This window comes from Salipiger pentaromativorans, from assembly GCF_024721115.1.
Taxonomy (GTDB): Bacteria; Pseudomonadota; Alphaproteobacteria; order Rhodobacterales; family Rhodobacteraceae; genus Salipiger; species Salipiger pentaromativorans.
Genome location: NZ_JAMDHK010000024.1, coordinates 1 through 54134, shown reverse-complemented (window position 1 = coordinate 54134; position 54134 = coordinate 1). Strand labels below are relative to the sequence as shown.

Annotated in this window: 41 protein-coding genes; 27 read left to right on the top strand and 14 right to left on the bottom strand. The window is 65.9% G+C overall.

All coding sequences use genetic code 11. The annotated features are described in order from the left end of the window. The 4 genes from M4578_RS24055 to M4578_RS24040 form a co-directional block, all read right to left on the bottom strand. On the bottom strand, positions 1-1308 hold a 1308-nt coding region (locus tag M4578_RS24055; protein WP_258095691.1), incomplete at its 3' end, for a DUF4214 domain-containing protein. A 55-nt stretch (positions 1309-1363) separates the two neighbouring features. Continuing rightward, a complete protein-coding gene (locus tag M4578_RS24050) occupies positions 1364-4075 on the bottom strand; it encodes a DUF4214 domain-containing protein (protein ID WP_258095690.1) in 2712 nt (903 codons plus the stop codon). 143 nt (positions 4076-4218) lie between these two features. Continuing rightward, positions 4219-4881, bottom strand: a complete 663-nt coding sequence (locus tag M4578_RS24045; protein ID WP_258095689.1) for an ABC transporter ATP-binding protein — start codon at positions 4879-4881, stop codon at positions 4219-4221. Between the two features lie 17 nt (positions 4882-4898). Beyond that, a complete protein-coding gene (locus tag M4578_RS24040) occupies positions 4899-5981 on the bottom strand; it encodes a KpsE/RkpR family capsule polysaccharide export protein (RefSeq protein WP_258095688.1) in 1083 nt (360 codons plus the stop codon). Positions 5982-6372: 391 nt separating this feature from the next. Here M4578_RS24040 and M4578_RS24035 point away from each other — a divergent pair, with 391 nt between their 5' ends. Both M4578_RS24035 and M4578_RS24030 read left to right on the top strand, forming a co-directional pair. Beyond that, complete coding sequence (locus M4578_RS24035; protein ID WP_258095687.1) at positions 6373-7188, top strand: ABC transporter permease; 816 nt, start codon at positions 6373-6375, stop codon at positions 7186-7188. 4 nt (positions 7189-7192) lie between these two features. Further along, positions 7193-8116, top strand: coding sequence for a hypothetical protein (locus tag M4578_RS24030; protein ID WP_258095686.1), 924 nt, complete (start codon positions 7193-7195; stop codon positions 8114-8116). On the opposite strand, the gene M4578_RS24025 is transcribed toward M4578_RS24030, so the two are convergent. The 4 genes from M4578_RS24025 to M4578_RS24010 all read right to left on the bottom strand — a co-directional run bounded on the left by M4578_RS24025 (position 8113) and on the right by M4578_RS24010 (position 14675). Further along, entirely contained in the window at positions 8113-9327 is a 1215-nt protein-coding gene (locus M4578_RS24025; protein ID WP_258095685.1) for a hypothetical protein, read from the bottom strand. The genes M4578_RS24030 and M4578_RS24025 overlap by 4 nt on opposite strands. A 27-nt stretch (positions 9328-9354) precedes the next feature. Then, positions 9355-11859: a glycosyltransferase gene (locus tag M4578_RS24020; RefSeq protein ID WP_258095684.1), complete on the bottom strand. Its 2505-nt coding sequence runs from the start codon at positions 11857-11859 to the stop codon at positions 9355-9357. A 255-nt stretch (positions 11860-12114) separates the two neighbouring features. Further along, positions 12115-13158 carry a ParB/RepB/Spo0J family partition protein gene (locus M4578_RS24015; RefSeq protein ID WP_258095683.1) on the bottom strand — a complete coding sequence of 348 codons (1044 nt, stop codon included), beginning with the start codon at positions 13156-13158 and terminating at the stop codon, positions 12115-12117. Positions 13159-13271: 113 nt separating this feature from the next. Continuing rightward, the gene (locus tag M4578_RS24010; RefSeq protein WP_258095682.1) at positions 13272-14675 is read right to left on the bottom strand and encodes an AAA family ATPase; all 1404 of its coding nucleotides are present in this window, start codon (positions 14673-14675) and stop codon (positions 13272-13274) included. 414 nt (positions 14676-15089) lie between these two features. Here M4578_RS24010 and M4578_RS24005 point away from each other — a divergent pair, with 414 nt between their 5' ends. From M4578_RS24005 to M4578_RS23970, 8 genes are all read left to right on the top strand, one after another. Next, positions 15090-16115, top strand: a complete 1026-nt coding sequence (locus tag M4578_RS24005) for a replication initiator protein A (protein ID WP_258095681.1) — start codon at positions 15090-15092, stop codon at positions 16113-16115. Next, on the top strand, positions 16112-16990 hold the full coding sequence (locus M4578_RS24000) for a sulfotransferase family 2 domain-containing protein (protein WP_258095680.1): 879 nt from the start codon (positions 16112-16114) through the stop codon (positions 16988-16990). Before M4578_RS24005 ends, M4578_RS24000 begins: the two co-directional genes overlap by 4 nt. 31 nt (positions 16991-17021) lie before the next feature. Further along, positions 17022-17585: a dTDP-4-dehydrorhamnose 3,5-epimerase gene (gene rfbC / locus M4578_RS23995; protein ID WP_258095679.1), complete on the top strand. Its 564-nt coding sequence runs from the start codon at positions 17022-17024 to the stop codon at positions 17583-17585. Beyond that, on the top strand, positions 17582-18637 hold the full coding sequence (rfbB, locus tag M4578_RS23990; protein WP_258095678.1) for a dTDP-glucose 4,6-dehydratase: 1056 nt from the start codon (positions 17582-17584) through the stop codon (positions 18635-18637). Before rfbC ends, rfbB begins: the two co-directional genes overlap by 4 nt. Further along, the gene (gene rfbD / locus M4578_RS23985; protein WP_258095677.1) at positions 18547-19509 is read left to right on the top strand and encodes a dTDP-4-dehydrorhamnose reductase; all 963 of its coding nucleotides are present in this window, start codon (positions 18547-18549) and stop codon (positions 19507-19509) included. The genes rfbB and rfbD overlap by 91 nt, the downstream gene beginning before the upstream one ends. A 13-nt stretch (positions 19510-19522) precedes the next feature. Further along, positions 19523-20401, top strand: coding sequence for a glucose-1-phosphate thymidylyltransferase RfbA (gene rfbA / locus M4578_RS23980; protein ID WP_258095676.1), 879 nt, complete (start codon positions 19523-19525; stop codon positions 20399-20401). A 214-nt stretch (positions 20402-20615) separates the two neighbouring features. Beyond that, entirely contained in the window at positions 20616-25382 is a 4767-nt protein-coding gene (locus M4578_RS23975; RefSeq protein ID WP_258095675.1) for a DUF4214 domain-containing protein, read from the top strand. Positions 25383-25469: 87 nt separating this feature from the next. Beyond that, the gene (locus M4578_RS23970) at positions 25470-26201 is read left to right on the top strand and encodes a sulfotransferase family 2 domain-containing protein (RefSeq protein WP_258095674.1); all 732 of its coding nucleotides are present in this window, start codon (positions 25470-25472) and stop codon (positions 26199-26201) included. A gap of 84 nt (positions 26202-26285) precedes the next feature. Here M4578_RS23970 and M4578_RS23965 read toward each other — a convergent pair whose 3' ends face one another. Then, positions 26286-28781, bottom strand: coding sequence for a DUF4214 domain-containing protein (locus M4578_RS23965; protein WP_258095673.1), 2496 nt, complete (start codon positions 28779-28781; stop codon positions 26286-26288). Between the two features lie 59 nt (positions 28782-28840). Between M4578_RS23965 and M4578_RS23960 the strand changes: the two genes are divergently transcribed. After that, complete coding sequence (locus tag M4578_RS23960) at positions 28841-30004, top strand: alpha/beta hydrolase (RefSeq protein ID WP_258095672.1); 1164 nt, start codon at positions 28841-28843, stop codon at positions 30002-30004. Positions 30005-30027: 23 nt separating this feature from the next. Here M4578_RS23960 and M4578_RS23955 read toward each other — a convergent pair whose 3' ends face one another. After that, a complete protein-coding gene (locus M4578_RS23955) occupies positions 30028-30798 on the bottom strand; it encodes a hypothetical protein (RefSeq protein ID WP_258095671.1) in 771 nt (256 codons plus the stop codon). 680 nt (positions 30799-31478) lie between these two features. On the opposite strand from M4578_RS23955, the gene M4578_RS23950 reads away from it, so the two are divergent. The 16 genes from M4578_RS23950 (at position 31479) to M4578_RS23875 (ending at position 50956) form a co-directional block, all read left to right on the top strand. After that, on the top strand, positions 31479-32144 hold the full coding sequence (locus M4578_RS23950) for a hypothetical protein (protein ID WP_258095670.1): 666 nt from the start codon (positions 31479-31481) through the stop codon (positions 32142-32144). Positions 32145-32376: 232 nt separating this feature from the next. Next, a complete protein-coding gene (locus M4578_RS23945; protein WP_258095669.1) occupies positions 32377-32928 on the top strand; it encodes a hypothetical protein in 552 nt (183 codons plus the stop codon). Between the two features lie 8 nt (positions 32929-32936). Then, positions 32937-34052, top strand: a complete 1116-nt coding sequence (locus M4578_RS23940; RefSeq protein WP_258095668.1) for a glycosyltransferase family 61 protein — start codon at positions 32937-32939, stop codon at positions 34050-34052. A 287-nt stretch (positions 34053-34339) separates the two neighbouring features. Then, the gene (locus M4578_RS23935) at positions 34340-35245 is read left to right on the top strand and encodes a DUF6473 family protein (protein WP_258095667.1); all 906 of its coding nucleotides are present in this window, start codon (positions 34340-34342) and stop codon (positions 35243-35245) included. 28 nt (positions 35246-35273) lie between these two features. Then, positions 35274-36464 (top strand): Stf0 family sulfotransferase, encoded by a 1191-nt coding sequence (locus M4578_RS23930; RefSeq protein WP_258095666.1) that lies wholly within the window; start codon positions 35274-35276, stop codon positions 36462-36464. Positions 36465-36686: 222 nt separating this feature from the next. Beyond that, on the top strand, positions 36687-37676 hold the full coding sequence (locus M4578_RS23925) for a KpsF/GutQ family sugar-phosphate isomerase (protein WP_258095665.1): 990 nt from the start codon (positions 36687-36689) through the stop codon (positions 37674-37676). A 4-nt stretch (positions 37677-37680) separates the two neighbouring features. Continuing rightward, positions 37681-38469 (top strand): 3-deoxy-manno-octulosonate cytidylyltransferase, encoded by a 789-nt coding sequence (locus tag M4578_RS23920; protein ID WP_258095664.1) that lies wholly within the window; start codon positions 37681-37683, stop codon positions 38467-38469. Between the two features lie 107 nt (positions 38470-38576). Further along, a complete protein-coding gene (gene kdsA / locus M4578_RS23915) occupies positions 38577-39425 on the top strand; it encodes a 3-deoxy-8-phosphooctulonate synthase (protein ID WP_258095663.1) in 849 nt (282 codons plus the stop codon). 40 nt (positions 39426-39465) lie between these two features. Further along, entirely contained in the window at positions 39466-40335 is an 870-nt protein-coding gene (locus M4578_RS23910) for a hypothetical protein (RefSeq protein WP_258095662.1), read from the top strand. Then, the gene (locus M4578_RS23905) at positions 40332-41459 is read left to right on the top strand and encodes a glycosyltransferase family 4 protein (protein WP_258095661.1); all 1128 of its coding nucleotides are present in this window, start codon (positions 40332-40334) and stop codon (positions 41457-41459) included. Before M4578_RS23910 ends, M4578_RS23905 begins: the two co-directional genes overlap by 4 nt. Continuing rightward, complete coding sequence (locus tag M4578_RS23900) at positions 41456-42577, top strand: hypothetical protein (protein WP_258095660.1); 1122 nt, start codon at positions 41456-41458, stop codon at positions 42575-42577. Before M4578_RS23905 ends, M4578_RS23900 begins: the two co-directional genes overlap by 4 nt. A gap of 403 nt (positions 42578-42980) precedes the next feature. Continuing rightward, a complete protein-coding gene (gene gmd / locus M4578_RS23895; protein ID WP_258095659.1) occupies positions 42981-43994 on the top strand; it encodes a GDP-mannose 4,6-dehydratase in 1014 nt (337 codons plus the stop codon). A gap of 33 nt (positions 43995-44027) precedes the next feature. Beyond that, positions 44028-46664, top strand: coding sequence for a glycosyltransferase (locus M4578_RS23890; protein ID WP_258095658.1), 2637 nt, complete (start codon positions 44028-44030; stop codon positions 46662-46664). Positions 46665-46682: 18 nt separating this feature from the next. Then, entirely contained in the window at positions 46683-48440 is a 1758-nt protein-coding gene (locus M4578_RS23885) for an SGNH/GDSL hydrolase family protein (RefSeq protein ID WP_258095657.1), read from the top strand. Between the two features lie 150 nt (positions 48441-48590). Continuing rightward, a complete protein-coding gene (locus M4578_RS23880; protein ID WP_258095656.1) occupies positions 48591-49532 on the top strand; it encodes a sulfotransferase family protein in 942 nt (313 codons plus the stop codon). After that, positions 49529-50956 (top strand): mannose-1-phosphate guanylyltransferase/mannose-6-phosphate isomerase, encoded by a 1428-nt coding sequence (locus tag M4578_RS23875; protein ID WP_258095655.1) that lies wholly within the window; start codon positions 49529-49531, stop codon positions 50954-50956. Before M4578_RS23880 ends, M4578_RS23875 begins: the two co-directional genes overlap by 4 nt. Before the next feature lie 236 nt (positions 50957-51192). Here the strand turns inward: M4578_RS23875 and M4578_RS23870 are convergent, their stop codons facing one another. The 4 genes from M4578_RS23870 to M4578_RS23855 all read right to left on the bottom strand — a co-directional run. Next, on the bottom strand, positions 51193-51525 hold the full coding sequence (locus M4578_RS23870) for a hypothetical protein (protein ID WP_258095654.1): 333 nt from the start codon (positions 51523-51525) through the stop codon (positions 51193-51195). Then, positions 51525-51842, bottom strand: a complete 318-nt coding sequence (locus tag M4578_RS23865) for a hypothetical protein (RefSeq protein ID WP_258095653.1) — start codon at positions 51840-51842, stop codon at positions 51525-51527. Before M4578_RS23865 ends, M4578_RS23870 begins: the two co-directional genes overlap by 1 nt. Before the next feature lie 15 nt (positions 51843-51857). Further along, the gene (locus tag M4578_RS23860) at positions 51858-53213 is read right to left on the bottom strand and encodes a DUF2793 domain-containing protein (RefSeq protein ID WP_258095652.1); all 1356 of its coding nucleotides are present in this window, start codon (positions 53211-53213) and stop codon (positions 51858-51860) included. A 93-nt stretch (positions 53214-53306) separates the two neighbouring features. Continuing rightward, the coding region (locus M4578_RS23855) for a DUF4214 domain-containing protein (RefSeq protein ID WP_258095651.1) at positions 53307-54134 on the bottom strand (828 nt) is incomplete at its 5' end.

Sequence of the window (54134 nt, the reverse complement as noted above, 5' to 3'; positions counted from 1 at the left end):
CCGGCTCATGCCATCCTCGAGCCGCGCCACCCAATTGGCGAGCCCGGTGGCATCCGGGTCGCGGTCGAGCACGTTCTGATACAGCAGCGTGACGAACGCCTCGTTGTCGAGGCTGCCATAGGTGTTCTGGAACTCGGTGCTGTTGACGAAGCCGCCCGCCGCCTGCAGCAGCGTCTTCTCTCCGGTCAGCAGCCGTTCGGTCCAGCTGTCGTGGCCGGTCGGGTCGGGCACGCGGTCGAGCGTGGCGAGATAGAGCCGGTAGACCTGCGCGCCCAGCTCGGGCAGCCCCGCCGCATCGACCGCGTCGCCGATCAGGGTGTTGTCATCCGCCGCACCGACCAGCACATCCGCGCCGCCATTGCCGATCAGGATCTGCCCATAGCCGTCGAGCGCGGTCAGGATCTCGCTGTCCGGGGTGCCCAGAACCACGCCCGGCACCGATGAGCCGTCCTGCGCGACCCCGTCGAGCTTGGCGTTCTCTCCGCCCATCTCGAGCTGGTAGGACAGCACCCCGCTGAGCGCCCCGCCCGAAAAGCGCACCGTATAGCTGCCCTCGGGCAGCACCATCTGATAGCCGCCCGAGTCCCAGCTCGTGGTGGTATAGACCTGGCCCGAGCTGCTGGTGGCGGTCACGGTGACGCCGCCCATCCCCTCGCCCATGTCATAGAACCGGTCGCCATCGGCATCGTCGATGACCACGCCCACAAGCTGCGCCTGATACCCCCAGGTCGAGCCGAAATCCTGCGTCACCACCCAGGGCCCGACGCTCGGCCCGTCCGGCGCGGCCATCACCGAGATCCCGACCTCGGTCAGATAGGAGGCCATGATCGTGTCGCGGTGCCCCGGCGGATCCTGCATCCCGTCGGGCCCATAGCCCCAGTCGATGAAGAAGGCCGCATGCCCGTGCAGCGGATCCTGCATGTAGGAATAGACGTTCTCGTTCAGATAGGACCAGTTCACATAGCCCTCGGCCTCGATCCGCTCGTCAAGCGGCAGCTCGCCCGGAAGCTGGTGCGACTGGGCGTCGGCGTCGATCAGCGCCTGGGTATGGCCGTCGGCCGCCAGCGCCAGCGCGCTGTTCCAGGCCAGCGGCGCCACCGAGGGCAGCACCGAGATCTGCGCCAGGAAGACATCCAGATCGACCCCGAAGAAATCCAGCGCGCTGGTGATGTTCTCCTGCACGCCGGTGCCGGTCGCCGCATCGGCGATGAAGACGTCGAACTCGCCCTCCGGATCGGCCCGCGCGCGGTTGATATATTCCAGCATGAGCTGTTCGAAATCGCTGGGCGCGCGGGTGACGATGGGCATGGCGGTGTTTCTGCCTCCAGTGGATCGCGATGGATGACCTGGGGGCCCGATACCATCACAAGATGAACATATCGTCAGCAATATCAGACAGATTCATCCCGACAAACACCACCGTCACCCCCTGATCGGAAAACACCACACCCGTGTCTTCCTCGACCATATGGTCGCGCAGATCGTCGGGGCTGTCATAGCCGAACCCGTCGAAACGCAGATAATCCCAGCGCTCCAGATCGGCGATTTCGTGATGCCCGCCATCGCCGACATCGAACACGAAGCAATCCGAGAACAGCCCCCCCGACAGCACATTCGACCCCGCGCCGCCCTCGAGCGCGTCGTCGATGCCAAGCGCCCGCGTCCAGCGCAGCAGCTCGGGCTCGGACGAGGCCTGGAACTCGGCGCTCTGCGCCAGACCGCGCACCACCTGCGCCCGGCTCATGCCATCCTCGAGCCGCGCCACCCAATTGGCCAGCCCCCCCGCATCCGGATTGCGGTCGAGCACATTGTTGTAAAGCCGGGTGACAAAACCCTCGTCGTCGAGGCTGCCATAGGTGTTCTGGAACTCGGCGCTGTTCTCGAACCCCTCGATCACCTGGAGAAAGGTCTTTTCCCCCATCGCCAGCCGCGCGCTCCAGTTGCGCAGCCCGCCCTCGTCCGGCGCCCGGTCGAGCATCGCCTGATACAGCCGGAACACATCGTCGGCATAGTCGGTCTGCAAGCCCGAGGCGCTGAAGCGCAGCGCCCCGGCGGCGCTGTCGCGGACAAACTCGGCGCTTTCCGAGAACCCCGCCACCACCTGCGCCCGGCTCATGCCGCCGTCGAGCCGCGCCACCCAGTTGGCCAGCCCCCCCGCATCGGGCTCGCGCTCCAGCACATTGCGGTAAAGCTGGGTGACGAAACCGGCATTGTCGAGCGCCCCGTAGGTGTTGCGGAACTCCGCCGAATTGGTGAATCCCGCCGCCACCGAGACCAGGCTGCGGCCGCCCTCGGTCAGCGCCGCGCTCCAGTTCAGCAGCCCGCCCTGATCCGGCGCCCGGTCCAGCGTCGCCTGATAGAGCCGAAAGACCCGCGCCGCCGCCGCGTCGAAGACCGGATCATAGGCCTCGCCCAGAAGCATGTCGTCGCCGCCCATGCCGCGCAGGATGTCGCCCCCGGCCCCGCCGCTCAGCGTATCGGCGCCGCCGCGCCCCTCCAGCAGATCGGCGCCGGTGCCGCCGGCCATCGACAGCGCCGCCACCGGCAGCGCGGCGCTGTCGATGTGCCACAGGTCGCGCAGGTCCTCGATGCTGAAATCCGCCGCCGTCAGCGCGCGCCCGTCGGCGCTGTCGACGCGCAGCACCTCGCCGCCGAAAAGGATCCGCGCGCCATGGGCGGTGCTCTGGATGGTCACGTCGCCGACGCTGTAGAACCGCCCCATGGCCGAAAGCTCCAGCCGGTCGACCCCCGGTTCGAAATCGGTGATCCGGTCGGTCTCCCCGTCCGGCGTGAAGACGAAGACATCCGCCCCCGCCCCGCCGGTCAGCGTGTCGGCGCCGGCACCGTCGATCAGCACATCCGCCCCGGCGCCGGCGCGCAGCGTGTCGTTGCCGCCGCCGCCATGGATCTGGTCGTTGCCGCCGGTGCCGTTATACAGATCCGCCGCGTTCCCAAGCTGCACGGTCTCGCCCACCAGCCCGAGATCGGCGCGCAGCTGGGTCAGCCCGCCGCCGGCACCATCGGGCCCCTCGGGCCATTCCCCGGCGGCGAAGATGTCGATTCCGCCGGCATCGGCGGCCAGGGTCAGCGCGGTGACATCGGTCAGCGCCATGGCGAGATCGTCGGGAATCGTGTCGAGATGCAGCAGCCGGCCGCCCGGCAGCAGCGTCATCAGCGTCAGCCCGTCATCGCCGCCGCCGGCCACCACATAGACCTGCCCCGCCACCTCGATCGTCTCGAGCACGGTCATGCCGGCAAAGCGCGTGGCCAGATCGTCGCCCACCAGATCGGTGGGCCGCATGCCGCCCTCGGCGGTCAGCGCCACCACCGCCAGCGAGCCGCTGCCCGCCGCGCCGATCAGCGCATAGCTCCGCCCCGCCACCGTCACCACCTCGATATGGGTGGGCGTGTCGAGATAGAGCCCGTCGCGCAGATCGAGCCGCTGCACATCCTCCAGCGCGCCGCCGGCGCCGAGCCGGTAATTATAGACCGCATCCTGCTCGGCCGAGACCGCCAGCACCCGGGTCTGCCCGCCCAGCGTGACAATCTCGAGATCGTTGACCGCGTTGCCCCCCGGCGCCGCCGCGCCCGGGTCCTGCGCCAGCTTGACCAGCGTGCTGCCCTGCAGCCGCCAGACCGACAGCCCCTCGCTCAGCCGCCCGGCGCTGACGAAATAGCGCGTGCCGCCCAGCGTCACCTCGTCGAGCGCCAGCAGCGCGTCGGGCGTGCCGCCCTCGAAGCGCAGCGCGCCGCGGCCCGCCGCCATGCCCGAGGAGCTGAGCTGCCAGGTCTCCAGCTCGACGCCGTAGCGCCCGAAGGCCACCGCCGTCTGCTGGCCGCCGATCTCGGTGATCAGCAGACCGCGCGGCGCGTCGAGCCCGGCGGAGGCGGCATATTGCCCGGTATCGAGCCGCGACAGCGTGTCCGCGTCGGACACCATCAGCCCGCCGCCCCGTCCACTGAGGCTGTACAGTTTCAGCGACCCGCCGGATCCGGCCGTCTGCAGCCCGCTGACCGAGGTCATGAACGCCGCCAGATCGGAAAACTGCGTGGTCACGTGGCGCAGGGCAACCATCCTGAACACTCCGCTGCCTGTGTCGATGCCGCACAGGCTGGCAGCGCGGCATGGTGCGCGCGGGGGCGTTTTCGGGCCAAATTACGGAAAGCCACGCGGATTTTCGTCAAAGCCGCGGCACGGGCGGGCGGCGGGCGGGCGGCTCAGGCCCGGCGGCGCATATTGCTCTCGTGCCAGGCGATGCCCTCGTCGACATCGTCGAAAAAGGTCAGATCGCCGTTTTCCAGCACCACCGCCGCGTCGCAGAGCTGGCGGATCTGCCCCATGGAGTGGCTCACCACCACCGATCCCGCATTGCGCATCCGCGCCTTGAACAGCGTGTCGCTGCGCGACCGGAACGAGGCGTCGCCCACCGCGGTGACCTCATCGACCAGATAGGTGTCGAAGGCGATCCCCATGGAGGTGCCGAAGGCCAGGCGCGATTTCATCCCCGAGGAATACGTCCGGAGCGGCAGGTGGAAATGCACGCCGAGCCCGGCGAAATCCTCGACGAAATCGATCAGCTCGTCGGTGTCCACGCCATAGACCCGTCCGATGAAGCGGCAGTTCTGCGCGCCGCTCAGCTCGTTGTGAAACGAGCCGGCAAAGCCCACCGGCCAGGAGATCGTGCCGGTCGAACTGATACGCCCCGAGGTCACCGGCACGGTCCCCGCGATCATTCTGAGCAGGGTCGATTTGCCGGCCCCGTTGCGCCCCAGAAGCCCCACCGAGCGGCCGGTGGGAAAGGTCATGGTCACATCTTTCATGACGGTCTTGTGCTTACCGTCCATCGCAAAGATCTTGGTGACGTTCTCGAAATGGATCATCCCCGCGCTCCGCCGTCCTAGCGCCGGTCCTTGATCGAATAGGCCACCATCACCACGACCGACCAGAGCAGGAACAGGAACAGCGCCACCATCCCCAGCAACATCGCGCGGCGGGGATATTCCGGCGTTTCCGCCTCCGTGGGCTGCATATAGGCGGCCAGATAGCGGCTCTTGCGCCGCGCCTCGGCCAGCGACCCGTCATAGGCGGCCAGCGCCGAGACATAGGCCTGTTCGGCGAATTCCCGGTCGACCACCAGACGTTCGTATTCCCCCACCAGATCGGCGAAGACCTGCCCGCGCCCGTGCTGGCCGTCGAAGCCCAGCTTCTGGCGCTCGGCGGCGATGCGGGTGCGGATCACCTCCAGCCGGCGCTCGGCCTGCGCCACCCGCGGGTCGCTGCCCTGCGCGGTCTCGCGCAGCAGATCCAGCTCGATGATCGCCTCCGCCTCCTGCGCCTGCAGCGTGCCCAGCAGCCCCGCCTGGCTCTGCAGGTCGAGCTCGGGGTTGACGATCTGGTTCGCGTTGCGGAAGCGGGTCACCGTCTCGCGCGCGGTCTTGAGCCGCTCCACCGCCTCGTCGAGCTCGTCGCGGGCATAGCCGATCGCATCGGCCCGGGCCACGGCGCTCAGCTCGTTGATCATCTCGGAACTCTTGTCGAGCAGCACCTGGGCGATCCGCGTGGCATCCTCGGCGGTAAAGGCGCGCACCTCCACCTCGATCAGCCCGCTGCCCTGGCCGTAGGAGATCCGCACCATGTTCTCCCAGTAATCGACCAGCTGCTCGATCGGGGCATCGGGGGTCAATGCGAAGACCGGGTCGTTCTCGGGTTTCGACCAGATCGCGTGCAGGTCGATGTCCCGGTCGATCTCGGCCACCAGCTTCTGGCTCTGGATGAACTCGTAGAGAATATCGGTGTCCGACGAGCTCGAGGTCGACAGGTTCGACAGCCCGCCCAGCAGCTCGACCGCCGAAGTGGCATCCTCCTGGCGCACGGTAAAGCCGACCTTGGAGGCGTATTGGTCCACCGCCACCGCCCAGAGATAATAGCCCGCCCCGGCGCTCGGCAGCAGCACTCCCAGAACGAAGCTGATCATCATCATCCAGTGCCGGCGCTGCCATCGGGCGCGGCCCACCGGCGGGCGCGGCTGGCCCGGTGCCCGGGCTGCGGCGGAGCCTGGCTGCGGCTGGGGTTTCTGGGCAGGTTTCTGCGGCTGGGCGGATTTCTGCCCAGGCCGCTGTCCGGGGGCCGCCTGGCCGGGTCCCGGCTTCGGGGCCGGTTTTTGGGCGGCCGGGGCCTGTTCCGGCACGGCGGCGACAGGGGTCGGGCGGGAATGGCCGGGCGCAGCCGCCTTGTTTTGCGGGCCCTGAGCCCCAGCGGCGGCTTTGTCCTTGGCGGGTTGTGTCAAACTGACCCCATAGCAATATCAATTGTCAGAACGCGGTGATAGTACACTTACCAATAACAAGATACCAGCTTCCCGGGCTCCAGACATGACCGTTAAGAACTTTGCCCCCCCAATCAAGCCGGATCTGCCCACCAACCGCAGATTCGCCAGCTTCCGGGCCATCGGCGCGCTTATGCTGCGCGAAATGGCCACCAGCTACGGTCGCTCGCCGGGGGGCTATATCTGGGCCATCCTGGAACCGGTCGCCGGGGTCATGGTCCTGACAGTGGTTTTCTCGGCCTTCATGCGCGCGCCCAGCCTCGGGATCAGCTTTCCGATGTTCTACTCCACCGGGATGATGCCCTTCATCATGTTCAGCAGCCTCCAGGGCAAGGTGGCCGGGGCATTGAACTACTCGAGACCGCTGCTCGCCTATCCCACGGTGACCTTCGTCGATGCGATCCTGGCCCGGCTCATCCTGGATGTGATCACAAAACTTCTGGTCGGATACATCGTTCTCGGCGGCATCATGATCGTGCTCGAAACCCGGACAACGCCGGACCTGCCGATCATCCTGCAATCCTATGCGCTGATGATCATGCTCGGGCTCGGCATCGGGACGCTGAACTGCTATCTGTTCTCGCGCTTCCCGCTCTATCACAAGGGCTGGAGCATCGTCACACGCCCGCTGTTCATCATTTCCGGGGTTATATTCCTCTTCGACGACGTGCCGCTGCCGTTTCGGGACTATCTCTGGTACAATCCGCTCGTCCATCCGATCGGGCTGATGCGGCGGGGGTTCTACCCCACCTATGACGCCCCCTATGTCAGCCTGCTTTACCCCTCTCTCGTCGCGATCATATCCCTGACGCTGGGTCTCATGCTGCTCCGCCGCTATCACCGCGACCTCCTGAGCCGCTGACACCATGCCCACGCTGTTCATCCACACGGGTCTGCACAAGACCGGCACGACGAGTCTGCAGAAGGCTTTCTTCGACAACCGCCGCGTGCTCGCGCGGCAGGGGCTGCTCTATCCCGATACCGGCCTCTCGCCCAACCCCGGCAACTGGGGCCATCACGAGCTGGCGCTGGCGCTGCGCCAGCAGGAAAGCGGAGAGGCGCTCTGGCAGGCGCTGCGCGCCGAGGCCGACGCCTCGGGGCTGGACCGGGTGCTGGTCTCTTCCGAGACGCTGTCGCACCTGCCCTACCCGCGCCTGCCCAATGCCGCGCCCTATCGGCTCATCGCCCGGATCTTCGCCGGCTACGAGATCCGGGTCGTCACCTATCTGCGGCCGCAGGCGGACATGATCGCCGCGCTCTACCGGCACAATGTCAAGGCAACGGGCGAACGGCGCGATCTCTTCGACTGCATGGCGCAGATGGCCCCCCGGCTGGAATATCAGCACTATCTCAACACCATCGCGCTGGGGCTCGGAGATGCGGCGATCACCCTGCGCCGCTACCTGCCCGACCAGCTCGTCGCCGGGGATGTGATCGCCGATATGGCGGCGCTCACCGGCATCGACCTAGGCGACGGGTTCCGCCCACTCGAGGCGCCGCGCAATCCCGGCCTCTCGGCCGAAGGGCTGGCGGCGATGCTCGCGGCGAACCGCCGCCTCGCCGATGCCCCCGAGGCGCTGCGCCGCGAACGCCTGCGGATCGTCAAGGCCCACCCCGCCCGGGCCTTCGAAAGACACGACTTGCTCTCCGACGAGACCCGGCACGCGATCTGGGCGCTTTACCGCCGGAAGAACGCCCAGATCGCGCAGCGCTTTCTCGGCATCGCGGGGGATCTCTTTCCGCCCGAACCGGCCTGGACCGCCGAAGGCGCGGTCTCGGGCGCGGCCTAGCGCCCGCCCCGGCGCCAGGGCAAGAGCCCGCGCCCCCGGTTGCGGATCAGCGTGCCCGCCTCGCGTGTCCAGAGCCTGCGCCGGGCCGAGGCATCCGCCTGCTGCAACCGCTCCATCAGCGCCGCCAGAACCGCGTCCCAGCGCTCCAGATCGGCCTGTTCCGGCGGGCAGCCCGGCAGCGGCCCGCCCAAGGCGGTCCCGGCCGCCTCCGAGGCCCGCTCGAGCCCCGCGCAAAGCGCCGTGTAAAGCCCCGCCATCTCGGCGCGGTCGTCCAGCGGCGAGGGGCCCTGCTCGATCTCGGCGTGATAGGGCTCTTCGCTGCACCAGCGCGGATCGGAACAGATCTCGGCGAATTCCGCCCCGGTGGCGATGCGCTCCAGCGCGTCGCGGTTCCGCGCCACGGTCTCGCGCAGATCGTACATATGCTTCCAGCGGATCGCCCAGAGCCGCCGCCCCGGCACCGGCGGGCACCAGCGCTGAAAGACGAATTCCGCCCCGGAATCATGCGCGGTTTCGCGGAACCGCCGGTTGCGCATCAGAAAGCCGATCAGCGCCGGCGGCGATGAGCTGTTGCTTGTCCCGCCGCCGGGCAGATCGACGCCGTAAAGCGCCGCGAACTTGCCCACCACATCCGGCCGGAAACCGCTCAGCCGCAGCCGCACATTGGGAATCTCCGCCCAGGATTCGAGGTCGATCCCGAACCGGTAGCGCTCGCCCCGGGCCAGCCAGTGGCCCATATTGCGCGCGTGCCAGACGCCCCATTGCCAGAAGGCCGCATTCGCCCAATCCACCGGCGGGCGCAGGAAGGCGACCACCTCCACCGGCGGATGGCCCCAGTTGGCCAGCGCCCGCGCAAAAATCTCCGGCTGGCTGATCCAGCCCTCGTTCGAGGCGATCGGCAGATCCCCGCCTTCCTGCCCCGTCTGGCAGAGCCGGTTCAACTGCTCCAGCACCGGCGCGGCGGCAGCCGGATCCCGGGGGCCGATGCTGGGCCAGCTCGTGTAGCCATAGACCGACAGCAGGCCCAGTTGCCGCAGGCTCTCGCCCTGCAAGGTCCGGCGCAACCCGCCCACCTGCTGCAAGCTGCTGTAGCGCAGCCGCCGCCCGCCGGGCCGCTCCAGATCCGGGCTGCGGCTCAGCGCGGTCTGCAACGCCGAACTGCCGCCCTTGGGCATGCCCACATGCAGGATCAGCGCGCTGTCGTCAGACATGGGGTCGGTCCGTCGGTTTGGGCTCGGTCACGCCTTGGCCAGCCCGAGGGCGGCCAGAAGGCTGACAGGGTCCATACGATTTGCCTCGGGCAGAGGCAAGACCGCCCCCGGCGCCCCCTGCCCCAGCGCGCGGGCCACCGCCTCGCCCTGGGCGCCGAGATCGAAGCTGGCGACCGGCAGGCCGGTGGCCAGCATCTCATGGGTGGTGAAGGAGAAGGTCTCGGGCCAGATCGACGGCATGAACCAGCCGGAAATCCCGTAGCGCGCCACAAGGCCCGGCAGGTCGCGCAGCTCGTAGCTGCCATGCACCAGGCTCGGCGGCGCCAGCTTGTAGGACGGATCGAGATGGCCCAGCACCACCAGCCGCGCCGCGCCGCTTTTCGCCAGATCGCGGCTCAGCGCCTGCAACAGCGCGGCCCCCTTCTGCACGCCGATATTGCCCAGCACGCCGATCACCGGCGCCTCGCCCGCGCGCCCGCCCGGAGCGATGCGCGGCGGCGGCGCAGGCAGGCGGTGCGGGATCACCTCGGTTTTCTCCGCCGCCTGCGGATAGGCCTCCGCCAGGATGTCGCGGCTGGAACCGGAGAAGGCCACCACCCGCTCGGCGGCCGAAATCAGCGCGCCCCATTCCGCCTGCCATTGGGCCAGCTCCGCGATCACGCCGCCCGGGCGTTCGTAGCGATGCGCGGCATCGCCCGCCAGCGGCCCGCCCGCGACCGGCACGCCATGATAGGCGCCGTCCCGGCCCAGCAGCGTGTAGGAGGGGCTGACGGGGAAGAAATCATGCAGCAGGATCTCGACGGGCTGCGCGTCTTCCGGCACAGCCCCCGGCCCGCGCCCGGCAAGCCGCAGCAGCCGCCCCGGCAGCTCCAGCGCGTCGCGCTCGTTCACCCCGCAGGAATAGACGATCCGCCGGCGCGGCAGACCCGCCACCAGCGCCTCGACCAGCGCGAAATCGTTGGTCAGCCCCTGGGTCAGCCCCTCGGGAGTGTAGAGCTCCAGCTTCCAGCGATGCCCCTGCCCCACGCGCAGCACCAGCGCCGCGCCGCCTGCCTGCGTGGCCTCGGCGATCCGCGCTTGCAGCCAGTGCTCGGCGCCGCCGCCCATGGCATGGGCGAGATAGACCGGCACCGGCCCCGCCTGCCGCCGCGCCGCCAGCGCCAGCCCCAGCGCCAGACGCGGGGTGTTGAGCGGATCGCGGCGGATGAACGCCTGCACCTCGGCATCGTATCCCGGATAGCGCCCCGAGAGCGTCCGCAGGTTGCGCTCCAGCAGGCGCTGCTTGTCGGCGCTGCCGAAGGACTGGCCGCCGCGATGCTCGACAAAGACATTGGGCGCACAAAGGTGCCGCCCGCCAAGCGCCGCCACCTTCTGGCACCAGTCGTTCTCTTCGCCGTAACCGCGCCCGAACACCGTGTCGAATGCCGGGACGCGCGCCAGGAACTGCGGCGCCAGAGCCATGCAGAACCCCACGCCGGTAGGCGCCTCCGCCAGCCCGGCCTGCGGGTGGAACCCCGCCGCCACCGCGTCGAGCGCATCGGCGTCGCCCGGCGCCAGATCGTTGCGCTGGCAGATCGCCGGCACGGTGAAGATCTCGGCATCGTTCGACATCGGCGTGACCGAGGCCACATGCGGGTCCGACAGCGGTGCCAGCAGCCGGGGCAGCCAGCCCTCAGGCACCAACGCATCGGCATTGACCAGCACCACCGGATCCTCGGGCCAGCGCGCCAGCGCTTCGGCAAAACCGCGGTTGACCGAGCCGATGAAGCCGAGGTTTGCGTCGTTTTCCAGCAGCGTCACCTGATCCCGCCCGGCGCACCAGTCGCGCAGGAAGGGCCGCACCCGCGTGTCGGGCGAGGCATCCTCGACCGCCAGCAGCCGCCAGGCGGTGCCGGAATGGCGCGCGATGCGGTCCAGCACCTCGGGCAGCAGGTCGAAGGCGTTGTAGACCGGCAGGATCAGCGTGGCGGGGCGCTCGGGCGGCGGGGCAGGGCGCGATGTCATCAGCAGCGCCGGGGTCATCTCGGTCGCGTCCGAGCGCGGCACCAGCCCCAGCCGCTCCTTGACCACCTCGCGCGCGCCCAGATCGCCCTGCCATTTCCAGCGGTAGATCACCGGCGCCAGCGCCACCAGCGTGGTGACAAAGCGCAGCGCCATGGGCAGGCGGGCCCGCAGCAGCGCGGTGGAGGAAAAGCCCGGCAGGATCTGCCGGGACGGCGTTTCGCCGCCGCGCTCGGCCAGCAGCTCGATGGGCCCCGCCTCACAGGGAATGTCGAGGGTAAAGCCGCGCCGGGCGCTGCCCGCGCGCACCAGATCGGGCACCACCCAGGCGCGGGTGCGGCCGATGGCCAGTCCGATGCGCTCGGCCTCGGCCCAGCCTTCCACATGGATGCGGTGGCGGCGCAGCGCGATGCGCGCGATCTCGCCATAGGCGGCACCCTCGCCGTCGCGCAGCTCCGCGCCGGGACGGTCGAGCGCGATGTTCATCTCCGCGTAGCGCAGAAAGATGCGGTAAACCCTGCCCAGCAGCACCGGTCGTCTCCTGATCTTTTCGCTCTCGCTTACGGGGACGGGGCAGGGGAGGCAAGCGGGCTTCCGGCGATTGTTTCGCAGCGAAACATCGCCGCATCAGCCGCGCCCGGCCCGGCATGTTTCGCTGCGAAACAATCGCGGGGAATGCGACTCTAAACCGGGTCCGGAAAGGCCGGCAAAGACCCGCCTCCCGTGTCGCGCCCGGCCTCCGGACACACAGCGGGACAGACGGCGGGCAGGGAGGCCGGAAAGCCTCTACTCCGCAGCGCGGACCGCCAGCCAGGCGGCCAGATCGGCGGCCAGATCCGCATCGGCGCCGGGGCCGTCGATGATCAGCCGGGCGCCGTCGCGGCGCAGGCGCAGATGCGGGGTTTCCGCCAGCGTTTCGGGCGGCGTTTTTGTCTCTACAGGCCGGGACAGGGTCTGTTCTTCCGCCGCCCGCCTGTCGGCCCGGCTGAGGCACTCCATGATCACCGCGCGTTCCGCCGCGGCGTCCTCCGGCGCGGCCTCGGCCAGCGCCTGGGCGATCTCCTGCGCCAGCCCCGGACGATCGCGCAGATGCTGCGCCAGATCCAGCCCCGCCCGTTCGCTCAGCGCTTCGGGGAAGCGCAACGCCCGGCCGAGCGCCCGGACGATGCCGATGAAACTGCCGATCTTCGAGCGCCGGGCGCGCGGCACCGAGGCGAAAAGCGCCGCCAGCGCCGCCTTGTCAGAGCCGAACACACCGCGATCGGCGGCCAGCACCACGATGCGCGCGCGTTCGTAATGGCTGAGCCCGGCGCGGATCTCGTTCTCCTCGATCATCGCCAGATAGGCGGCGGGCGCATCCTCGGGGCGGCGCAGCAGCGCCAGCACCGTGGCGAATTTCTCCTCGCCGGTCTCCTCGTGCAGCGCCTTCAGCGCGCGGCAGCGGCGCCAGCCCGAAAGCAGCCCGTAGGCCGCGCGGCCGGGCAGGGCGACCACCTCGATCGGAGTCTGCTGGCCACGCCGACGCAGGCTCTCGCGCAGCGCCTCGGCCTCTTCGGGGTCCTCCGCCAGGCGGTCGCGCTGAAGGTGCTGCAACTCGATCTGCGCCAGCGGCAGCTCCAGCACCAGCCGCCCCTCCTTGCGCGCCGCGTCCCAGCGCTCGGCCATCTCGTCGAGCGCGGCGGCGGTCGCGGCCCCCGCCGCCACATCGGCGATGGGGGGCGTGCGGCGGGGCAGGGCGCCGCCCATGGATTTCACCTCCGGCGCGGCGGCGGAAAGCGGTGCCGGATCGCCCAAGGCGGCGGCGGGAGAGAGGCGCTTGCGCTTGGCCATGGCGGTCTCCTTTTCAGTCTCTGCGCTGCGGGCCATCCCGCCAGAGCGTGGTAAAGACCCGGTAACCCCGGCGAACGCAGCGGCGTTTCGCAGCGAAACAGAGTCTCATATGGTCATTCCGCCGCCGCACGGGCGGCCAGCTCGTCGCGCCGCCAGCTTCCCAGCAGCAGCTGTTTCAGCGCCGCATAGGTAGCGTCGAAGGTTTCGCGGCCGCGGGCATAGGTCTCGCGGTTGAAATCGCGGTAATCGGCCTCGTAGATGCCGCGCACCTGCTCGCCCGCCTGACCGATCAGCGCGGTGAAATCCTGCCGGTGCGGCGACAGCACCGGGCCGAGATAAGCCTGCAACAGCGCCGCCAGTTCGGCCTGCTGGGTGCGGTCGTAGCGGGTGATGACGGCGCGCACCGCGTCCCATTGAAAGTTCAGCCCCTCGCGCCCCAGCGCGCGCGCCGCCACGTTCTCCGCCTCCTCGATCGAGGAGAAGGTGGAATGCAGCATGTCGAAGAAACGCCCGGTGGAATCGAACTCCAGAAACGAGGCGCCCAGCGGCACCAGCAGGATGTCAGCCGCGGCCAGCCCGTTGATGGTGAGATAGCCGAGCGCCGGAGGCGTATCGAGGAAGATCACGTCGTATTGGTCGAGCAGCCCGTCGGCCTCGAAACACTCGGTCAGCGCATCCCAGAGCTTCCAGCCGCGCCCGGCCATGCGCCAGACCGGGATCTGGAACTCGGCCCAGTAGAGGTTGAGCTGCGCGCCGATGAGGTCGATATTGGGCCAGTGGGTTTCCTGCACGATGTCGGGGGCGCGGATCTCCAGCGCCTCGGAGAGCGTGTCGTCGAGCGGTTGCGGCGCCTCGCCCCGGTCGAGCCGGCGCTGGTTCTCGGCGCGCAGGTGCTGGCCGTAATGGCGCGCGATGAGAGGAAACACCGTCTGCCATTCGTCCGCGACCTTGCCGCCGAAGATCGAGGTCATCGAGCCCTGGCTGTCCAGATCGACCACCAGCACCTTGTAGCCGTCGAGCGCGGCGCTCATCGCCAGATGCGCCGCGGTCGAGGTCTTGCCGACGCCGCCCTTGAAATTCGCCACCGCCACCATCTTGGCGGGCAGGCCCTTGGGACGCCAGGGCAGGTAATCCTTGGTCTTGGATCCCTCGGCGGCGAAATGTGCCCGCAGCCGCAGCACCTCGTCGAGGGTGAACCATTTCGCCCCGCCCTCGGTCTCGGACCGGCCCTGCGGCAGCTCGGGGTTCTGCTTCAGCACCCGGCGGAAATGCCCTTGCGCCACAGGGATCAGATAGCGGGTGATCTCCCAGGTGGAGAACAGCCGCAGCGCGCGCCCCGCGCCCTCCTCCAGCCCGCGCCCGGCAAGGTCCTGCCGCCCGGCGTCGCAGGCCTGGGCGATGCGGGCAAAGGCGGCGGTGTCCGAGGGCGCGCCGAGCTGCGCCAGCGCGGCATCGGGATCGAGGTTGAAATAGGGGGGCAGGTCGGATGGCTGATCCGGTTTTCCCAAAGCTCTCATGAGGTCTGCTCGCTGGTCTTTATGCGCAATGTGCGCTGTTTCGGTTAGAATACCGAAAAACGCAGCACATGAAAGAAAAAGGTGAACATCCCGCGGTTTTCTTAGCAGATTCGGAGGCTTGGACCTGTGCGGGGCAGGGGGTTTTGCCGCTTTGTGCTGTTAAATTTTGTTAGTTGAATCGTTACGGGATCTGAAGCCTGTCCTCAAAGCCCTATCAGAAAAGGGGAATTCTGCCTTCTGTGGAGGCAAGGCGACTCTGATCCCACGTTCAGGCGACTCCAATCCCACGCTTCTCCGACTCCGATCCCACGCTGATGCGCTGGACGCAGCCTGTGGAAAACTTTAGGGTGGGTGTCACTGAAACCCCGATAACGAGCACAGCAGAAAACGGGGTCGGCAAGGGCAGTGAGCGGTATGGCGACAGGCACAGCGACAGGCGGCGCAGGCGGGCTTTTGCCCGACCGTCACCCGACGGCGGATTTCTTCGTCTGCGATATTTTCGACGCTGCGCCCAAGGACGATCTGGGCTCGATGGAGCATCCGATCTTTTCGCTTTCCACCCGGCCCGACCGGCGCGTGCTCTCCTACGAGCACAACGGCACCACCATCGAGGTCACCCCTTCGGTCAAGGGCCGCGCCACGATCCACGACAAGGATGTGCTGATCTATTGCATCAGCCAGCTGATGGCGGCGCTGAATGCCGGGCGCGAGATTTCCCGCACGCTCCAGCTCAAGGCGCATGACCTGCTGGTGGCCACCAACCGCGACACCTCGGGCGATGCCTATACCCGGCTGAAGGAGGCCTTCGAGCGCCTCGCCGGCACCCGCATCACCACCAATATGGCGACGGGGGGCACCGAGACCACCAGCGGTTTCGGCCTGATCGAAGCTTGGGAGATCGTGCGCCGCAGCCGGGGCGGGCGCATGGTCTCGGTCACGGTGACGCTGTCGGACTGGCTGTTCCGGGCGGTGCTGGCGAAATCGGTGCTGACGCTGAGCCGCGATTATTTCCGCCTGCGCAAGCCGCTGGAGCGGCGGCTCTACGAGCTGGCGCGCAAACATTGCGGCCGCCAGCCGCGCTGGCAGGTGAGCGTGCCGGTGCTGCACAAGAAGACCGGCTCGGCGGCGCCGCTGCGGGTGTTCCGCGCGGCGCTGCGCAAGATCGCCGCCGACGGCAACCTGCCCGACTACCGCTTGCAGGAACTGCCGGGCGACATGCTCCTGGTCGAACGTCTCGTGGCTCCGGCGCGGAGCGGGGGCAGGGCGGTGCTGCTTTCGGAAGAGGCGCTGGAGGCCGCGCGCCGCCTGCGGCCCGGCGCCGATGTGCATGCGCTGGCGGCGCAGTGGCGCGCCTGGTGGGAAGACACCGGGCGGCCACGGCTGAACAATGTCGATGCGGCCTTTCTGGGCTGGATCCGGGCACAGGAGGGCCGGAGATGACCGATTTGCAGGACCGACGCTTCGGGGCGCTGTCCCGGACCACGCCGCCGCCCGATCCGGTGCCGGCGCTGATGGCGGTCTTTCCGGAGGCCTTCGGCTCGGTGGCCGCGGCACAGCGCTTTGTGCAGAACATCTGGTTCCCGCCCTCGCGCGCCTGGCGCTATCAGCTCAACGGCAAATCCGGCAACACCTTCGTGCTGAACCTGATGTTCGAGCTGGAATACGGCACCCCCTTCACCTGCCGCGTCGCTCAGGGCGAGACCGGCAACCAGCACCCCGATTTTGCGCTATTCCAGGTTTCGCAGAGCGGGCTCTGGGGCAATGCCTTTGCCGCCGGCGGCGCGATAGCGGATGTGCTGGGCTTTCCCGGCCTGACCCTGGCCACGGTGCGCGACCCCTATGCGCGGGCGCTGTCGGGGTTCTTCTATCTCTGCCGCAGCCACGAGCTGGGCGACCGCCGCTTCCTGACCGAGCGCATCCGCATGAACGCGCTGGCGGGCATGGACTGGGACCGCGACGCGGGCACCCCGCAGGGGTTCTCGCGCTTCCTGCATTACCTGCGCGACAGCGCCGAGAGTTTCGGGGCCGAGGATCTCGATGCGCATTGGATGCCGCAGGCGCTGCACATCCGGCCCGGGATCTACCGCCCCGATCTGGTGGGCCGCACCGAGGAACTGGCACCCTTCGCCCGCGCCGTGGCCGCGCGGCTGGACCGGCCGCTGCCGGCGCGGCTCGAGGGGCTGCGCCGCAACGCCTCGTCCCGGCCCAAGGAGGGCCCGGATTTCTATGCCGAGCCGGGGCTGCGCGCCCTGGTCGAAACGCTTTACGCGGCGGATTTCGAGCTGTTCGAATATCCGCATCACCAGCCGGGCTGAGCCCCGGCGCCGCGACCACGGAGAGGACCTCATGGACATCGCCCAGACCGCCATTCCCGACGTGCTGATCCTCACCCCCCGGCGCTTTCCCGACGGGCGCGGGTTTTTCTCCGAAAGCTGGAACGCCCGGCGCATGGCGGAGGCCGGGCTCGACATCGCCTTCGTGCAGGACAACCATTCGCTCTCTGAACAGGCCGGCACGGTGCGCGGGCTGCATTACCAGGCGCCGCCCCATGCCCAGGGCAAGCTGGTGCGCTGCGGCCGCGGCGCGCTGCTGGATGTGGCGGTGGACATGCGCCGCGGCAGCCCGACCTACGGGCGCTGGGTGGCCGAGGAGCTGAGCTTCGAGAACGGCCGCCAGCTCTGGATCCCCGAAGGCTTCCTGCACGGCTTCCTGACGCTCGAACCGATGACCGAGATCATCTACAAATGCACCGATTTCTACAGCCCCGAAAGCGAGGGCGCGGTGCTCTGGTCGAGCTGCGGCATCGACTGGAACCATGCGGGAGAGGTGTTTCTCAGCGACAAGGACGCCGCCGCGCCGCCGCTGGCCGAGTGGCAGAGCCCCTTCGCCTATGCGGAGGGCGCGGCATGAAGCTGCTGGTCACCGGCGGCGCCGGGTTCATCGGCTCCGCCGTGGTGCGGCTGGCGGTGTCGCGCGGCCATGCGGTCGTCAATCTCGACGCGCTGACCTATGCCGCCTGTCTCGACAATGTGGCGCCGGTGGCCGACGATCCGCTTTACGCCTTCGAGCAGGCCGATATCCGCGACCGCGCCGCGCTCGACCGGATCTTTGCCGCCCACAGGCCCGATGCGGTGATGCATCTGGCCGCCGAAAGCCATGTGGACCGCTCGATCGACGGGCCGGGCGATTTCATCGAGACCAATATCACCGGCACCTACAATATGCTGGAAGCGGCCCGCACCTATTGGGAGGCCGAGGGCCGGCCAGACGGGTTCCGCTTTCACCATATCTCCACCGACGAGGTCTTCGGCTCGCTGCCTGCCGACCCGGCGGTCAAGTTCACCGAAGCTACACCTTACGACCCGCGCTCGCCCTATTCGGCGTCGAAGGCCAGCTCGGACCATCTGGTGCGCGCCTGGCACGAGACCTACGGGCTGCCGGTGGTGCTGACCAATTGCTCGAACAATTACGGCCCCTACCACTTCCCCGAAAAGCTGATCCCGGTGGTGATCCTGAACGCGCTCGCCGGCAAGCCGATCCCGATCTATGGGCGGGGCGAGAATATCCGCGACTGGCTTTATGTGGAGGATCACGCCGACGCGCTGCTTCTGGTGGTGGAAAAGGGCGCGCTGGGGCAGAGCTACAATATCGGCGGCGAGAACGAGCGCACGAACCTCGAGCTGGTGCAGACGCTCTGCGCCATCCTCGACCGGCTGCGCCCGCAGGACAGACCCTATGCCAGCCAAATTTCCTTTGTCACCGACCGGCCCGGCCATGATGCGCGCTATGCGATCGACCCCGCGCGCATCCGGGCCGAGCTGGGCTGGCGGCCCTCGGTGACGGTCGAGGAGGGGCTGGAACGCACGGTGCAATGGTATCTCGACAACGAAGCCTGGTGGCGCCCGCTACAGGCCCGCAAGGGCGTGGGCCAGCGGCTGGGCACCGGGAAGGCCGCGTCATGAGCCTGCTGATCTTCGGGCAGAGCGGGCAGGTGGCGCGGGAACTGGCGCGGGTGCCGCAACGTGTTTCGCAGCGAAACAGAGTCTTTCTGCCGCGCGCCGAGGCCGATCTCTCCGACCCCGAGGCCTGCGCGGCGCAGATCCGCGCCCATGCGCCGGCGGCGGTGATCAATGCCGCCGCCTGGACGGCGGTGGACGATGCCGAGGCGCATGAGGCCGAGGCGCGGGTCGTCAATGGCGACACCCCCGGCGTCCTGGCGCGGGAATGCGCGGCGCTGGGGATTCCCTTTCTGCATGTCTCGACCGATTACGTCTTCGACGGGCAGGGGGAGCGGCCCTGGCAGCCCGGCGATGCCACAGCGCCGGTCAATGCCTATGGCCGCACCAAGCTGGCGGGCGAGGAGGCGGTGCGGGCCTCCGGGGCGCGCCATGCCATCCTGCGCACCTCCTGGGTGGTCTCGGCGCATGGGCGGAATTTCGTCACCACCATGCTGCGGCTCTCGGAAAGCCACGACGCGCTGCGGGTGGTCGAGGACCAGACCGGCGGGCCGACCCCCGCCGCCGACATCGCCCGGGCGCTGCTGAGCATGGGGGAGGCGATGATCGCGGGGCAGGGCGGCGGCACCTATCATTTCGCCGGGCAGCCGGCGGTGAGCTGGGCGGATTTCGCGCGCGAGATCTTTGCCCAAGCCGGGCGCGCGGTCGCCGTCACCGGCATTCCGTCGTCGGAATATCCCACGCCCGCGGCACGGCCGCACAACTCGCGGCTCGATTGCGCCACATTGACGGCGGATTTCGGCATTAGAGCCCCGGACTGGAAGGCCGGGCTGGCGGATATTCTGACAGAGCTCGGGCAGGCAAAAACATCTCGCTAGGCAGAGGGCAGCCATGAACGCGCGCAAGGGGATCATTCTGGCCGGAGGGTCGGGCACGCGGCTTTATCCGATCACCATGGGGCTGTCGAAACAGCTTTTGCCGATCTACGACAAGCCGATGATCTATTACCCGCTCAGCGTGCTGATGCTGGCGGGCATCCGCGAGATCGCCCTCATCACCACCCCGCAGGATCAGGACCAGTTCCGCCGCCTGCTGGGCGATGGCGGCCAGTGGGGGCTGAGCTTCACCTATATCGTGCAGCCCGAGCCCGAGGGGCTGGCGCAGGCCTATCTGCTGGCGCGCGATTTCCTCGACGGCGCGCCCTCGGCCATGGTGCTGGGCGACAATATCTTCTTCGGCCACGGGCTGCCCGAGCTGCTGGCCGCGGCCGAGGCCCAGCCCGAGGGCGGCACCGTCTTCGGCTATCGCGTCGCCGATCCCGAACGCTATGGCGTGGTGGATTTCGATGCCCAGGGCAGGGCCCGCGCCATCATCGAGAAACCCGTGCAGCCGCCCTCGCGCTATGCGGTGACCGGGCTCTATTTCCTCGACGGCAGCGCGCCGGAGCGCGCCGCACGGGTCGAGAAATCCGCCCGGGGCGAGCTGGAGATCACCACGCTTCTCGAGATGTATCTGGCCGAGGGGCTGCTCAATGTGCAGCAGATGGGGCGCGGCTTCGCCTGGCTCGACACCGGCACCCATGCGAGCCTGCTCGACGCGGGCAATTTCGTGCGCACGCTGAGCGAGCGGCAGGGCCAGCAGATCGGCAGCCCGGACGAGATCGCCTTCCAGCAGGGCTGGATCAGCGCCGAGGCGCTGCGCGCCCGCGCCGAGACCTTTCGCAAGAACGATTACGGCGCTTATCTGTTGCAGCTTTCCGGTCTGGAATAATTGCAGAAATCCGTGCCGACCAAAAAAATGTCACAGATGTCTTTTTTAGTTTTCCCGAGCGGTTCGTGACTTGCCAATGCAGAATGAGTCGCGATGAATGTAAACGTCTTGGAAACGATAACGCGCTAATCCAAGTGGGAACGGACGAGCAGAAGTACCTTCTTTTGCAAGAGTGTTTGGAATACCCGGTTTTTCCGGGCAGGGGACAATAGACATGAACGATTTGTTTGGCGATTTCGAAGTCGAATACGCCGCGCTTTCGACGGCTTATGAGCCAAACGATACCTACGATACCGCCGCCGATCTGACCGATGGCTCCCATACGGTCACCGGCACCGTGGTGGACTGGTTCCGGATCGAGACGGTGTCGGGCGAGATCGCCATCGACCTGACCGCGCTGACCTCCTCGGGCGGGCAGATCCAGAACCTCAATATGGCGCTTTACAGCGACCCCACGGGCCCGGCGCTTGCGGCCGACATCCAGCCCGGCGGCGTCACCGAAAGCATCCGCTATCTCGCCGGCACCGACGGCGTCTACTACCTCAAGGTCTATTGGGCGCAATATGCCGACGGCTCCCATCCCGACGGGCTGAGCTTCGGCTATCAGCTCGATGTCGACCTGCCCGAGATCATGCCCTCGGACGGCAACGACACGATGGAGACCGCGGCCCTCATCGGCGATGGCAGCGCCACCTATCACGGCACCTCCGTCGACTGGTTCCGGATCGACACCGTCTCGGGGCCGATGAATTTTACGATGACGCCGCTGGAACAGTCGGATGGCAGTTTCCAGAACCTCAACTTCACGCTCTATGACGCCAATGGCAACGTGCTGCGCGGCGGCAATATCTCGGATGGCGGCGCCGAGACGATCAGCCATACCGCCGGCACCGACGGCACCTATTACCTGCGGGTGTTCTGGGCCCGCTATCCCGATGGCGCCCCCAACGGGGTGACGCTGGATTACACGCTCGACGTCGATCTGCCCGAGGTCGTGGTCTCGGACGGCAACGACACGATGGAAACCGCCGAGACCATCACCGAAGGTGTGCTGACCCGCAGCGGCACCGGCATCGACTGGTACAGCTTCACCGCCGTCTCGGGGGTGGTGCAGGCGACGCTGACCGCCACCAGCGGCCAGAACCTGAACCTCACCCTCTTCGATTCCGACGGCAATGTGCTGCGCGCCGGCTCGGGCGATACGATCACCGAGAACCTGAGCCAGGTGCTGGCCACCGACGGCATCTATTACCTGCGGGTGATCTCGGCGGTCTATCCCAACGGCGCCCCCAACGGGGTGACGCTGGATTACACCCTGTCGCTCGATCTGCCCGAGGTCGTGGTCTCGGACGGCAACGACACGATGGAGACCGCCGAAACCATCACCGAAGGCGTGCTGACCCGCAGCGGCACCGGTATCGATTGGTATCGCTTCAACAGCGTCTCGGGGGTGGTGCAGGCGACGCTGACCGCCACCAGCGGCCAGAACCTGAACCTCACGCTGTTCGATTCCGACGGCAATGTGCTGCGCGCCGGCTCGGGCAATGCGATCACCGAAAGCCTGAGCCAGGTGCTGGCCACCGACGGCATCTATTACCTGCGGGTGATCTCGGCGGTCTATCCCAACGGCGCGCCCAACGGCGTGACGCTGGATTACACCCTGTCGCTCGATCTGCCCGAAGAGGTGCCCTCGGACGGCAACGATACCCAGGCCACCGCCGAACTCCTCGCCGCAGGGGTGACGACCCACAGCGGCACCGGCATCGACTGGTATCGCTTCAACAGCGTCTCGGGGGTGGTGCAGGCGACGCTGACCGCCACCAGCGGCCAGAACCTGAACCTCACCCTCTTCGACGCCGACGGCAATGTGCTGCGCGCCGGCTCGGGCGATGCGATCACCGAGAACCTGAGCCAGATCCTCGGCACCGATGGCACCTATTACCTGCGGGTGGTCTCGGCGGTCTATCCCGATGGTGCCCCCAACGGCATCACGCTGGATTACACGCTCGACCTGCAACTGCCGGTGGCGGACCCTTCCGACGGCAACGACACCCAGGCCACCGCCACCCCGATCACCGAGGGCGCGGTGATCCGCAGCGGCACCAAGGTCGATTGGTACAGCTTCGAGACCGGGCCGGGGATGATGAATTTCGCCCTGATTGCGCTGCCCTTCGGCGACGGCACCGTGCCCAATCTCAACCTGACGCTTTATAACGAGGCCGGCACCGCCATCCGCGCCAATCTGAGCGACGGGACCGAGAGTTTCAGCTATATGGCGCTGGAACAGACCACCTATTACCTGCAGGTGAACTGGGCCACCTATCCCGATGGCGCGCCCAACGGCTTCACCATGGAATACGACCTGCGCGTCAACCTGCCCGACAACACCTGGAGCGTGCCGCTCGAATTCGGGCCGGTGCGCAACGCCTCGGTGACGGTCTACGACATCGACAACGATGGCAAGGACGAGATCTTCGTCGGCACCTCCAAGAGCATCGACGCCGCCGGCAACGAGGTGCTGCCGGCGGGGCTGATCGTGCTGGAAGACGACGGCTCGATCAAATGGACCCAGACCTTCGCCGCCGCGCCGGGCGTCGATCCGCTCACCGGCAAGCGTTACCAGACCACTTCGGTCAGCACCGCGGCGGTGTTCTCGGATCTCGACAATGACGGCTCGATCGACATCATCGTGGGCGTCGGCGCCGATAGCGGCCAGGACGAGTTCGGCGCGGTCGGCCAGCCCGGCGACATGGGCGGGGTCTATGCGCTGAACGCCGACGGCTCGATCAAGTGGTTCTTCCAGACCCGCGACAGTTTCGGCGACGACAACCGCTCTGACGGGGTCTATGGCACGCCGCGGGTCTATGACATCGACGGCGACGGCGCGCGCGAGGTGATCTTCACCTCCTGGGATCACTATCTCTACGTGCTCGACGGGCGCACCGGCGAGCTCGAATACGAGGTCAATGTGCACGACACCGCCGGCGCCACCCCGGCGGTGGGCGATATCGACGGCGACGGGGTTGTCGATCTGGTCGTACCCTCGGATATCAGCGTCAACGAACGCGCCGGCATCTATACCCAGGGCGGGCTGTTGCAGGTGCTGTCGAATTACGGCCTGGCCAATATCGAGGGCTGGACCGACCAGATCGGCGACACCACCTCGATCGACTTCCGCGGCAAGTTCGAGGAACAGTCGCTGTGGTCCTCGCCGCAGCTTGTCGATCTCGACGGCGACGGCACGCTCGAGATCGTCCAGGGCACCGGCAACTTCTTCCAGGACGGGCGCGGCGAATACATCAAGGTGTGGAACTCCGACGGCTCGCTGCGCTTCGAACGCGCCACCAACGGCCGGGTGATGGCGGCGCCGCTCGTCGTCGATCTCGACGGCGACGGCCGCAGCGAGATCATCGCCGCCACGACCAACGGCTATGTGCATGCCTGGACCGCCGGCGGTACGCGGATCTTCTCGACCCAGGTCATGCCCTATGGCGCCGAGACCACCGCCGAGGAGCGGCCCATCGTGCACCAGCCCATCGCCGTGGACATGGACAATGACGGCGATCTGGAAATCCTCGTCACCGTCGGGTCGCAGATGATCGCGCTGGATGGCGACGGCACGCAGATCAGCGCGCTGACCGAGGCCGACCGGGTGTTCAACACCTATGCCGGCTCGCCGGTGGCCAAGGACATCGACGGCGACGGCCGTCTCGACCTGATCTCGGGCGGCACCACCTTCGAGCGCGACCAGGCCATGGTCTTCCGCTTCGAGAACCAGTTCGACGTGACCAGCGACGATTACCGCACCGGCGCCTATCAGGGCGCCCAGTCGCTGCACGACATCCGTGCCTTCGTGGAACGCTTCTACGAGATCATCCTCGGGCGCGATGCGGATCCCTCGGGCAGCAACAACTGGACCGACAGGCTCTATACCGGCGTCAGATCCGGGGCGGATGTGGCCCGCGGCTTCATCTTCAGCCCGGAATTCGTCAACCAGGGCACCACCAACGAGGAATATGTCGAGACGCTTTATGCCGCCTTCTTCGGCCGTCCGGCCGATGCCACGGGGCTGGCCAACTGGAGCGCGCGGCTCGATGGCGGCATGACCCGGGCCCAGGTGCTCAACGGCTTCATCTTCAGCGCCGAATTCGGCCGGCTCGCCCAATCCTACGGCATCCTGGTCGACAGCAGCTCGGGCGCGTATTCCGATGCGCCGGTGATCGTCGGCGACGGCACCGATGCCAACACGCTGCGCGGCGGCCCGGGCGACAATATCATCTACGACGAGGGCACCGGCGTCGAAGAGGTCTACAACAACGACAAGCTGGTGACCGGGCAGGTCTATCGTCTCTATGGCGCCACGCTGGCCCGCGAACCCGATGCCAACGGCTTCGAAAGCTGGGTGGCGGGGCTGCAGACCAACCTGACGCTGCTGCAGGTGGCGACGCGCTTCGTCAACAGCGCCGAGTTCCAGAACACCTATGGCAGCCTCACCGACGAGGAATTCGTCACGCTGCTCTATCACAACGTTCTGGGCCGCGCCCCCGACGCCAACGGCCTGGCGAACTGGGTGCAGCGCCTCGAGGACGGCATGACCCGCGCCCAGGTGGTCACCGGCTTCTCGGAATCGGGCGAGTACCGCAACAACACCGCGCCCGAGCTCGACGATTACATGCGCACGATCCGGCTGAGCTGGATCGACGTGATCGAGGGCGGCGCCGGCGACGACATCATGAACGGCAATACCGGCGGCGATATCTTCATCTTCCGCGCCGGCGAGGGCGGCAACGACGTGATCCACGGCTTCGAACCCTGGGATCAGCTTCAGTTGTCGGGCTTCGGCTTCGAGAGCGACAGCGACGCCATGGCCCATATGGTGCAATCGGGGGGGAGCGTGGTCTTCAGCCATGCCGGCCAGACCATCACCTTCCTGAACACCACGCTCGCCGAGATGCAGCGGGTCCGTTACAACCTGTCCTGACCCGGGCGGATGGACAGGCTCCAAGCGATGAACTAACGCTTTTCCGGCCCGCTTCGGCGGGCCGGATTTTTGCTGGAGAGGCCCGTTTTGCGCATCGCATTGTTTCACATCCCGAAAACCGGCGGCACCTCGCTGCACGATTTCCTGATCAGCCATTACCCCGAAGACCGGATCTGCCCGGAGCGTTTCAAGAATTTCGACCGGTTCACCCCGGCCCAGCTGCGGGAGTACGATTATGTCTCGGCGCATATGGATTACGGGATCCTGCGCCGCCTGCCGGGCCCGTTCTACACGATCACCATCCTGCGCGAGCCCAAGGCGCGGATCCTGTCGCTGTATTATTTCTGGCGCTCGCATACCGACGAGACGATCGAGAAGCTGAACCTGGTCGGGCCGCGCCTGGCCAAGAAGCTGAGCCTGCTGGAGTTCCTGCGCACCAACACCCATGGCATCCCCTCCAACATCAACAACCTTTATGTGCGCAGCCTGCTGGGCTCGTCCTGGACCGGGCCGAACGGGCGGCTGGTGCTGCAGGACGACGAGGCGCTGCGGGTGGCGATGCGCAACCTGCTGAGCATCGACACGGTGGGCTTTGTCGAGGACATGCCCCGGCTGTTCCAGGAGGTCACCCAACGCACCGGTTTCGCGATGCCCGAAGAGCTGCCCTGGGCGCGCTCGGCGCGCAATTTCGGGTCCGAGAAAGGCTCGGAAAAGGTCGCGCGCGAAGAGATCACCCCCGAGATCGACGCCCGGCTCGACCATCTGACGCGGCTCGACCGCATCCTTTACGACAACGCCCGGGCGCTGTTCCTGCGCTGAGCCGGGCCGGGGCAGGGGCCGGAAAAGAAAGGCCCCGCATCGCCGATGCGGGGCCCTGTGTCGCCGGAACCGGATCTGTCCGGGTCAGAACAGGAACATGTCGTCGGTCATTTCGCTGGTCTGGGTGTTCAGGAAGGTGATCGTCACCCCCTGATCGGAGAACACCGCATCGGCGCCCTGCTGGCTCAGATGCGCGGTGACATCGTCGTAGATCGCATAGCCGAAGTTCTCCAGATAGACATAATCCCAGGCCTCGAGATCGAGGACGGTGTGGCTGCCGGTATCCCCGGAGGCGAAATAGAACACATCGGAATAGAGCCCGCCGGCCAGCACGTCGTTGCCGTCCCAGCCTTCCAGCCAGTCGTGCTCGGCCCAGCCATAGCCATGGTCGAGCCCGCGCATCCAGGCTTTGTAATCATCCGCCGTGCTGTTCACGAATTCGGTGCTCTGGGCAAAGCCCAGCACCACCTGCGCCCGGCTCATGCCGTCGTCGAGACGCTGCACCCAGTTCGCCAGCCCGGTGGCGTCCGGGTCGCGGCCGAGCACGTTGTTGTAAAGCAGCGTGACGAAGCCGGCATTGTCGAGGCTGCCATAGGTGTTCTGGAATTCGGTGCTGTTGACGAAGCCCGCAACCGCGGTTTCCAGCGGGGTGCCGTCGGCCAGCCGCGCGGTCCAGTTGCCGAACCCGCCGAAATCGGGGTCGCGGGCCAGCGTGGCCTGGTAGATGCGGAAGACATCGTCGCCCCAGTTGGCCTGCGAATGGCCGTTGGCAAAGGCGTTGGCATCGGCCTGGGTCGCGGAAATGAATTCCTGGCTCTGGGCAAAGCCCAGCACCACCTGCGCCCGGCTCATGCCGCCGTCGAGCCGCGCCACCCAGTTGGCGAGCCCGGTGGCATCCGGGTCGCGGTCGAGCACGTTGTTGTAGAGCAGCGTGACGAAGCCCGCGTTGTCGAGCGCCCCGTAGGTGTTCTGGAACTCGCGGCTGGCGACGAAATTGCTGGTCACCTGCAGCAGGCTGTGGCTGCCGGTCACCAGCCGTTCGGTCCAGTTGTCATGGCCGCCGATATCGGGCGCGCGGTCGAGCGTGGCCTGATAGAGCCGGTAGACCGCCGCGGCCTCGTCCAGCGCATAGGCCGCCTCGAACCCGTCGCCGAAGAGGTAATCGTTGCCGCCGCCGCCGCGCCCGTCGAGCCACTCGCCGACCGCGGTGTTGCCCGAGAGGATGTCGCCATAGCCCGAGGTGCCGCGAACGTTCTCGATGCCCGCCACGCTCTGGCTGAAGGCCACGCCGTTCCAGATCCCCGTGGCGGTGCCCGCCTCGAGATCGACCCGGACCCCGGAGCCGGCGCCGCCCTGGTCGTAGCGCAGCCGGTCATAGCCCTCGCGGCCGTCGATGAGATCGTTGCCGCCCAGCGGGATGAAGCTCTCATCGGCGACGCTGCCGATCAGCGTATCGGAGAAATTGCCGGCGCGGATCTCGATCCGGTCGGGCATGTAATAGGTGCCGGTCTCCGGGTCGTAGCTGCGCTCGTAGAGGATCGTGTCGGTAAAGCCGAAGCCGTCATTGGCGACCTCGCCGGTGGTCAGGTTCACCTGCACGGGCTGGGTGGCGTAATTGCCGTTGTGATCGAAGCGGAAGTCGATGCGGACGGTGCCGTAAGAGGCGCCGATCTCGAACAGATCGTTGCCCGGGCCGCCGATGACCGACATCCAGCCGCCATCGCGGGAAGTGACCTGAAACTCGTCGTCGCCATTGCCGCCGAAGATGGCAAGCCCGTCGGCCTCGAGTGCGTTCATCACATTGGTGATCGAGGTGACGCCGAAATTGCCGTTGAGGCCTTTGACGATCGCGCCGAAATTGGCGTTGCCATCGATCTGCACATAGAGCGGGATGCCCGCATCGGCGAGCTGCCGGTGCACGATCTCGACATAGCCCCGCTCCATGTCGCTGGTATCGACGATGTCGAAGCCGGTGCCCGGGTCGACCACGTCCACGCCGTAATCGTTGTCGCCGGGATTCAGCAAGTCGTCGTCGTTGCCGCCGACCAGCACATCGTCGCCGAGCCCGCCCTCGAGCGAGTCGTTGCCATTGTTGCCGTAAAGCGAGTCGTTGCCGTCGCCGCCGACCGCCACATCCCCGAAGGCGCTGCCGAAGAAGGTCAGGTTCGAGGTCAGGTTGTCGAGATGGGCCTGGGAGGCGATGACCGACGAGGTGGCATCGAAGGTGACGTCGTCACGGTCGAGTAGCCCCATCAGGAGGCTGTCGTCGCCGTCGTCCATGAGCAGGCCCATGGCGCTGGCGAATTCCTGCAGCCCCCAGGCGATGTTCTGGAGCACCGTGGAGAGCTGCGCCGTGGGATCGTAGATCTCGATCCGGCTCACCGTGCCGGTGAGCAGAGGCGCGTTCGGGTTGTTGAAACCGGTGCCGTAGAGAACGGCGGTGTAGCCCGTCGAGGGGTTGAGAAGCTCGATCCGGGTGGCGGAGTTCGAGACAACATCGGAATCGAAGCCGTCGGTGATGCTGTTGTAGAAAGCGTCATCCAGGAAATCGCCGGAATACCCGTGGTAGGTCAAAAGCATGATAGGAAACCTTGGTCGTCAGTCTGTACATGTGTCGGTGAGCGGTGGCCCGCAGGCGCATGAGAGTCAAAAAGGCCGGATTGGGGCGAGGAATCAAGGAAAAGATTCATTTGAAAACAAATGAATCGATGGTGGCGGCGGCTCCGGGACGGATCGTCACCGGATGTGAGGGGCCCTCCAGCGGAATCCCTGAATATGACATAATAAACCTTCTGCGATACCGGGCCGATTGCCGGGGGGCGGTCGGCGCCCCTCCCGCTGCGCGTAAGGCGTGGTTCCCGCAGGAGGAGGCGGGGATATTGGACATGACAGGTAAGGGGAATCTGTTACAGATGGCGGAACGGACTATTCGTAGCGAAAGACCTTCAGCTCAGATGACACTTCATGGCATTTCCGCCGCCACCTCGGAAAACACGCTTATCGAAACCCCGAATTATTTTCTCGAGGCGTTCAGCTTTGAAACCACCGGCCCATTCGTGATCACGTTCGAGCACGCAGGGGCGCCGCGCTTCAGGCCGGACGGATACCGTCCGGGATGGGGCGCGCCGGTCTTGCGAAAGAAAGCCATATCGCATCTTTCCATCAAACCGAAGGAGGTCGACTGGTACCGCAAGCCCGACCTCTCGGACGCCTTGGCCGCGCTGAAGGACAACGGCTTTTTCGCGCGCTACGACCGGGTCATCACCTACGGTGGCTCGATGGGCGGGTATGCGGCGCTCGCCTATGCCGGCACCGTCGGTGCCGATACGGTTATTGCCATGAATCCGCAATCGACGCTCGACCGCAAACTTGTGCCCTGGGAAAAGCGCTTCGTCATGCTTGGGCAGTCACAGGACTGGAGTGACCCGCGCAGTGACGCGGCCAACGGATGCGGTCAGGCGCGAAAGGTCTATGCGGTCGTGGACCGGCGCTTTGCAGCCGACTGGAAACATATCATACGGCTTCCAGCACATAACCTTCATGTTCTGAACATTCCATATGTGGAACATTCCGTTCCACTGCATCTGGCGAACATGCGGGCGCTTGGAATTTTCATCTCGGACATCATCTTGAAAGATGATCTGGATGAAACCCATTTTTACCGCCTGATGCGAAACAGGCGGCATCTGAAAAGATATTATAACGTCCTGAAGCGGCATCCCCGGGTGCAGGCCAGTCCGAAATTCAGCGCAATCGTGGAGAAGCACTGCAATGACAGAATGGAGCTGGGCGCCCTGAAATAAAGCAGCCCGAGCTCCGACCGTATTTATATGGGCTCATATCCCAGACCCGCAACGATGGACCAGTCTATCTCATCATTAATACGCGATTTACTTTCCGGATCTATTTCACTGATCCAGCGCTGCTGGCCATAATAATCCCTGTAATAGGATTCCGTTTTCTTCTTGTCCTTGGTCGAGGCGGAGAGCGCGGTGAATTCCGACGCCGGCTCCGAAAGGAACGGTTTCAGACTGGCAAAGACCGCAGCTTGATCCACCGCGAAATCCTCATGACGCACGACGCTGTAGGACAGGCCTGCCGCGTCGAGCCGTGCCTGAAGCGCAGCATAGGCGGCCATCTTCAGATTATAGAGCGCCGTGGCGGATGTCTCGGCGCCGCCAAGACGCTCGCGCGCCACGGTTTTCCAGCGTTTGTCCAGAAAGGCGCCAAGCGTCGCCGGAGAGGCCCCCGCAATATGATAGGGCCGACGGAAAAGGCCAAGAACCCAAGAGCTTGGATGGCGAATGCAGAACACCACATGGCATTCGGAGAACGCCGAAACATCGTCGAAATCGGTCACCGCATGTTTCCAGGTCTCAAGCGGCGACCGGCCCTCGAAAACCGCGTCGATCATCTGCTCGCGCTGCCACTCGGGCTCGCCGGCATCCTGGGATTCCGTCAGGCGCCGCTCGATATCGGGATCCAGTTCTCGTGCCACCGAGGGCAGAACCAGGCTTTCCGAATTTCGCTTGATCACCGCTCGGACGGCATTTGTCGACGTGTTCCGCTCTCCAAATAGCTTAATCGTCGCGGGCATTAGTCTTGCATCCTCCGCCGAAAAAACGGTCGGGTATGATATACCTCAGGCGTGTGCTTCATGGGAAAATTCAACATTCCATAGTTCTTTTCAGGCTGAAAGAAGTTCCATTGATAGTGCAGACATTTCCTTTGTCCGTCAAGCTGATAGCGCCTCGTTTCGGGGTACGCGCCCGAACGCTGCGGTCCGCGCCGGCGGTCTTGTGCGATTCTTCGGCGCTGACCGGAGGTTCAACAGATGGCCCCGCGCCGCCCGGTGGCTCGCGGGCCTGTCCGGGGGGGGGTAACCGCGCCGATTTCCCTCAAGGAAACACCGGCCTCGCCTTACGGCAACTTCTCCTTTTCCTATCCGCTCATTCGCCCGGCGGCTGACGCCGGGCAGGCATCGGCGGGATCCCGCCAGCCACACACCCCGCCGCCTCGGCAACTCCTTGCACAATCCGTGGCAGAGGCCCCCAAAAACGCTGGCATTGCTGCGCAGCAGCGTTGAAACCGTGGGCGCCAGCAGCTAAGCTGAACGCTGCCAGCACAAGCGTTTACCGGCCATGCCGGTCGGTCGCGCTTTGCGTTGGCGTGTAGCCAAAATACCGGCGCCCAACGCTTCAGTCGGCGATGGAGGGAAGGGCGAAACTGCAGGGGCGATCTTTCTTTGTTTCACGGTCGCCGCTTGATGATGAAAATATGAACAAAAAAACGGAACAAGAAATGATTATTGTAGGCCTTGGACATCCCCGCTGTGGAACGGGTTTCACGGCGGGACTGCTGCAGGCGGCAGGCCTGGACATTCCTCACGAAAAGCCCGGGAAAGATGGTATCGTATCCTGGATGGCGGTCAGCGAACGCGGCCCGACTCCCTGGGGCAATGGCATCGGCCGCATTCACGGTCGGGACGATATTAAACTCTTTTGCTGCGTCAGATCTCCGCTGCATGCGATCCCGTCTATTATTCCCGAAAACAGAACCCTGCGTTCTTTCGCATTCCGCGTGCAGGTTATCTGGGAGAAACTCGGCGTCGATTTGACTTCGGACCGCCGGCTTCTGAATAAGCCCGTCAATATGGCGATTGCAAGTTACGTTTATTGGTTTCAGATGAATCTTATGCTGTCGCCGCAGTTTCTGTTCCGGATCGACCGGCCCGAGGACGACGAAAAACTCAGCGAGTTCGTCGGCACGGAAGTGGCCCGGAACGAAGATATCGGCCGGAATTCGCGCCCGAATTTGCGCCACAAGGACTTTACCGTCGAAGATTTGAAGAAGGTGGACAAGTCCCTGCTCAAGCCGCTCGCCGATCTCGCGAGCCGGTTCGGTTATGAAGAGGACGCCGACACGATCAAATCGGTCCTTTGACGTCATTCCGAAAGAGAACGTGCATGCCGGCCATGGATCCCGCCCCCTCGAAACGCGAAGGCTGGTTTGGCCGGCCGGTCGATCTGCGCATATTTGCGAAGGATGCAACCCGGATGTCCCGCGCCGCTGCTGACCGCATGGCCGGACCCGGCCGGCGGCGGAGCGCGCGGGCTCCGGACGCGACCTCTCGACACTTTGGGGGATTATGAAACTTCATAAAGTTATTGCTGCCTTGAGCAATGCCACCGCTGAGAACCCGCTGGGCGAGGACAGCCTCCTGCCCTATTGGGATTTCTTCTGGGCGGAGGACGAAAAGGCCAATATTTCCTCGCAGGACAAGATCCGTATCTTCCTGCTTCATATCTATTTCCACTATTTCAACGACAAGGCCGAAAACAGCGCAATTTTCGTGAATCTCGACTGGCCCGACTGGATGTTTCAGATCGCCCGTCGCCACACGCGCGACGCGATCGGGCTGTTCCATGCAAAGGACGGCAAGACCGTTTCCGAAATCGCCTCCGAAAACGGCCTGGTGAATTTCGGTTGGTTCTCCGAGGCCGGGCCCTGGGGCAACAACAGGCTGGAAACGAACGATGGGCCCGCCGGGACCCTGCTGCGTCCCTGGCCGCGGCGCACCGCGCAGCTTATGATCTACCCCTGCCCCGCCTTGGGCGATTTCGGAGCCCGCATCCATGTCGCTCCGGAAGAGCCCAACGGCACATTCGAGCGCCCGTATCTCTGGGCCATCGAACCCTACGATCTTATGATTGGCCTGATCGAATGACGCATACGATGACCTGGTCCCTGTCGATGGAATGCGGTGGCCGCTCCCGGGACGAGACCGGCACGGCCCAGCCGATCTGGAGCGTGCCCGAATACAATTTCCCGACCCTGCCGACCACCAACATGAGCGGCGTCGGCCCGCAGATCGGTCGGATCCGGCGGGGGGCGCAGGATCTGCGTCTCTACCGGCTGCAAGATGTCTATGTCGGCACATGCGGCGTGATCTACGACCGCTTCGGGCGCATCTTTCTGCCGCATCTGGCCCCCTTCATCACGCCGGAGCTCAGGAACCTCCGGAATTTCGCCTATGTCCTGCATAATTACGGCATCACATTGCTGAGCGACGAAGGCGATGTGCAGATGAACGGCACCCCTTTCGAGGCCACCCGGAGCATCGAGGAGCCAGTGTTCATCGCCTCTTCCTACTGGGAACGCGCCTATACGCATTTTTTTCTCGAGCTGCTGCCCTCGATCCTGCACTACCGCAAACGGGTCGATCCGGACATCAAGCTTCTGCTGTCCGACAGCATCGCCGCCTCGCGCAAGGGTTTCCTGGACATGCTGGGCCTGAACGACCGGGTGGCGACCAAGGAAACGGACGAGATCGTCTTCGTCCGCGAGCTCTGGCTGACCGACTACCCCCGGCTCTGCGGCCCCGAGAATGCCGAACTGCTTCTCGAGGCCTTTGCGCCACAGTTCGATCCGGCCGTCCGCAACACCGAACCGCCGGTCTATATCGCGCGGCACGATGCATTTGCCTGGGACCGGAGACTGCTGAACGAAGAGGAGCTGCTGTGCAGGCTGCCGGAACACGGGATCGAGGTCTTCGTGCCCACGGGCCTGCCATTGGACCAGCAACTCGACAAGCTGTGGCGGTCGCGGCTGGTGATCGGCATGTATGGCGGGGCCGTTTTCAACCTGCTGCTGGGCATGCGGGAAAAGCACAGCCTGCTTCTCTGCTCCGAAAACTACAACCGTTACGATTACGACGGCCTGTCGCCCTTCTTCGAGCATCGCAGCGCCAAGCTGCTGTGCCGAAGTTTCGAAAGCCGCCGCGATGCAAATAACAGTCCAATCTTTGTCAACCCCGAGGCCTTCTGGGCCCTAGTGGAGAAACTGAATTGAGATCAGCAAACGAGCCCCCACTCCCCCGCCTCCGGACGCCGGGCCTTCTTTTCGGGACAGGGCAACTCCAGTCCTGACGCCCAGGCCGGCCGCACCCGCCGCAATCCCCGCATGACATTGGGTTCCGCTTGCAGGATATGAGACCGCTACGCTAAAAAGCTGCGAGAACTGCGCACAGGAGCTCAAACCGATTGCGGCGATGGCGGAAGGGTCGTGGCCAAAACTCATTTCGACGGTGGGCCGCGCTTCGGCCCGCTCTGACACGGCACCATCCAAACAGGAAGCCCATGTCCATACAACCGCCCGAAGTGGCTCCATTTTATACTTCTGAAACCCTCGAAACCGGCATTGTCGGCCCCTATCAGGGCACAGACCGCAGGATTGTCGACTACCAGCAGGTGATGCTGGCCGGGCATGCGTTCCGGGGGCCCCTGCCCGCGGCGATGTACAAACGGCGCAAGCTGACCTTTCTCGGGGCCGCACAGACATTCGGGCGCTTCACCCGGGTGCCCTTTCCCGACATCATGGGCTCGCTCTTCAATCTCGACGTGCTCAATCTCGGTTATGCCGGCGCGGGAGCGAGCTTTTACCTGAGCAAGCCGACGCTGCTGCAATACGCCTCCAACAGCGCCCTGACCGTGGTGCAGGTGATGTCCGGACGCTCGGCCGAGAACTCGATGTTCGCCAGCCCCGACGGCCGCAACACGCTGATCCGGCGGTCGGACGGAAAGCCGATGACCGACGCCCCGGCCTATCGCTGGGTGCTGGAGGAAAAGGGGCCGGAGGTCGCGCTCGAACTGGTGCGTGAAAGCCAGAAGCGCTGGGTCGAGGAAACCATCGAACTGGCCTCGAAGATCGAGACCCGCAAGATCCTGTTCTGGTTCTCGGTGCGGCCCGTCGAGTTCACACCGACGGCGGAGTCGCTCAAGGGGCTGATGGGCGATTTCCCGCATTTCGTGTCGCGCGAAATGATCGAGGAGGTCACGCCGCATTTCGACGCCTTTGTCGAATGCACCAGCAGCCGTGGCCTTCCCTACAAGCTGCGCGACAGGTTCGACAACAGCCTCGTGGACGTGAATTTTGCGGGTAGCCAGCGGAACTTCAACACCTACTACCCCTCCCCGGAAATGCATCTGGATGCGGCGATCACGCTGGAAGAGCCGATGCGCAAGATTTTGACGGCCAAGCGCTGAGCGTTGCCCCCAACCGAGAATGCCCTTTATGTTTGAAAAACTCCTGGACCCCTACAAGATCCTCGACCGGCTGGCCGTCACCAAGAAGCCCTGCACCATCGTGGCGGACGCGGATATTCTGGAAGCGGTCAAACACCGGCAAAGCGCCGAAGGGGCCCGCCTGATCCCCACCGCCCAGGTTCTGGGGGGCAAATCCTTTACCCCCCAGCCGGGACCCTATTTCGTGGTCACCGCGCGGGACGAACACAACGTCAAGCGCCGCCTGCGCAACATGCTGGCCCGCAACGGGATCTATCCGGAAATCTATGGCGCGCTGCACGATCTGGCGCCGCATGTGGCCTCCGAGCATGGCGCGCTGTCCAAAAGCGGCATGGATGCCGCCTATGAGGCGCTGCTGACCCAGCCCGCGTTTGCCATCGCCTGCACGCCGCGCTCGGGCAGCCAGCATCTGGCGCGCGAAATGCGCAACCACGCGCTGGGGCATCCGCTGGAGCACGTCCGCCCGCCGGTGATCGAGCTGATGAAACCGCAGATGGGCACGGAGCGCTTCGGCGGGTTCGACTTCGTGCACTGGCTTGCCTCCCTGGTGCGCTACGGCACGGAAAACGGCGTCTTCGGCACCAAGCTGATTTCGCATTTCCTGCGGGACATCGACACCCACGCCACCCCGTTCGAACGCGCCGCCTTCGATGCGTTCCTCAAGCGCCTGCCGGTGATCTACCTGCTGCGCGGCAACAAGATGATGCAGGCCCTGTCCCGCGACCGCGCCAAGGCCACGCGCAACTACCATCTCTTCGACGAGCAGAAGCGCGAGCAATACCGCGAAAAGAGCCAGCAGTGGGATTACAGCTTCGAGCGGCTCTCGCAGGAGATCCGGGCGCTCTACCAGGAAGAGCGGTATCTGCACGACCGGCTGTTGCAGACGGTCTCGCCCGAGCGGATGATGCTGGCGGATTACGAGAATCTCGACCTTTCCCAGGCCGTGGGCTTTGTCGAAACCCAGCTCAAGGTCACCGCCGGAAAGCGCCAGGAACAGCAAAGCACCAATGTGCTGCGCGACGACCTGACCAAATCCTATGCCGAGGCCTTCTGCCGGGATTACGCCGCCGCCTACAAAGCGGACGACCCCGAGACGCATCTGCCTCATCTGGTGAAGATCGACCCGGAAAGCTTCGATATCAGCGCCGTTTCCGAGCCGGATACCGTTCTTTTCCAATAACATCCAGGACGGTCGGCGGGCTGAATCCGCCGCCGGAATCATGTGCCGGACAGCATGCGCCCGTTTCTTGCGCGACCGCTCACAAATTGAGCAGACGCGCGCCGTTTTTGATCTCTACCTGTGGCCTTCCATTGGGAGCTATGCTAGCCAAACCTCAATTCAAGCGACCCGTTCGCCTTACGATCCTTATGCACAATCCTATATTCTAAAGGAGTCACTAGCATGTCTGTTGCCGCTGCGGAATCGGAGGGAGCAACCGCTCAGGAACCCGCGCTCGACGCGGCCCGTCGTGTGCTGACCATCGAGGCAGATGCCCTGTCTCATCTTGCCGCAAACCTGCCGGCCGATTTTGCCGGTGCCGTTCAGAAAGTCCTGACCTGCCAGGGGCGCGTTATCGTTTCCGGCATCGGGAAATCGGGCCATATCGGCCGCAAGATCGCCGCCACGCTGGCCTCCACCGGCACGCCGTCCTATTTTGTGCATTGCGCCGAAGCCAGCCATGGCGATCTCGGCATGATCACCCAGGACGATATCTGCCTGCTGATCTCGAATTCCGGCGAAACCGCCGAGCTGCGCGACATCGTCTATCATACGCAGCGCTTTTCGATCCCGATGATTTCGATCACCTCCAATCCCGACAGCACGCTGGCACAGGCGGCGGATTTCCGCCTGACCCTGCCGAAGCTGCCCGAAGCCTGCCCGATCGGCATGGCGCCCACCACCTCGACCACGCTGACCCTGGCGCTTGGCGATGCGCTGGCGGTGGCGCTGATGGAGGAGCGCGGCTTCGTCGCCGAGGATTTCGGCGTCTTCCACCCGGGCGGCAAGCTCGGCGCGCAGATGCGCCGGGTCTCCGAGCTCATGCATTCCGGCGACACGCTGCCGGTGCTCGATCACAGCGCCACCATGCAGGAAGTGCTGCTGACCATGACCTCCAAGGGGTTCGGCATCGCCGCGCTGATCGAGCATGGCAAGCTCAGCGGCGTCATCACCGACGGCGACCTGCGGCGCAACATGGACAAGCTCATGCAGAGCAGCCCGGCCGAGATCGCCAACCCCGATCCGGTGACCGTCACCGCCGACATGCTGGCCGCCGAGGCGCTGGCACTGCTCAACGACCGCAAGATCACCTCGCTGCTGGTGATCGACGAGGCCAAACATCCGGTAGGGGTCCTGCATATGCACGATTTCCTGCGCGCTGGAGTCGTGTGAACCCGTGAAGACCGTCATTTTCATTCCCGCCCGCTACGCCTCGACCCGCTACCCGGGCAAGCCGCTGGCGACCCTGCGCCAGCCCGATGGCAGCGAAAAGACCCTGATCCAGATGAGCTGGGAAGCCGCCAGCAAGATCGCCGGCATCGACGCGGTCTATGTGGCCACCGACGACGACCGCATCGCCGAGGCGGTGCGCGGTTTCGGCGGCGAGGTCGTCATGACCGCGGAGAGCTGCGAGAACGGCACCGCGCGCTGCGCCGATGCGCTGGAAAAGCTTGGCACCGAGCCCGAGCTGGTGGTGAATTTCCAGGGCGACGCGCCGCTGACCCCGCCCTGGTTCGTCGAGGAGCTGGTGGCGGCGATGCGCGCCGAGCCCGAGATGTCCATGGCGACCCCGGTGCTGCGCTGCGACCGCGACACCTATGACGCCTTTGTCGAGGACCGCAAGAACGGCCGCGTCGGCGGCACCACGGCGGTGTTCGACGCGCAGATGCGGGCGCTGTATTTCTCGAAAGAGGTGCTGCCCTATATCGACCCGGGCAAGCTGCCCGATCCGATCCCGGTGTTCCACCATGTGGGGGTCTATGCCTACCGGCCCGCGGCGCTGCGCGATTACGTTGCCCGCCCCGCCTGCCAGCTCGAAAATCTCGAGGGGCTGGAGCAGCTGCGTTTCCTCTATGCCGGCATTCCGGTGCGCTGCGTCGAGGTCTCGGCGCGCGGCCGGGTGTTCTGGGAACTCAACAACCCCACCGATGTGCCGCGCATCGAAGCGGCGCTGGAGGCGCTGTGACCGGCGGAAGCCCACCACCCGACCCGGGCGGGGCTGGACAGCCCCCGCTCCTGACCGCATGACTTTCACAAGCAAAACTTTTTTCTCCAGGACTGACTGGTAAACACATGACCAAAACCATCACCATTCGCGACATTCCCGTTGGCGGCCAGAACCCGATTTTCCTGATCACCGGCCCCTGCCAGCTCGAAAGCCTCGACCATGCCCGCATGATGGCCGAGAAGATCGCCGAGGCCTGCGCGCCCACCGGCACCAAATTCGTCTTCAAGGCCAGCTACGACAAGGCCAACCGCTCCTCGATCACCACCCAGCGCGGGCTCGGGATGGAAGAGGGGCTGACCATCCTGTCGAAGATCCGCGACGAATTCGGCGTGCCGGTGCTGACCGATGTGCATGACGCGGCGCAATGCGCCCCCGCGGGCGAGGTCGTGGACGTGATCCAGATCCCGGCCTTCCTGTGCCGGCAGACCGACCTGCTGCTCGCCGCCGGCAAGACCGGCTGCGCCATCAACGTCAAGAAGGGCCAGTTCCTGGCGCCCTGGGACATGAAGAACGTCGCCGCCAAGATCGCCTCGACCGGCAACGAGAACATCATGCTCTGCGACCGCGGCACCTCCTTCGGCTACAACACGCTGGTTTCCGATTTCCGCGGCCTGCCGATCATGGGGCAGACCGGTTACCCGGTGGTCTTCGACGCCACCCATTCGGTGCAGCAGCCCGGCGGCCAGGGCACGACCTCGGGCGGCCAGCGCGAATTCGCCCCGGTGCTGGCGCGCGCGGCGGTGGCCGTGGGCGTTTCGGGGCTGTTCATCGAAACCCACGAAGACCCCGACAACGCCCCCTCCGACGGGCCGAACATGATCCCGGTGGATCTCATGGGCAAGCTGATCGGCCAGCTGAGGGCGCTGGACGATCTGAGCAAATCCCAGGACCCCATCCTGCCGCTTTCGGCCTAAGATCCCCCCAACCGGCTTTCAGCAAAGGATTTCCGAAACCATGCAAGAGACACACGCGACCCGGCCGATGAATGACGAGAGCATCGCGGCGATCGCCGAGCAGGTCAGTATCCTGATGCAGCTCGACCGCACCCGCCACCACGTCGGCACCCAGATCGACATGAAGGTTCTGGGCAATGTGCCCGATTACATCGCCTCGGTCTTCGAGGAAAACAATGCCATCGGGTCGGCCCTGACCCCCGAGGAACTCTACAAGCAGGTCAACAAGCGCATCTCGCAGATCCAGGCCCAGCTCTACCTGCTGCGGCTGGAGATCGAGAACCGCTTCGAACAGGATCCGGCCAAGATCTACGAGGACCCGCTGGCGATCTCGGCCTATGGCGAACGGCTCGAGACCATGACCCGGGTCACCAAGAGCTTCGGCTTCGAACCCTCGGTCCTGGCCTTCGGCTGGCATCCGCTGGAACGCTCCGACGGCAATGTGCACCGCTGGATGCGCCCGGGCGACGTCTCGGTCGCCTGCCTGCCGCATCTGGGAACGGTCGATCAGGTCGTCGAGATCTCGGGCAGCGTGCTCGACACCGAACAGCTTGCCGGGCTGACCATCCGCGCCGGCGAGACGGAAGCCGAGATCATCCCCAACGAGACCAACCCCACGCAGTTCACCGCGCGGCTGGAGCTGGAAGGCGAGACCCTGAAATCCGCGAATTACCTTCCGGTCGAATTCGTCATGACCGATTTCCGGCAGCCCAACGAACGCGACACCCGGCTGCTGGGCGCCAATATCTCGCGCTTCACCTGCCGCCCTGCCCGGCCGGACAGCGAAGAGGCCGAAAGCGCCGCGCCCGAAACCGGGGACATCAAACCGTTTGAACTGGAAACCGATCCGGAACAACAGGCCGATACATGAAAATTGCAGCTCTGTGCGATTTCCCCTACTGGGAAGCCAATGTCGGCACCGCAATTCGTTACGAGAGTCTCTGCCAGTCTCTCAGCACCGTCTGCGACCTGACGGTGATCAGCAGCGTCACGCTGCATGGCAAATACAGACCCTTCGCCAACCAGGCGCCTTATACGCTGATCGACCGCAAGCACCTGAAGGATCTCGACAAGACCCAGGGCCTTGCCGACATCCCCGGCGTGCGCCCGGACCGTCAGATGACGGTCCGGAGCATCAAGCATTACATCGAGAGCAACGGGTTCGACGCGGTCCTGACCCCCTATTTCAACCGCAAATGGATGATCGAACATCTCGCGCCGCAGATCGTGCGCATCATCGACACCCATGACTGCCAGTCCCAGCGCACGCGCTCCTTTGCCATGCACGGGCTGACCCCCACCTTCTCGATGACGCCGGAAACCGAGGGCGCCGAGCTCGACTATTACGATCTCGCGATTGCCATGTCGGACGAGGATCAGGCGGAATTCGTGAAGATGACGCAGATCCCGATCGTCACCGCGCCCTTCCGCCTGCCGGTGCGCAACATCTACCGCAACAAGACCTCGGCGCAGGATCTGCTGTTCATTGCCGCCAAGAGCGACGTGAACGACATGACGCTGGCCTATCTGCTGCGCGAGGTGATGCCGCTGGTCGGTCGGGAGACCAACCTGCATATCGTCGGCAACGTGACGGTGCCCGAGTTCCGGCCGTCCAACACCAACGTGATCAACCACGACCGGATCGAGGATCTGGCGGACATCTACAGCCAGGTCGATCTGGCGCTGAACCCGACCTATGCCGGCGGCGGCGTCAAGACCAAGACGCTGGAAGCGATCTGCTACGGCGTGCCGATCCTGACCTCGGACGAGGGGGCCCGCGGCATGCGCCACCTGATCCCCGATCCGCTGATCGCGAACGACAAGGAAACCTTCGCCTATCAGATCGGCGCCCTGCTGGGCGATTACCGCCAGCGGATGCAGCTTTCCAAGCAGATCATCCAGAATGTCGTCGCCGAACCGAGCGAAGCCTGGACCGAGCCGTTCCGCCACATCCTGGCGGCCGTCCGCGCCGAAAAACTGGGGGCCGCCGCATGAGCATGCCAATCGAGAAAATCGTCTTCACCGGGGATTTCCTGCGCCCGTCGGTGGCCGCGCTGCGCCCGACCCAGCACGAGAACATCCACTGGCTCGCGAAGCTGCTGGAAGTGCCGGTGCAGATGGCCACCGGGCTGCCCTGCGAGATCGTCCATTGGGACAACAACTGGGTCAACCAGTCCCGGCTGGACCGCAACGCCGTCGCCTCGATCTACGAGATGTTCTGGCAAAAGCCGACCATCCACAACTGGCCCAAGCTCTTCGCCGCCGAAACCCTGCCGGGCATGGTCGAGGACATGTTCCTGCGCTTCTTCGGCAACAGCCTGGTCATCGGCTTCGAGATCCCGCCCTATCTGGTGCATTTCCTGAACCGTCACGACATCGCCTTTATCGATTGTTCGCTGTCGCCGGTGCGCTTCCTGGACGATCTGCTGTTCGAAGCCAGCGCCAGCAGCCCCGAGATCACCGAGGCGATCCGTGCCTACGAGGTGCCCGAGGCGCTCATCCGCCTGCAGGCAGGGGTGCTGTCCTCGAACGTGGCCAAGGCCAACCCGCAGCCGCCGCGGCCCAACAGCCTGCTGCTGATCCTGCAGACCAGCTTCGACAAGGTGGTGATCGAGAACGGGCGCTTCACCACCGTGCTCGACCATTACGACCGGCTGCTGGAGATCGCCAAGGATTACGACCATGTGCTGATCAAGGAACACCCGCTGGAGCCGCAGAAACAGGTGCTCGCCAAGCTGCAGTCCAGCCTGCCCGACAACACGGTCACCACGGACAACTTCTACCGCCTGGTCTCGCATCACAACCTCACCGGCGTGGCGGCGCTGTCGTCGAGCTGCGTGCTCGAGGCGCGCTATTTCGGCAAGACCGGGCATTACCTGATCCCCGGCTTCTCGCATGACAGTTTCTCGGTCGGGCTCGAGGGGATCAATATCGGCGATGCCGTGCTCATGCCGGATTTCTGGCGCGACGCGCTGGCCCCCGCGGGCTGCGAGGTCACGCCGAAAGACGGGCTGCATCTGCAGTTCAAACCCAACCGGTTCCGGCAGCAATTGCGCAATGCCTGGGGCTACAACCAGATCGACACCGATATTCCGGTGCGATGGGCGACATAAGGAAAGGCGCGGTCACCTTCCCGGCCAGAAGCGACATTGCACACAATTCCATTGTACATCGGCACGCCTCCCGGCTCCGCCTCGTCTCTGCGGCCGGCCTTGCGAAACATCCCCGGCGGGCCGCTGCAACGGCCGCCTGCCGGACGGCGCGACACTTTCATGACACAGTCCATCCGGAAAGCCCCGCTCATGACGCGCCACCGCGCCTCGCCCCGCCCCGTGACAACGCTCCACATCGACCTGCGAGAGCCCTTCTGCCACACCCGCCCGGCCGGCGCCGGGAGGCTGTTTTCCTATGTCGTTGCGCAAAAAATGACCCGAGGGTATCACCCTTCCGGCAAGACGGCCCTGCACGACCGACCGGGGCGCATGTCCTGGTGACCAAATAAAGGCGACAAGAAACATGAAAACTGCGTTCATCACAGGTATCACCGGCCAGGATGGGGCCTACCTGGCGAAACTTCTCGTGGACAAGGGCTATGAGGTGCATGGCGGTGTGCGCCGGATCTCGCAGCCCGAGAGCCCCCGGCTGGAAGCCCTGGGCGTTGCCGACAAGGTGCATCTGCACGAGTTCGACCTGACCGAGCAGAACAACATCTTCCGCACCATCCGCGACATCCCGATGGACGAGTTCTACAACCTCGCCGCGCAGAGCTTTGTCGGCGCCTCCTGGGAGCTGCCGGTCTACACTTCCGAAGCCGACGGCATGGCGGTGGTGCGCATCCTCGACACGCTGCGCACCCTGCGCCCCGAGACCCGCTTCTACCAGGCCTCGACCTCCGAGATGTTCGGGCTGGTGCAGGAAGTGCCGCAGAAGGAAACCACCCGGCTCTACCCGCGCTCGCCCTATGGCGTGGCCAAGGTGCTGGGCCATCACATGACGATGAACTTCCGCGAGAGCTTTGGCCTGCATGCCAGCTCGGGGATCCTGTTCAACCACGAGAGCCCGCTGCGCGGCAAGGAATTCGTCACCCGCAAGATCACCCTCGGCCTCGCGGCGCTGGCCCGCAGCGGCGACAAGCCGGTGGAGCTGGGCAATATGGACGCCAAGCGCGACTGGGGCTTTGCCGGCGATTACGTCGAGGGCATGTGGCGCATGCTGCAGCAGGACGAGGCCGACGATTACGTGCTGGCCACCGGGGTGACCACCACGATCCGCGATTTCTTCACCTTTGCCGCCGAAGAGCTGGGCATGGATCTGGACTGGCAGGGCGCGGCCGAGACCGAGACCGCCACCGACCGCAAGACCGGCAAGCAGGTGATGAAGGTCAATCCGAAATTCTACCGCCCCGCCGAGGTCGATCTGCTGATCGGCGATCCCTCCAAGGCACGCGACAAACTGGGCTGGGAGGCCAGGGTCGATGTGCGCGGGCTGGCACAGATGATGGCCAAGGCCGATTACGACGCACTCGCCTGAGCCCTTCACGCCCAGCAACAGGACAGCATCCAGATGACCACCGGCGCCTCCCTGACCTCGACGCTCCGTGCCACCGCACGCCGCCTGCTGAAAGGTCCGATCGACAGCAACGGACACCAATACCATGGCCGCTACCGCGGCCATGTGGACGGGCTCTCGGAAGAGGGGGTGATCCGCGGCTGGGTCATCTACCGCGACAGCAAGAAGGGCCGGGTTCCGATCGGCCTCTATGCCGGCGACACGCTGCTGGACGCGGGCATCGCCGATGCGATCCGCGAGGATGTGCGCGCCGCCACCGGCGGCGAGGCCGCCTGCGGCTTCCAGTTCGGCCTGTCCGAGACGCTGTACCAGAAGATCGCCCAGGCCGACGGCCATGTGAGCGTCCGCACCCAGGGCGAGAATGGCATCGAGCTCGGGGCGCTGCAGCTCACCGTCGATGACAGCAACCCCAAGGTCGATGACGACGACGTGGCGCGCTGCCGCCACGCGCTGCAACCCGAGCTGACGGCGATGCTGGAGCTGCTCGAGGACACGCCGCTGCCCGAGGGCCCGCTGCCGCAGGTCGAACAGCCGCTCTTCGAGCGCCACGGCACCATGTTCACCACCGACCGGCTGATCCCCGAGATCCCCGAAAGCGGCCAGCCCGCCTATCTGGATTACGTGCGCTACCGCTACCGGATGGACGAGCATTACGCCGTCGAGAAGGGGCTCGAGAGCCAGGACCGCTATCTCTACTGGTATCTGACCGCCTATCGCGGCCAGGAGAAACGCCGCATCCCGCTGTCGCGCGGGCTGCTGGATTATCTCAACGCCCCCCTGGTCATGGCGGGCCAGACCTTCACGCTGAGCCGGATCATGTGGTGGCGGCTGTCGGGCCGCGCCGACATGCTGTCGCAGATGAATCTCAACGATCGCGACAGCTATATGAACATCCTGTTCTGGTGGGCGCATCAGGACGTGACGCATATGTATTTCGAGGATTGCCTCGTGCCCGACCGCTTCGCGGATTTCCTGCGCGGCGTGCATCCCTCGCGGCGGCTCGATGCCTATCCGCTGAGCTATTTCACCGAGCGCTACTTCCTCGACAGCCCCAAGCTGCATTTCCTCGATCCCGGCGCGACCGAGGGCCGCAAGACGCTGGTGCTGGCCATCCTGCTGCACGCGGCGATCCGGCCCGACCTGCTGCGCTACGTGCCGCGCAACCTGATCGACAAGCTGCTGGCGCCCAATCCCGAAAACGAGAACGAGGCCTCGGATTTCGAGCTGTTCCTCAACGGGCTGAACAGCCTGCCCCTCCCCTCCGGCAAATCGGCGAAACCCGGGGACGCGGAGAGCGAGGACGAGAGCGACGCGGACGCGGACGAGACGCCGGAATATATCCGGATGCCCCGCGACCGCTATGCCGCGGCGCTGCGCCTGAAATTCTTCGATCTCGACAGCTATTCCTTCCTGACCCGCGACCGCGAGGGCAACCGCTTCGAGGCCGCCGCCCTGCCCCTCCCCGACCCGACGCGCGAGACGGTCGATGTGCAGCTCATCGGCCCGCTGGCCAAGGCCTCGGGGCTGGGCCAGGCGACGCGGCTGTCCGCCGCCATCCTGCGCGAGACCGGGCTCAATATCCGCGGGGTGGATTTCGATCTCGACAACCCCGCGCCCGAGGGCTTCTCCTCGGACACGCTGATCGAGGATTACGGCCCCGCCAGGATCAACCTGATCCATCTGAACGCGGAATCCACGCCGCTCGCCTATGCCTATCAGCCCGATGTGTTCTCGGGCCGCTACAATATCGGCTATTTCTTCTGGGAGCTGGATCAGCCCGCCTATTGCCACTACCTCGGCATGGAGATGCTCGACGAGATCTGGGTCTCGACCGAATACGGCGTGCAGATCTACCAGCCCGATTCCAAGGGCAAGCCGGTGGTCAATGTCGGCATGTGCTATGAAGAGATCGACGATATCAGCCGCGAGGAGGCCCGCGCCTATGTGAAGCGCCGCTTCCGCTTCGACGACAGCCATTTCGTCTGTCTGGTGGCCTTCGACAGCTTCTCCTTCGTGCAGCGCAAGAACCCGGTGAGCGTGCTCCGCGCCTTCCAGAAGGCCTTCGAGGGCGTGCCCAACGCCCGGCTGGTGGTCAAGACGCAGAACCGCGACAGCGTCTTCGATCCGGTGCAGGTGCAGCTCTGGGACCGGGTGGATTCGATCATCGTCAACGATCCGCGCATCGTGGTGATGAACGAGACGCTCAGCTACCGGAACCTGCTCAAGCTCAAGGCCGGGTCGGACTGCTATGTCTCGCTGCACAAGTCCGAGGGCTGGGGCTTTGGCATGATCGAGGCCATGGCGCTGAAGGTGCCGGTGATCTGCACCGCCTATTCCGGCAATATGGATTTCTGCTCGGACGAGACCGCCTGGCTGGTGGATTACGAGGAGGTGCCGCTGAAGCACGGCGATTACATCTTCGTGCGGCCGGAGTCGAAATGGGCCGAACCCAGCGTCGAGGATGCCGCCCGCCAGATGCGCGCCGCCTATGACGATCCCGCCGCCCGGCTGGCCAAGGCCGATGCCGCCTATGCCTTCATCCGGGAAAATTTCTCGGCCCAGGCGATCGCCAAGCGTTACGGAGGACGGCTGCGCGAGATCCTGGCCGATCTGGACAAGCAAGGCGCCTGACCGCTCATGAGTGCCGCCATGCCCCGCAAGCGCCTGATCGTCCATCTGGGTTACCACAAGACCGGCAGCAGCTCGATCCAGCAATGGTTGCAGGACCATGTCTCGGAGCTGAAGCCGCATCTGGCCTGCTACAACCTGGTCGATGGCAGCGCGAACCCGCTGAAATTCGCCGCCCATGCGCTGAGCATGGGGCGGATCGGGCCGGAGGAGTTCCGCCAGCGCGCCGAGGAATGGGCGGCGGAGTTCCGCACCCTGCCGCAGCCGGTCATCTGCATCACCGACGAGGGGCTGCCCGGCCTGCCGCTGGGCTCGCTGACCCAGGATTACCGCGAGACCGGGATCTATCCCAAGGCGCCGCTGATCGTGCGGCTCATGGCCGAGGCCTTTGCCGAGTTCGACCCGGTTTTCGTGGTCTTCGAGCGCGAGGCCGAACCCTGGCTGAAATCGGTGCACAACCAGATGTTCAAGCAGGGCTGCGTCGCCGAGGATTACTGGAGCTTCATCGACCATTACAAACCCGAGGTCGACTGGCCCGCCTTCCGCGCCGAGCTGGCGGCGGCGGTCGAGGCCGGCTCGAAGGGCCGCGGCAGCCTCGTCGCCTGCGGCTTCGAGGAGGAGTTCGCCAAAAGCGCCGTGCGGGACATGACCTTCTTCCGGCTGCTGGACATCCCCGAGGCGCTCATGGCGCGCTGCCGCCCGCAGCTTGCCCATATCAACCCCTCGGTGCCGCTGGTCGCGCCGCCACCCGCGCGCCTGCCGGCGCTGGTGCTGGGCGGTGCGAATTCGATGCAGCAGGGCGGCTGGGTCAACCTGCTGCGGCGCTATTTCACCCAGCTCGTCGAGATCCGGAACCTGTCCTCCGGCGCCGGCACCACGGCGATGGGACTCTATCGCTTCCTCAGCACCCCCGACCGCGCGCCGGGGGCGGCGGTGTTCTGGGAATACGGCGTCAGCGAATACCACCATCTCAACGGCGGCCAGCCGCTCGACAGCCTGCTCTACCATGTGGAATGGCTGATCCAGCTCTGCATCCGCGAGAACCGCCCGCTGATCCCGGTGCTGATGTGCAACCGCACCCAGGTGGGCCGCGCCGACGACCCCTATGTGCCGGCGCTGCGGCGGCTCTTCGCCTCTTACGGCGTGCCGATTCTGGATGTCCCGATGCTGCTGACCGTGCTCGCGCGGGGCGAATACCGCCCCGACGAATGGTACAAGAACAACGTGCTCTACAAGACCGACACCCCCCTGCCCGAGCGCGTGGCCGAATATGCGATGATGATGCATCGGCAAGGCCGCCCGCCGGTGCAGCGCCCCGAGCGGGCGGCGCATTTCGACCCGCTCGATCTGAGCCTGAAGGTCCCCGAGAACGCTCCGGCATCGGTGTTCGAGAAATTCTCTCCGCCCATCTCCTTCGTACCCTTCGGCGACGGGCCCGAGATCGCCCTGTCCGGCCGGGCGCTGGCCGCGATGATCGTCACTTCCGGATCGGGGCCCGCGATCGAGGTCGATCCCGGGACCGGCGACAGCCCGCCGCCGCTGTCGACCCAGATCCAGAGCGGGCCGGGCGTGCCCGAACGGCAGTTCCGGCAGATCGTCCTGGGCAATGACCCGCAGGGACTCGCGGTCGAGGGCGCGTTGACCATCCGCCCGGTCGCGGGCGACACCCAGCCGCGCGTCCAGACCATGTTCGTCTGGGAGCCCGCCGCCGCACCCGACCAGCGTGCCGACAACGGGCTCGCCGCCGTCCTCTGCGAAATTCCGCGCAACCGAGACTGATGTTCCGACGATCCGCGTTTTCCCGCGTTGCGCGCACCGCCTCGGGGCTGGCACAACCGGCCTGCAACGGCTTACCTTGCAACAAGCCGGGCGCATCCGGGCCGGCGGCCCGGGCGCAGCGGCGCTCTGACCCACGGAAGGCAGGCCACGATGGCAGTTGACCCCAAGGATCTCACGAAGGACGAGATCGTCCAGGCCTACCGGCTGCTTCTGGCGCGCGTGCCCTCCGATGCCGAGCTCGCGCGGATGCAGGAGCGCAAGCACAGCTACAACAGCCTGCGGCAGAGCATTCTGAGCTCCGAGGAATTTGCCCGCAAATACGAGCGGATGCAGAAGACCGCCGCAGAGCGCCAGACCCCGACGCTGATCCATCTGCACATCCCCAAGACCGCGGGCACCAGCCTCGCCCGGGCGCTGAAGGACGAGCCGCTGCTGCTGCCCGCCCGTCTGGTCAACGATGCCAGCCTCGAAGAGCTGCGCGCCCTGCCGCGGGTGCAGCGCCAGCAGCTCCGCTACATCCACGGCCATCTCAGCATGGGCGCGGGCGAGGCGCTCGGCACGCCCTATCGCTATCTCAGCGTCATCCGGCGCCCGGGGCCGCGGATCTTCAGCTTCTACCAGTATATCTGCCGCACCAAGACCCATCCCACGCATGAGCTGCTCACCGAGCGCGGCATGAGCTTTGGCGAGTATCTCGACTACAGCACCACCGAGATGCCCCACCGGCTGGAGCTCGACAACGGCCAGATCCGCCGGCTGTCGGGCAGTTTCACCCATAAGGGGCTCGGACAGGAGCGGCAGATCCTGAAGACCGCGCTTTACAACGCGCTGGCCCCCAACATGATCTTCGGCTTCGTCGAGCATTTCGGCGCGCTGCTCGGCAGCCTCGTCGCCGAGGGCTACCTCTCTTCCGCCGATATTCCGAAACGCAACGTTTCCCCCAATTCCGATCTTTATGACAGCGCCATCGCGGCCCTGACCCCCGGACAGAAAGACATCTTTGACCGCTACATTGCCTGGGACACCTATTTCTACGACGTCTGCGAAGCGCTCCTTCTGCCCCAAGCCTCTATAAAGGATCCCCAAACATGATTACCCCCATCCTTCTTTGCGGCGGCTCCGGCACCCGTCTGTGGCCCCTGTCGCGGAAAAGCTATCCCAAGCAGTTTACCGATGTGGTCGGCGACCTGAGCCTGTTCCAGGCCTCGGCCCGGCGCTTCACCGGCGAGGGGTTCGGCGATCCGGTGGTGGTCACCGGCAATGATTTCCGCTTCATCGTGACCGAGCAGCTCGACGAGGTGGGGGTCACGCCCTCGGGCATCATGATCGAACCCGAAGGCCGCAACACCGCGCCCGCGGCCATCGCCGCGGCGCTGTTCGCCGCCAAGGCCAATCCCGACACGCTGATCCTGCTGGTGCCCTCCGACCACGCGGTCGCCGATCCGCAGGCTTTCTGCGACGCGGTCGCCAAGGGCAAGGTCGCCGCCGACGAAGGCCGGATCGTCACCTTCGGCATCGCCGCCACCCGCCCCGAGACCGGCTATGGCTGGCTCGAGGCCGGCGCCGAGACCCACCCCGCCGTGCATGCGCTGACCCGCTTCATCGAGAAGCCCGACGCCGCCCGCGCCGAAGAGCTTTTCGCCGACAAGAAGCATCTCTGGAACGCCGGCGTCTTCCTCGCCTCCGCCCAGACCCTGATCGCCGCCTTCAAGACCCACGCGCCGGAAATCTATGCCGCCGTGGAGGCCGCGCTCGAGGCCGGCGCCGAGGATCTGAGCTTTACCCGGCTCGACCCGGATCTCTGGGCGCAGGTGCCCGAGGATTCCATCGACTACGCGATCATGGAAAAGGCCGAGAACGTCTCGGTGGTGCGCTTCGAGGGGCATTGGTCGGACCTGGGCGGCTGGGAATCGGTCTGGCAGGAATCCGAGCAGGACGAAAACGGCAACGCGCTCTCCGCCCATGCCACCGCCTTCGACTGCGAGAACACGCTGCTGCGCTCGGAAAGCGACGAGATCGAGCTGGTGGGGATCGGGCTGAAGAACACCGTCGCCGTGGCGATGCGCGACGCGGTGATGGTGGCCGACATCTCGGAAAGCCAGAACGTCAAGAAGGCGGTCTCGGTCCTGAAGGCGCGCGGCGCCAAGCAGGCCCAGCATTTCCCCGTCGATCACCGCCCCTGGGGCTGGTACGAGACGCTGATCCTCGCCGACCGCTTCCAGGTGAAGCGCATCCATGTGAACCCCGGCGCCTCGCTGTCGCTGCAAAGCCATGTGCACCGCTCGGAACACTGGATCGTGGTGGCGGGCACCGCCAAGGTCACCGTGGGCGACGAGGTCAAGCTCCTGGCCGAGAACCAGTCGGTCTATATCCCGCTGGGCGCCGTGCACCGGATGGAGAACCCCGGCAAGGTGCCGATGGTACTGATCGAGGTGCAAACCGGGTCCTATCTCGGCGAGGACGACATCATCCGCTACGAGGACAAATACGCCCGCGGCCAGGGCGCGAAGGGGTGAAAGACCGAACCGGCAGCATCGCTGCCGGCAAACCCTCCAGTGGAGGGTTTGGGTCTTTCACGGGCGGAGCCCAGGGCTTCCTGAACCGGCAGCATCGCTGCCGGCAAACCCTCCAGTGGAGGGTTTGGGTCTTTCACGGGCGGAGCCCAGGGCTTCCTGAACCGGCGCCTGTGACGCCCCCCATCCGACCTGCCCCGTCAGGGGCCGGCCCTCGTTTCGGCCGGGGGGGGACAGCATCACTCCTCCGCGCCGGGCGCCGGCCAGCCGATCTCCGGCAGCGCCGCCAGCACGCTTTGCGGCGGGGCCTCCGGATCGCGCGCCTGCATCTCGAACACCGTCTCCCAGACCCGGTCGCGCCACCGGGCAAAGGCCCGCGCCTCTGCCTGCCAGGCCGCCTGCCCGCTCATCGCATAGGAAATCAGCCGCTCGGCCGAGCCATAGCCCCGCCCCGCCGCCACCGCGGCCAGATGCGCCTCGACCGCGGCGCGCACCGCCGCCCGCCGCCGGGCGGCCCCGGCGGCGGCCTTCATCCCGGCGGTGACGATCCGGCCCGTGTCGATATTGCTCATCAGACCGCCTCCTCTGTGGCATCCGGGGCGGGCAGCGTCACCGGCCCCTCCGCGGTGACCGCAAGCGGCGCGGGAAACAGCGTCTCCTGCGGCGCCTGCCCGCCATGCGGCAGGACCAGCGGCACGGTCAGCTCTCCCGCCGCATCGCGCTCCACATCGCCGGCGATCCAGCCGCAGGAGATCGCCGCGCAGGGCAGCGTCGCCCCGGCAGACAGAACCGAAAAATCGAAAGGCTCGCCATTGATCGTCAGGACATCGCCCGCGACCGACAGCGCCAGCGCATCGTCGCGGCGCATGGGGGAAAAGGTCAGGATCATGATCGGCATACTCCCTCAGAACCAGCGCCCGACGGCGAGCACATCGACCTGGGCCGTGTCGCCGGGCTGGAAATCGGTCAGCCCGGCAACGCGCCGGACCCAGAGATCGGCATAGCTCGCCGTCAGCGCCTCGCGGCTCATCCCGGCCAGCTCGGCGATGTCCGGCGTGGCATTGGCGATCAGATCCGCCCCCCAGAGCTGATGCGCCGTCAACGGCGCGGCGGCAAAGACCGCCGGAAAGCTCCAGCGCGCCCAGAGCCCGGAACCGTCCGCATAGGCCAGGCTCAGGCTGGCCGAACAGATCTGGGTGCCGTCGGCGAGGCGCAGATACTCGCCGCTGGCGTTGCTGCCGCGTTCGGCCAGCGCCCCGGTCGGGACCCCGGCGCTTTCCGACACCGTTCCCAGGATGCTTTTCTGGGTGAAGAGCTCGACCCAGTCGGTCCAGCTTGCGCCGGTGTCGAAAGAGCCGCGGCACCAGAGCTTCGCGCCATTCGCAGAGACGAAAAGCTGCTGGATGCGGCTGCCGCCGGTGCCGCGGAACACATGCAGCGTCGACCCGTAGGGATTGGCCACCGGGCAGTTCAGGCCCGAGGTGCTGAACCGGTAGTTGAACCCCGCCACCAGGCAGGCATTGGCGTCATTGTCCGTCGCTGCCGCCCCCGAGGCGCTGCCCAGCCCGAAGGCGGGCACCGTCATCAGCTTGCCGGTATCGGTGTCGAACATGCCGCCCTGCACCGCCGCGCCGCTGGCCAGGCCGCTGGCGGCATCGAGGCTCAGCGCCGTGGTCCAGGCGCTGCCATCCGCAGACACCTTGATGGCGAAATCGTCGCTGCCCGCCGCTCCCATCTCGGCGCGCCCCGACCAGCCGGTCTGGAACAGCAGGCTGGCCGTGTCGCCCGCCGCCGCCTTGTTGATCTTGAGCTGATGGCCCGCGCCCTCATGGCTGAGCAGCGTCGCCGGGGCCGCCACCGCCAGGCGGTTGCCGGCATCGGCCGCGCTGTTGATCCCCAGCATCGGCGTGGCGGTCGGCCCCGGCAGATCCTGCCAGGCACCATCCTGCCAGACCGTCTCGGCCGGCTCGTCGAGCACATAGGCGCGCCAGCCCGGGCGCGGCTCGAAGAACCGCCAGACCAGCCCGTCCCACAGCGCCAGCCGGTCCGCCTGCCCCGACCAGGCGCCGCTGGCGGCGGCGGGCAGCAGATAGCGCGCGCCGGGCGGCGGATCGGCCGGCGGCGCCGCGAGGCTGCGGCTCGCCACGGCGAGCTGCACCACCGCGTCGAGGATCTCCAGCGCCTCGTTATGGGTGACGTGTTTCTGTGCCTGCGCGCCCGCGAGATAGGGCAACGACAGGTTGGCCGAGAGATCGGACATGAAAGGGCTCCCTGCGCTCCGAAAGACACCGGAACGATAGGAGGCCCCGCTTAACCCTTCCCTGCCCGACCGCGCGCCGCCGGCGCAACGGGCTCAGATCATCATGAGCTGATGCGTCGCCAGCATCGCCAGATCCATGTCCTGCAACACCAGGCTCGTGCCGTCCGCGGTCAGCACCAGATCGTCTCCGACCTCGCGGAAGGCGGCCAGAATCTCCGGTTCGCCGGCCAGGCTGAAGCCGGTCAGCTCCAGCGTGTCCCAGGGCTCGAAATCGGCGATGGTCACGCTGTCGCCCGCCGCGATGACGAAGGTGTCGGCAAAGGCGCCGCCCACCATCAGATCGCTTCCACCGCCGGAAGAGAGACGATCGTCGATCGCATCGACCCGCATCCAGAGCTCGAAATCATCGGCGGTGGCGATCTGGAATTCGGTGCTCTGGGCAAAGCCGCGCACCACCTCGGTCCGGCTCATGCCATCCTCGAGCCGCGCCACCCAGCTTGCCAGCCCGGTGGCGTCGGGCGCGCGGTCGAGCACGTTCCAGTACAGCAGCGTGACAAAACCCTCGTTGTCGAGACTGCCATAGGTGTTCTGGAACTCGGGGCTGTTCACGAACCCCGCCGCCACGTCGAGATAGCTCATCCCGTCGGCCAGCCGCGTGCTCCAGTTGGAGAACCCGCCGAAATCGGGATCGCGGTCCAGCGTCGCCTGATAGAGCCGAAAGACATCGTCCCCCCAGGTCGATACGGAATATTGTTCGGCATAGAGCTGCGCCGCCACCGTCGTCTCGGCGATGAATTCGGGGCTTTGCGAAAAGCCCAGCACCACCTGCGCCCGGCTCATGCCATCCTCGAGCCGCGCCACCCAATTGGCGAGCCCGGTGGCATCCGGGTCGCGGTCGAGCACGTTCTGATACAGCAGCGT

Excerpts from the sequence above, each read along its gene's own strand:
- M4578_RS24050 (WP_258095690.1), bottom strand. The coding sequence starts at position 4,075 with ATGGTTGCCCTGCGCCACGTGACCACGCAGTTTTCCGATCTGGCGGCG.
- M4578_RS24045 (WP_258095689.1), bottom strand. The coding sequence starts at position 4,881 with ATGATCCATTTCGAGAACGTCACCAAGATCTTTGCGATGGACGGTAAG.
- M4578_RS24040 (WP_258095688.1), bottom strand. The coding sequence starts at position 5,981 with ATGATGATGATCAGCTTCGTTCTGGGAGTGCTGCTGCCGAGCGCCGGG.
- M4578_RS24035 (WP_258095687.1), top strand. The coding sequence starts at position 6,373 with ATGACCGTTAAGAACTTTGCCCCCCCAATCAAGCCGGATCTGCCCACC.
- M4578_RS24030 (WP_258095686.1), top strand. The coding sequence starts at position 7,193 with ATGCCCACGCTGTTCATCCACACGGGTCTGCACAAGACCGGCACGACG.
- M4578_RS24025 (WP_258095685.1), bottom strand. The coding sequence starts at position 9,327 with ATGTCTGACGACAGCGCGCTGATCCTGCATGTGGGCATGCCCAAGGGC.
- M4578_RS24015 (WP_258095683.1), bottom strand. The coding sequence starts at position 13,158 with ATGGCCAAGCGCAAGCGCCTCTCTCCCGCCGCCGCCTTGGGCGATCCG.
- M4578_RS24010 (WP_258095682.1), bottom strand. The coding sequence starts at position 14,675 with ATGAGAGCTTTGGGAAAACCGGATCAGCCATCCGACCTGCCCCCCTAT.
- M4578_RS24005 (WP_258095681.1), top strand. The coding sequence starts at position 15,090 with ATGGCGACAGGCACAGCGACAGGCGGCGCAGGCGGGCTTTTGCCCGAC.
- M4578_RS24000 (WP_258095680.1), top strand. The coding sequence starts at position 16,112 with ATGACCGATTTGCAGGACCGACGCTTCGGGGCGCTGTCCCGGACCACG.
- rfbC (WP_258095679.1), top strand. The coding sequence starts at position 17,022 with ATGGACATCGCCCAGACCGCCATTCCCGACGTGCTGATCCTCACCCCC.
- rfbB (WP_258095678.1), top strand. The coding sequence starts at position 17,582 with ATGAAGCTGCTGGTCACCGGCGGCGCCGGGTTCATCGGCTCCGCCGTG.
- rfbD (WP_258095677.1), top strand. The coding sequence starts at position 18,547 with ATGGTATCTCGACAACGAAGCCTGGTGGCGCCCGCTACAGGCCCGCAA.
- rfbA (WP_258095676.1), top strand. The coding sequence starts at position 19,523 with ATGAACGCGCGCAAGGGGATCATTCTGGCCGGAGGGTCGGGCACGCGG.
- M4578_RS23975 (WP_258095675.1), top strand. The coding sequence starts at position 20,616 with ATGAACGATTTGTTTGGCGATTTCGAAGTCGAATACGCCGCGCTTTCG.
- M4578_RS23965 (WP_258095673.1), bottom strand. The coding sequence starts at position 28,781 with ATGCTTTTGACCTACCACGGGTATTCCGGCGATTTCCTGGATGACGCT.
- M4578_RS23960 (WP_258095672.1), top strand. The coding sequence starts at position 28,841 with ATGAGAGTCAAAAAGGCCGGATTGGGGCGAGGAATCAAGGAAAAGATT.
- M4578_RS23955 (WP_258095671.1), bottom strand. The coding sequence starts at position 30,798 with ATGCCCGCGACGATTAAGCTATTTGGAGAGCGGAACACGTCGACAAAT.
- M4578_RS23950 (WP_258095670.1), top strand. The coding sequence starts at position 31,479 with ATGAACAAAAAAACGGAACAAGAAATGATTATTGTAGGCCTTGGACAT.
- M4578_RS23940 (WP_258095668.1), top strand. The coding sequence starts at position 32,937 with ATGACCTGGTCCCTGTCGATGGAATGCGGTGGCCGCTCCCGGGACGAG.
- M4578_RS23935 (WP_258095667.1), top strand. The coding sequence starts at position 34,340 with ATGTCCATACAACCGCCCGAAGTGGCTCCATTTTATACTTCTGAAACC.
- M4578_RS23930 (WP_258095666.1), top strand. The coding sequence starts at position 35,274 with ATGTTTGAAAAACTCCTGGACCCCTACAAGATCCTCGACCGGCTGGCC.
- M4578_RS23925 (WP_258095665.1), top strand. The coding sequence starts at position 36,687 with ATGTCTGTTGCCGCTGCGGAATCGGAGGGAGCAACCGCTCAGGAACCC.
- kdsA (WP_258095663.1), top strand. The coding sequence starts at position 38,577 with ATGACCAAAACCATCACCATTCGCGACATTCCCGTTGGCGGCCAGAAC.
- M4578_RS23910 (WP_258095662.1), top strand. The coding sequence starts at position 39,466 with ATGCAAGAGACACACGCGACCCGGCCGATGAATGACGAGAGCATCGCG.
- M4578_RS23905 (WP_258095661.1), top strand. The coding sequence starts at position 40,332 with ATGAAAATTGCAGCTCTGTGCGATTTCCCCTACTGGGAAGCCAATGTC.
- M4578_RS23900 (WP_258095660.1), top strand. The coding sequence starts at position 41,456 with ATGAGCATGCCAATCGAGAAAATCGTCTTCACCGGGGATTTCCTGCGC.
- gmd (WP_258095659.1), top strand. The coding sequence starts at position 42,981 with ATGAAAACTGCGTTCATCACAGGTATCACCGGCCAGGATGGGGCCTAC.
- M4578_RS23890 (WP_258095658.1), top strand. The coding sequence starts at position 44,028 with ATGACCACCGGCGCCTCCCTGACCTCGACGCTCCGTGCCACCGCACGC.
- M4578_RS23885 (WP_258095657.1), top strand. The coding sequence starts at position 46,683 with ATGCCCCGCAAGCGCCTGATCGTCCATCTGGGTTACCACAAGACCGGC.
- M4578_RS23880 (WP_258095656.1), top strand. The coding sequence starts at position 48,591 with ATGGCAGTTGACCCCAAGGATCTCACGAAGGACGAGATCGTCCAGGCC.
- M4578_RS23875 (WP_258095655.1), top strand. The coding sequence starts at position 49,529 with ATGATTACCCCCATCCTTCTTTGCGGCGGCTCCGGCACCCGTCTGTGG.
- M4578_RS23870 (WP_258095654.1), bottom strand. The coding sequence starts at position 51,525 with ATGAGCAATATCGACACGGGCCGGATCGTCACCGCCGGGATGAAGGCC.
- M4578_RS23865 (WP_258095653.1), bottom strand. The coding sequence starts at position 51,842 with ATGATCCTGACCTTTTCCCCCATGCGCCGCGACGATGCGCTGGCGCTG.
- M4578_RS23860 (WP_258095652.1), bottom strand. The coding sequence starts at position 53,213 with ATGTCCGATCTCTCGGCCAACCTGTCGTTGCCCTATCTCGCGGGCGCG.